Genomic DNA, 54728 nt, shown 5'->3' on the forward strand with positions numbered 1-54728 from the left:
GCGCACAGCGGCGAGCTTCGCGGTCACGACGATGTCGCCCGCGTGCGCAAGTGTCACGGTATGCGCCTGCCTGCCGCGCAGGGTGCTAAGACTGCCGATGCGCTCCGCGCGCCCCGTCGTCACATCGAGCACCGTCGTATCGCCGCGCAGCGTCCCCGTCTCGATGCGCAGATACGTCTGCCGCCCGCTCTGGGGATCGACGACCGTCTTGAACGCCTGGGCGGAGAATGCCTCAGAGATGCCGCGCTCCACGAGCTCCCCCGTCCCCGGCTCCGTGCCGAGCACCGTAGCCGCGGGCGCCGGCAGATAGGCCGCGATGCCGCCGAGAAGCTTTTTCACGCCGATATCCGCCTTCGCCGAACCGCAGAAAACCGGGAAGATCTTGCCGTCACAGACGCCCTGGACGAGCGCCTCCGCTACCTCCGCCTCCTCGATGGGCTCGCCCTCGAGGTATTTTTCCATGAGCGCGTTGTCATAGTCCGCGACCGCCTCGATGAGGGTCTGGCGCGCCGCCTCGACATCTGCGGCGAGGTACTCCGGAATCTCCGTCACGACGCAGTCGTCCTCGTCGTGCGGCACGACCTTGCCGTGCATCGCGAGGAGGTCGACGACACCCTGGAACGCGGCCTCCTGGCCGATGGGCAGCTGCACGGGCACGACGCCTGCGCCGAAACGCACGCGCAGCTCATCGACGACAGCCGCGAAGTCCGCGTGCTCGCGGTCCATCTTGTTGAGGAAAAACGCGCAGGGAAGATCCTCGCCGCGCGCGAGCTGCCAGAACTTCTCCGTCTCCACCTCGATGCCGGCGGGCGCGGAGAGCACGAGCAGCGCGGCGTCCGCCGCCGCGACGGCGGACACCGCCTCGCCGAAAAAGTCAGGATAGCCCGGCGTATCGAGCAGGTTCAGCTTCTCCTCGCCCCACTCGCAGGCCGCGAGCTTCATCTCAATCGTGAGATGGCGCGCCTTTTCCTCCGGCAGCACGTCGAGCAGACTCGTCCCCTCGTCAACGCTGCCGCAGCGCTTCGCCGTTCCCGTATGGTAGAGGCAGGCATCGAGCAGGCTCGTCTTGCCGCTGTTTCCGTGGCCGAGCACCGCCACATTGCGCAGATGCGCTGTCGTATATTCTTTCATAGATCTCCCTCCCAGTCACTTCGATGCACCTACCTGGGCACTTCGTGGATTCCAAAGCACCCTATGAAAAAACGCTGCCCTCCTGTGCGTTTCTCACACAAGATGCAGCGTCACTCCTCTCAGCCGCGCCTACTGATCCTCGAGGCGCATGAGCAGAAAACAGTAATCCGACAGGCGGTTCAGATACCGCCTGTCCGTATCATGTACTTCCTCTTCCTCCGACAGGCGGCAAAAGAGCCGTTCCGCGCGGCGCGTGACCGTACGCGCGTGATCGAGCGCCGCGCCGCCCTGTGTATCGCCCGGCACGAGGAACGAGGTGAGCGGCGGCAGCCGCCCCTCAAGCTCGTCCATCGCCTGCTCGAGTGCCGCGACATCCGTCTCGGCGATCATAGCATCCTGCGCGCGGCTCGCAAGATCTGCCATGAGCGCAGGCAGCTTTTTCTGCAGCGCCAGCACGCGCTCCCTTACCTCCGCCTTCGCGACGAACGCGCGCGCGAGCCCCAGGACGGAGTCGAGCTCGTCGACCGTGCCGTAAACCGCGACGCGCAGCGAGGATTTCCTCACGCGTTCCCCCGTATAGAGGCCCGTCTCACCGGCATCCCCCGTCTTCGTGTAAATGCTCATAAATCCTCCTGTCAGCCGTCGTAAATCTCCGTCTGATTGAAGAAGATCGAAATCTCACGCGCCGCACTCTCCGGACTGTCGGACGCGTGGACGGCATTGCGGCGCCCATCCAAAGCGTACGCCTTGCGGATCGTCCCCTCAGCCGCTTCCGCGGGATTCGTCTTGCCGTTGAGCGCGCGCACGCGGCGGATCGCATCCTCGCCCTCGAGTACCATCGCGACGAGCGGACCGGACGTCATGAACGTGCGCAGGCCCTCGTAATACGGGCGGCCGATGTGCTCCGCATAGTGGATGGAGGCCAGGCGGTCGTCCATACGCAGCATCTTGAGCGCGACGATGCGCAACCCTTCCTGCTCATAACGCTGGATGATATCTCCCGTGTGATGATTGGCAAAAGCATCCGGTTTGATGAGTACAAGCGTTTTTTCCATGAATGAATCTTCTCCTTTGATATGGCTTATCATTGCCTCAGAGCACTTCCGCCTTATAGGCCCGTGCCAGTTCGGCATGCGCAAGCGCGGACTCCCGCAGCGCCTCGATCTCGTCGTCGCGCAGCGCGCGGATGATCTTGGCCGGATTGCCGTAGACGATCGAGTTATCGGGGATCTTCTTGTGCTGCGTGATGAGCGATCCCGCGCCGATGATACAGTTGTCACCGATCTCCGTATAGCCGAGCAGGATGGCCCCCATGCCGATGAGCGTATTGGAGCCAATGGTGCGGCTGTGGATGATGGCATTGTGCCCGATGATGACGTGGCTGCCGATGGAAAGAGGACAATCCCCCATCACATGAATTGTAGCATTGTCCTGTACATTCGTGCAACGTCCGATCTGGATTGGTTGGAAATCACCGCGCACAACCGCGCCGAACCAAATGCTGGAATCCCTGCCAATCGTCACATTGCCGGCAACGCAGGCCGTCGGTGCGATGAAAACAGACGGGTCGACCTTCGGTCGCTTTCCTTTGTACGGTATCATGAGCCCCATAGTATCTGCCTCCGTGATGTGTTCGAATTTTTCAGAAATATCTCTACATTTCTCATTATAACCGCTGGGGAATAAAAAGTAAACACTTCAAATCAATTTATACCAATTTTGCAAATCAGACAACAAATGACAAGCACTGATATGATGATCATCGCGTTTTCTGCCGCAGCAAATCCCGCAGACGCCGCACGCGCTGCGCGAGCAGCCAGTCCGCAATCTCCTTCCCGGCAAGCCCTGGCGGCGCCGCATGACCGGAGATGCGCAGCAGCTCCGCCGCAATCTCCTCGCCACGCACGAGATACGCGGGCAGGTCGCCGTGATCCGCCCGCAGCACGGCGAGGAACGCGGAGAAAGGCAGCGGCACCTTGACCGCCGCCAGCAGGAGCCTGACAATCTTCCCAGCCTTTGCGAGGCGTGGCGCGCGCATGTGTTCGCGGATGACGAAAGCCGCCGCTGCGCGCCAGTCCCGCGGCAGCGTCATGCGACGGTTCCAGTCTGCGAGCACGTCGAGGCCGCACACCTCATGGCCGTAGTGGTGCGGCAGCATCGCCTGCGGCGTCCGCCCTTTGCCGATATCATGCGCGAGCGCCGTGAAACGTGCGCGAACATCACCTGTCTCCGCCGCCACGCGGTCGAGCACGAGCATGGTGTGTTCGAACGCATCCCCCTCAGGATGGAATGCCTGCGGCTGCGTCTTGCCGATGAGCGCTGCAAGCTCTGGGAACGTCACATCGAGCACGCCCGCGCGCGCGAGCCAGCGGAAAAAAGCGGACGGCTGCGCCGCGCTAAGCGCGCGGCGCAGCTCGGCGAAGATGCGCTCGCCCGGCTCGCGCGCGAGCTCCGCGCGGCAGGCGCGCATATACGCGAGCGTCTCCTCCGTGATCTCATAGCCGAAGAGCGCCGCCTGCCGCGCCGCGCGCAGCGCGCGCACGGGATCCTCGACGAAATGGGAGGAAACCGCCCGCACGCGACCGCGTGCGATGTCCTCCCGCCCGCCATAGAGGTCGATGAACCGCCCCTCGGGTAGCTCGAGCGCGATGCTGTTCATCGTCGTGTCCCTGCGATAGAGATCCTCCTCGATCGTGACCTCAGGCGAGAACGCGACGGCAAAACCGCGATAGCCCGGCCCTGTCTTGCGCTCCCGCCGCGCGAATGCCACCTCCGCTCGTTTCCCGTCCACCGTCACCAGGTAGACGGGAAACGAGCGGCCGACGCGCTGCGCGTCAGGAAAGAGCGCGCAGAACGACTGCTCGCCGATGCCACTCACGACGTAATCCTTGTCCGCGGCCGCTGCACCGCGCAGACGGTCGCGCACCCAGCCGCCCACAACGAAGACGCGCGCGCCGGCCCTGCGCAGCGCCGCGACGAATGCTGCTTCCTCCATCTCGATTCCCTCCCTGCGGCGCAAAGACCTGCGCCATGAAATTCTGCGGCGCGTGCTTCGCACGCATCCAGTTCCATAAAAAAGACTGCCCCGCCAGGGACAGTCTCTCCTCCAGAAAACACTCAGGCATGTTCCGCGTGGTTCACGATATGCGCGCCGCGCGTATCGAGTGCGAGATGCTTGATCTCCGCCTCGACGCCATGGCGATGGAAGGCCTCGCGCATCGCCGCGCCGATGGCCTCCTCCTTGCCAGCGCGCTCAAGCGTGAATGCGATGAGGCACGGCCCTGCACCGCTCAGCACCGTGCCGAGCGCCCCTGCCGCACGCGCCGCACGGAACACGTCGAACATGCCGGGAATCAGCGCCGCGCGATACGGCTGATGCAGCGCATCGTCAAAGGAGCGCTTGAGAAAATGCTCGCTGCCCTTCATGAGCGCGGCGACGAGCATCGAGGCGCGTCCGATGTTGAAAATCGCATCCGCCATCGGCACCGTCTCCGGCAGGACCTCACGCGCTTTCTTCGTCGGCAGATAGAAATCCGGCACCGCGACAACGAAGCGCAGGCGGAGCTTTGGCAGGAACGAGAAGCTCTCGACATGATGCCCTTTCGTCGTGCTCACCGTGAAGCCGCCGAAGATCGCCGGCGCCACATTGTCAGGATGTCCCTCGATCTCCGTCGCCATCTGCAGGAGCTCGCGGCGGTTGTACTTGTTGCCGATGATGACATTCGCTGCCTTGAGACCGGCCACGATGGCCGCGGCGCTCGAACCGAGGCCGCGGGAAAGCGGCACATGGTTCTTCATGTGGATCCGCGCGCCGCGGAACTCCTCGCCGCGCTTCGCGCGCTCGAGCAGTAGGCGGATGGAGCGCCAGACAATGTTGCGCGCATCCTCCGGGATGCGCCCCGCACCCTCGCCCTCGACGAGGAACTCGAGGCCCGGGTCCTCCCGGAGCGTGAGATCCAGCTCGTTATAAATATTGCAGGCCAGCCCGAGCGTATCGAAGCCAGCGCCGAGATTGGCGCTCGTCCCCGGCACACGGACCGTAATGCTGCGTTCTCCCATTTGATTACCCCCGGTCATTTTCCACGCGGATGAGATTGCGGACCTCGCTCACGACCGGCAGTGCGTTGAGCACGTCGAGCGCCGTAAGGATATTCGCATGCGGGACACAGTGCGTGATCGCGACGATCTCCGCATGCTCTTTCTTATCGCGCTGTGTCTGGATGACGGACTGCAGGCTCACACCTGCGTTGCCGAACGCCGTCGCGATCGCACCGAGCACACCCGGCTTGTCCTCAACGAGGAGGCGCACATAGTAGCTCGACCGCGTCTTCTCGATGGGGCAGAGCACCTTCTTGCGGTAGCAGGTGCAGTTCACGCGCCCGAACGAATGGTTCACGATATCGCGTGCAACATCGATGATATCGGCGACCACCGCCGAGGCCGTCGGCAGCGATCCCGCGCCCGGGCCGTAGAACATCGCTTCGCCCACGGCGTTGCCGCGCACGAAGATCGCGTTGAATACACCATTGACCGACGCGAGCGGATGCTCCTCCGGCAGGAACACCGGATGCACGCGCACGTTGATGCCCTCGTCCGTCTCCTTGCCGATGGCGAGCAGCTTCACGACGTAGCCTAGGTTCTTCGCGTAGGCAATGTCATCCGGCGTGATCTTCGTGATGCCCTCCACCGAGACATCGTCGAGGCTGATGCGCGTGTTGAACGCGATGGAGGAAAGGATGGCCGCCTTGCGTGCGGCGTCCAGGCCGTCGACATCCGCCGAAGGATTCGCCTCCGCATAGCCCTTTTCCTGCGCTTCCTTGAGCACGTCGTCATAGCTCGCGCCGCACTCGCTCATCTTCGTGAGCATATAGTTCGTCGTGCCGTTCACGATGCCCATGATCTCCGTGATGCGGTTCGCCGTCAGGCACTGCTTGAGCGGCATGATGATGGGAATGCCGCCGCCGACACTCGCCTCGAAGCGGAAATCGGCGTCGTGCGCCTCCGCCATATCGAAGAGCTCGCGGCCATACTGCGCCACGACATCCTTATTCGCCGTCACGACATTCTTGCCCGCGGCAAGCGCGCGCAGCATGTAGTCCTTCGCGGGCTTGATACCGCCCATGACCTCGACGACGATGGAGATCTCGTCATCCTCAAGGATGTCCTCGACGCGATCCGTGAGCTCGACCCCCTCAAGATAGGGACGCGGCTTCTTCACATCGCGCACGAGCACCTTGGCGAGCACGAGGCGTGTGCCGACGCGCGCGGTGATCTCTTCCATGTTTTCTCTCAGCACGCGAACGACACCAGATCCGACCGTGCCGGAGCCCAAAAGACCGATCTTGATTGCTTCCTTCATCATCGACACACCTCCCTTTCGTCCCTCATGCCTGGCCGAGTACTTCGAGACGTTTCACGCCGTCGACCATGCGGAGCTTATCGAGCAGCGCCTCGAGGTCGACGGAAAGCTGCGCCGTCTCGATTGAGACCGTCGCGTTCGCGACGCCCTGCAGGGGGATGCCCTGGTTGATGGTCAGCACGCTGCCGGAATCCGCGGAAATCGTGTTGAGCACGCTCGAGAGCACGCCCTTCTTGTGCTCGAGCAGGAACGTGAGCGTGACGATCTTATTCTTGCTCGCCTCATAGAACGGGAACACGTAGTCCTTGTATTTATAGTAGGCGCTGCGCGAGAGATCCATCTTCTCCACGGCCTCGTTGATGGTGCGCGCGTCGCCGCGCTTGAGCATCTCTTTGACGCGGATGGTCTTCTTGATTGCCTCCGGCAGGATCTCCTCTTTCACGAGAAAGAATCCATTCTGTTCGTTTTCCATACATTCTCCTCCCAAAAAGAAGGCATGCGACAACGCGCCGCATGCCCTGGGTCTGTACTCTTCTTAAGCATTTTTGTTCGTGTCTGTGAGATATTATACCATCATCTGTCCGCGAATGCTACCTTGTTTTCAAAAAACGTCCACAAAAGCTGAGAGACGCGTCAAAAATGTTACAAATGTCCCGCGGAGATCCGATTTTCTGTTCCATTGAGCAGGCGCGTGATGTTGCTGCGGTGACGCACGATGATGAGTGCGGCCGCGAGCACACCGAACGCGACGTAGAGCGCTGGGTAGCCGAATACGAGCGCGAGCACGGGCACGAGCGCCGCCGCGACGATCGAACCGAGGGATACGTAGCGCGTGGCGAGCACGAGGAGCAGCCAGACGAGGAAGACGATCACCGTCACCTTCGGCATGAGCATGAGGATCACGCCGAGCCCCGTCGCGACGCCCTTGCCGCCGTGAAAGCGCAGAAACAGCGAAAGCGAGTGTCCGACGATGGCGAGGACGCCGCAGAGGATCATGACGAGCGGCGTGCCGACGAGCATCTCGCCGAGCCAGACGGCGAGCAGCCCCTTGAGCATGTCGAGGCAGAAGACGAGGAAGCCGGGGCCCTTGCCAAGCGTGCGCCAGGCGTTCGTCGCGCCGATGTTGTGGCTGCCGTGCTGCCGCAGGTCTACATGCCAGAGCGCGCGGCAGAGCCAGAGGCCGTTCGGAATGGAGCCGAGGAGATAACTCAGCAGCAAGGCGAGGAGTGTCATGGTCTCACGCCTCCTCTTCTTCGCCGCGCTTGCGCACGATGAGCACGAGCGGCGTACCCTCGAAGCCGAACTGCTCACGCAGGCGGTTCTCGATGAAGCGCAGATAGGAAAAATGCATGAGCTCGGGATCGTTGACGAAGAGGATGAACCGCGGCGGCTTCACATCCGCCTGCGTCATGAAGAGGATCTTGAGCTGGCGGCCGCGGTGCATCGGCGGCGGATTCACGGAGACGGCATCGCGGATGAGCTCATTGAGGACGCTCGTCTTGATGCGCATGGACTGCTGCTCCGCGACGTACTTCACGAGCTCCGTCACGCGGTGCACGCGCTGGCCCGTGAGTGCCGAGGTGTAGAGCACGGGCGCGTACTGGAGGAAACCGAGCTTGTCGCGCAGCTCATCCGTGAAGCGCAGCGTCGACTTATCGTCCTTCTCCGGGAAGATATCCCACTTGTTCACGACAATGACGACGCCGCGCCCCGACTCGTGCGCATAGCCGGCGATCTTCTTGTCCTGCTCCGTGATACCCTCAGCGGCATTGATCATCATGAGCACGACATCCGCGCGGTCGATGGCGCGCAGAGAGCGCATGACGCTGTACCGCTCGACCGGCTCGTCGATCTTGCCGCGCCGGCGCATGCCCGCCGTATCGATGAGCATGAACTTCGTGCCGTCCTCGATGAAATGCGTGTCGATGGCGTCGCGCGTCGTGCCCGGCACATCGCTGACGATGACGCGCTGCTCGCCGAGGATGGCGTTGACGATGGAGGACTTGCCGACGTTCGGCCGACCGATGACGGCGATGCTGATCTCGTCCGGCTCCTTGTCGTCGCCCGTCTCCTCCGGGAACGCGGCGACGACGGCGTCGAGCAGATCGCCGAGATTGCGCGCGTTCGACGCGGAAATACCGATGGGATCGCCGAGTCCGAGGCTGTAGAACTCATACATGTCCATCTCGCGTTCGGGACTGTCGACCTTGTTCACGGCAAGGACGACAGGTTTCTTTGTCGAACGCAGGAGATGCCCGACCTCCTCATCCGCCGTCGTGAGCCCCGCGCGTCCATCGACGACGAAGAGGATGACATCCGCCTCCTCCATCGCAATCTGCGCCTGCTGGCGCATGGATTTCAGGATATGGTCGCTCTCGTCGAGCTCAATGCCGCCCGTGTCGATCATCGTGAACGCATGGCCGAGCCACTCCGCGTCGAGATAGATGCGGTCGCGCGTGACGCCCGGCATATCGTCGACGATGGAGACGCGCTGCTTGCCGATCTGGTTGAAAAGCGTCGATTTGCCGACGTTCGGACGACCGACGATGGCAACGATTGGTTTACTCATACTGACCCCTTCTTTCCGTTCGCTTCTTTATCTAGTTCCCTTATTCCGTTCCTGCCGCCGGCTTCGTATAAGCCGCATTGCTCTGCCACATGTAGGCGGTCTCCCCAGCCCGCGCCTTGTGGTAATGCGTCCAGTCCGCGAGCGCGCGGCGGTAGTCGCTGCCACCCTGCACGGGCTCGACGCGCGCCTCGGGGAACGCAGCGCGCAGTTCCGCAAGCGTCATGTCATCGAGGAAGATGTCCTCGCCAGCACGCAGCGCCGGCTCCGGAATCAGGATGCCCGTGCGCGGCCCCGGCAGCGCGCGCAGCGCGCGCACGATGTCCTGTCCCGTGAGCAGGCCCGAAACATTGACGGTCGTACCGAAATATTCATTGGGAACCGGCACGATGCGCACATGGAGGTTCGTCTGCCGTACGGACTGCGCGAGTCTCTCTAGCACCGGCGCGACCGACGTCCCCGTGACAACATCGAGGTAGACGGGCGCATCATACGACGACGACGCCTGCGTCTCCTCGAAATCCTTGAGGAAGCTGCGCGTAAGTCCGATGCCGTTATCGAGCTGTGGGAACCCGTCGTACATCTCCTCTGGCGGCACCTCGCGACCAGCGAGGAAATAGAACTCATCCCCGAGGTAGAGAAACGTCCGCCCCGTCTCCTCCCTGAGCCTCTTCTGCCACCGTTCCGCCATGTCGATGACCGCTGCCGCGCCCGCTGCATCGAACTGCTTGAGCGGATACGGATCCGTGCGGAACTTCGTCACGCCGACGGGAACGACAGCGAGCGAGAGTACATGCGGCCGCCGCGCGACGAGCTCGCGAATCGTGCGCTCGAGCTCCTCGCCGTCGTTGAGGCCCGCACAGAGCACGACCTGCGTATGGTAGTCTGCGCCCGCTGATTCGAGGCGGTCGAGCTGCTCGTTGATGAGCGCCGCTCGCTTGCAACGCAGCATCTGCGCGCGCAGCTCAGGGTTCATGCACTGTACGGACACATAGAGCGGCGAGAGATGCAGCTGCTCGATACGCCGGAAATCCGCTTCGCCCATATTCGTGAGCGTCACGAAATTGCCGTAGAGGAACGACAGACGATAGTCATCATCCTTGATGTGCAGCGATGAGCGCATGTGCGGCGCGACCATGTTCACAAAGCAGAAATAACAGTTGTTCGCACAGCGGCGGATGCCGTCGAAAACCGCGGCCGCGAACTCCGCGCCAAGCTCCTCATCGATATCCTTGTCGAAGGAAATCATCTCCTGCTCGCCGTCTGCATGCTCGACAAGCAAGTCAATCTCCTCCTCCGCGAACGCAAAGCTCAAATCGATGATGTCGCGCAGTTCCCTCCCATTGACCGAGAGAACCTTGTCCCCTGGCACGAGCCCCAGTTCCTCCGCCAGACTGCCCGCCGCAACGCGGATGATTTCCCCTTTGTTCATACCTACTCCTCATCTGCTCATATATTCCCCGCAGCTGTCAGTGCAGCCGCTCTTTCTGTCTACTATCATAGCACGGAAAGAGGAGTGATGAAATCATCACTCCTCGAAATTTCCTATAAGATTGCCGGATACAGACTCAGTCCTTGACCTCGTCGCCAATCGTCGTCGGCGCGTCATCCTGCTCTTCCATGTAACGCTTGTAGATGGCGTTATCGCCATCGCGCTTCGCCTTCGTGATGGAGAGCGAAATGCGCTTGCGCTTCATATCGATGCGCAGGACCTTGACCTTGACGATGTCGCCGACATGCACGGCCTCGTCTGCACGCTCGATGCGATGATCTGCGAGCTCGCCCATCGGGATGAGACCGTCGAATCCCGGCTCGATCTCCATGAAAGCACCGAAATCCGTCAGCTTGATGACCTTGCCCTCGATGTGGTCGCCCTCAGCGTACTTCTCCGCCTTGTCGAGCCACGGATCGCGCATCGTATCCTTGACGGAGAGCGAGATGCGCTTTGCTTCCTTATCGACGTTCTTCACATAGACATCGAGCTCCTGACCGACGTGGAGCACGTCGCTCGGCTTGCTCACGCGATGCCATGCGAGGTCAGAGATATGAGCGAGACCGTCCACACCGCCGATATCAATGAACGCGCCGTAGTCCACGAGGCGCTTGACCGTGCCGTGCACCGTCTGGCCAGCCTCGAGCGTCGCGAAGACCTCTTCCTGCTTCTTCTCGCGCTCAGCCTCGAGGAGCTGGCGACGGGAGAGCACGAGACGCTGCTTGCGCACATCGATCTCGATGGGCAGAGCCTCGACCGTCTGGCCGACGTAGATGGAGAGGTCCTTCACGAAGTGAAGCTCCATCTGGGATGCGGGGATGAAGCCGCGCAGGCCGTTGACGGAGGCAACGAGGCCGCCCTTGACGACCTGCTGAATCTTCGCCTCGACCGTCTCGCCGCGCTCTTTTACACCTTCCATGTCCTTCCATGCAGCCATGCGATCTGCCTTGACCTTGGAAAGGAGGCCGCCATTCTCGCCGCCGAGGGAAACGATGTAGACATCGATCTCGTCGCCGACCTTGACGACATCCTCTGCGGAATCAGGCTCCGGATAAGCCAGCTCTTTTTTCGGAACGGGAATCTCCTGCTTGTAGCCGATATCGATAAAAGCCTCGCTCTTGTTGACAAGAACGACCTTGCCTTTCACTACCTCGTGCTCCCGAATCTCCGGGCTGTTCTTCTCTTCTTCCTCTAAAAGGGTTTTCATATCCTCTGACACTTTTTATATACCTCCTTGATAATCCAGTCCGGTGTAGAAGCACCAGCTGTAATACCAATTTTTTCAATGTTGTCAAACCACGCGAGCTGAAGCTCTTCAGCCGTCTCGATATGGTAGGTACGACATGTTTTCGCGCAGAGCTGCGCGAGGCGCGTCGTATTCGCACTGTTCTTGCCGCCGATTACGATCATGACATCTACCTTCGATGCCAGTTCGCGCGCAGCGTGCTGCCTTTGGTCTGTCGCCGTGCAGATGGTCCGCATGACACGGATATCACGCGACTTGTCGAGGAGCGCGCTCACGATTTCTCGGAAACGCCCGCCCGAGAAGGTCGTCTGCGAGACGATGCCGAGCTTCGGCACGCTAAGAACAGCCGCAGCCTCCGCCACCGTCTCGACAACAGCCACGCTACCACCTGCCCACTGCACGATGCTCTGCACCTCAGGATGTTCCTTCTCGCCGACGATGACGACGAAACGCCCCTCTTCCGCAAGCTCCTTCGCTGAGAGCTGCGCCTTCTTGACATGCGGACATGTCGCGTCAACGCACTCGAGGCCCATCGCCTCAGCCCGTGCATACGTCTCCGGCCCAACGCCGTGAGAGCGGATGATGACCCTTCCCCGCTTCATATCATCAAGGCTGCTGATGGTACCGACACCCTCTTCTTTCAGGCGCTCTACCATCTGCGGGTTATGGATGATCGGGCCGAGCGTACAGGCGGAGCCATCGGGAGCAGCATTCTCCCGGGCAATCTTGATGGCGCGTTTGACGCCATAACAGAAGCCCAGATAGTCTGCCAGAATGACTTCCAATCTATCAACCACCCGTATGATTTGTTGCGAACCAGTATGATTCCTCACACCAATAACGCAATCTAAGTGTTAGTATATCATTTTCAGAGAAACTTGTATAGGGTGATTTCACTCCATCAGGAAATTTTTTTCACGCACGAGATGGTGTTCCTGACGTAACCGAGGCCTTCATACGGGCGATCTCATCGAGGATTCCCTGCGAAAAAGCGGCGAGCTCCTCTTTCTTGCGGCGATCGCCCGTAAACGTTCTGGGCCTGCCGACGATGACTGTAAGCCGCGGCAGCAAACCGCCGTTTGCGAAAATCCGATCCGTGCCGAGGATGGCCGCGGGCACGACGGGCGCACCGGTGAGCGCGGCGATGAGTCCGACGCCCGCCTCCGCCTTGCGCATCTTGCCCGTACGGCTGCGCGTACCCTCGGGGAAGAGGCCGAGGCAATGGCCGAGTTTCAGGACTTCGACCGCCGTCTTGATGGCCGCGCGGTCCGCTGCGCCGCGCTTCACAGGGAACGCGTGGCAGGCGCGGATGGCAGCGCCGAAAACGGGATGCTCGAAGAGTTCCTCCTTCGCCATGTAGGCGACATGGCGGCGCATGAAGCACGCGAGAAACGGCGGATCCCAATTGCTCATGTGATTGGCCGCGAGGATGACCGCTCCCTGCTGCGGCAGGTTCTCCGCGCCGATGACGCGCGCGCGGAAGACGATGCGGAACAGCAGCTGGAATATGATCTTGAGCATGGCATAGAGCATACGATCACCTGCACATTCCGAGAATCTTCTCAACGACCTGCTCGATGGAGAGTCCCGTCGTATCGAGCAGCACGGCATCCGCCGCCTGCACGAGCGGGGAGATGGCGCGCTCGCTGTCCGCCTTGTCGCGCGCGGCGATGTCCTCCTGGAGCTTCGCGAGCTCGACGTCGTAGCCCTTTTCGCGCATCTCGCGGTAGCGGCGCTGCGCGCGCTCCTCGATGGAGGCCGTGAGGAAGATCTTCACATCGGCCTGCGGCAACACATGCGTTCCGATGTCGCGCCCGTCCATGAGCACGCCGCCCTCCTCCGCCATCGCCCGCTGCAGCTCGACCATCTTCTCACGCACGGGGCCGAGGGCCGCGACCTGCGAGACGATGCGGCTGACCTCCGGCGTGCGGATGTAGTCCGTCGCCTCCTCGCCGTTGACAAAGACATGCGTGACACCGTCATGGTAGGAGAGCCGCACGTCGATGTCCTTCACGACGGAGAGGATCAATGCGTCCGTCACCGGCGCCTTCTGCTGCAGCGCCTTCCAGGCGACGGCGCGATACATCGCGCCCGTATCGATATAGGTATAGCCGAGCGCCTTTGCCGCGAGTTTCGCGACCGTGCTCTTGCCCGCGCCCGCGGGGCCGTCGATGGCAACAACTAGTTTCTTCAAGGAAATATCCTCCTTTTCTTTTTCGTCCATGAGCCGCCGCCCGGCAATCATTCTCCGCCAAAGCCCGCGAGCGTATCGTAGAACTCCGGGTACGAGATGCGCACGCAGTCCGGCCGCTCGATGATGACGCCCGCTCCGGCCGCGCCGAGGATCGCGAGCGACATCGCCATGCGATGGTCGTCGTAGCTGGGGACAGCGGCGCGCTGGAGCTGCGTGCCACCGTGGATCACGAGGCTGTCCGCGCCCGCCTCGACGCTTCCAGGCGCGAGCGCCGAGAACGTATCCGCGATGGCCTGCAGGCGATCGGTCTCCTTCACGCGCAGCTCGCCCGCGCCCGTGATGACCGTATCGCCCTCGGCGAAGAGCGCCGCGACGGCGATGACGGGGATCTCGTCGATGAGGCGCGGCATGATGTCCTTGCCGAACGTCGTGCCGTGCAGCTTCGCCGCCGTCACGACGAGATCCGCCGCCGCCTCGCCGCCGCTCACGCGCTCGTTCGTGCGCACGATGTCAGCCCCCATCGCCGCGAGCACATCGAGAATGCCCGTGCGCGTCTCGTTGACGCCGACGTTCTCGAGCACAATCTGACTCCCCGGCACAAGGGAGGCGAGCACGAGCCAGTAGGCCGCCGAGCTGATGTCGCCCGGCACCTCGATGGCGGCCGGCGCCTGCACCTCTGCCACGGGGCGGATCGTCACGGCCGTCCCATCCTTCTCCGTCACGACGCCGAACGCCTCGAGCATGCGCTCCGTATGGTCGCGCGAGGTCACGGGCTCGACGACCGTCGTCGCGCCGTCCGCGAACATGCCGGCGAGCAGGAGGGCAGATTTCACCTGCGCGCTCGCGACGGGGCTCTCATAGCGCATGCCGTGGAGCTTCCCGTCCGGGGCGAGCACCGTGAGCGGCAGCAGCGTGTTCTGCGCGCGGCCGACGATCTTCGCGCCCATCGCGCTGAGCGGCTTCACGACGCGGCCCATCGGGCGCCGCGAGAGCGACGCGTCGCCTGTAAACGTCGCGAGGAAAGGCTGCGGCGCGAGCAGGCCGAGGAGCAGGCGCAGCGTCGTGCCGGAATTGCCCGCGTCGAGCACGCACGCCGGTTCCCTGAGGCCGTGCAGGCCGTTGCCCGTCACGACGAGCTCCGTCGCGCCGAGTTCCTCGACGGTCGCGCCGAGCGCGCGCATGCAGGCGACGGTAGAGAGACAGTCCGCCGCGTGGAGGAAGTTCGTGATGTGCACTGGCGTGCTGCCGAGCGCTGAGAACATCACGCTGCGATGGGAGATGGATTTATCTCCCGGGATATGGAGCCGCCCTTTGACGCCGTGGCGAAGCGGCCGGATTTCCTTCGTTTCTACCTGTTCCATGAGATACCCCCTAATCGTCGTTCCATACGCTGTAGCTGCCCGCCGCTACGCCCATCGAGAACGCTGCCTGCAGGTTGTAGCCGCCCGTGAACGCGTCGACATCGACGAGCTCGCCCGCGAAATAGAGCCGCGGCACGAGGCGCGACTCCATCGTCCGCGGATCGATCTCCTTCACGCAGACGCCGCCCGCCGTCACGATGGCCTCCGTGAGCGGACGCGTGCGCGCGACCGTGAGCACGAGGTGCTTGAGCGCCTCGGCGAGGCGATGGCGTTCCTCCTGCGTCACCTGATGCACGAACTTCTCTCCGTCGAGATACGCGGCGTCGATGAGCACGGGAATCAGCCGGTGCGGCAGCAGGTCGACGAGCGCGTTCTTGACCTGCTTGCGCTGATATTTCTCGAAATCGCGCAGGATGCGCGCCGCGAGCTTTTCCGGCGTGAGTGCAGGCTTGAGGTCGATCTCGAGCTCGACGAAGGCGCCGTCCGCGAGCGCCTGCGCCGCCGTGCGGCTCAGGGAGAGGATGATGGGCCCCGTGACGCCGAAATGCGTGAACATCATCTCGCCGAACATCTCCTGCCGCTCCCTGCCATCCACGAGGAGCTTCACCCGCACATTGCGCAGAGAGAGACCCTGCACGTCCCGGGGCCAGTGCTCCTCCGTTTCGAGCGGCACGAGCGAGGGCAGGATGCGCGTGACCGTGTGGCCGAGCTGCCGCGCGATCTCATAGCCGTCGCCTGTCGAGCCCGTCCCCGGATACGACGCGCCGCCGACCGCGAGGATGACGGCATCCGCCGCGATCTCCTCGCCTGCCGCCGTGCGCACGCCCGCCGCGCGTCCCTCGCGCGTGAGCACCGCAGCGACCGCCTCGCCCGTGCGCACGGCGACGCCGAGCTCATGCAGGCGCGCGAGCATCGCCTCCACGCAGTCCGCCGCCTTGTCGCTCACGGGGAAGACGCGCCCGCCGCGCTCCACCTTGACCGGTACGCCCTGCTGCTCGAAGAAGCGCATGGCATCCTCGTTGTCAAAGGCGGCAAAGGCGCTGTTGAGGAACGCGCCGTTCCCCTTGAACTGCCGGATGAGCTCCGGCACAGGCGCGGCGTTCGTGAGGTTGCAGCGCCCCTTGCCCGTGATGAGCATCTTGCGGCCGACGCGCTGCATCTTCTCGAGCAGTGTGACCCGCGCGCCGTTCTCCGCCGCCGTGATCGCGGCCATCATGCCGGCGGGACCGGCGCCGACGACGAGGACGTCCTTCATCGCTCCACCCCCGCGAGTTCATAGAGCTGCGCGACCTCTGCGGCCGTGAGCGGCCGGTGCGCGCCGCGCCTGACGCCCGCGAGCGTGAGGCGCGCGAACGCGACGCGCTTCAGCGCGCGCACATCCGAGCCGACCGCCTCGAACATGCGGCGCACCTGGCGGTTGCGGCCCTCATGGATCGTGATCTCGACGCGCGCCTGCGCCGGATCGCGCTCGATGACGCGCACGAGCGCCGGCGCCGTCTTGCCGTCTGAGAGCTCGACGCCCTCCGTGAGTGTGATGAGCGCGGCTTCGGGCGGCGGCGGCGCGACGCGCGCGATGTAGGTCTTCTCCACCTGATAGCGCGGGTGCAGCAGGCCGTTCATCAGTGTCCCGTCATTCGTCAGGAGCAGCAAGCCCTCCGTGTTGTTGTCGAGGCGTCCCACGGGATAGATACGCTCCTTGACCTCCGGCAGCAGGTCGAGCACCGTGCGGCGGCCGCGCTCATCCTTCGCCGTCGAGAGATAGCCCTTGGGCTTGTTGAGCAGGAAATAGACATGCCGCTCGCGCGCCGCGAGCGGCTTGCCATCCACCGTGATCTTCACCTTCGCCGCGTCAAACTTCGCGCCGAGTTCGCGCACGCACGTCCCATTGACGTTCACGCGTCCCGCGAGGATCAGCTTCTCCGCGTTGCGGCGGGACGCGACGCCCGCCTGCGCCAAAATCTTCTGCAATCGTTCCTGCATCGTTCTTCCTCACATTCCCAGTAACTGGCGAAGCCCATGCCAGACCGTCAGGAAAAAGGAGCGGCGCTGCGCGGACGCAGCCGCGACGAGATCCGTCGCCGCCACCTCTTTTCCTTCATAATATACATGCAATGTTCCAACCGTGTCGCCCGCCTGGATGGGCGCCTTGACCGCCTTGGGCAGCGACACCTCCTGCGTATAGCCTGACTTGCCGTCAACGACGGGCAGCACGATGCTCTCCGCGGCCTGCGCCTCGATGCGCCGCGTGCCGCTGCCGGAGACGGCGCAGCTGCCGACCTTCGTCCCCGCCTTGACGACTGTCACCGTATCGATCTGACGAAACCCATAGTCGAGCAGCAGGATGGAGTCGTTCCACATCCAGTTGCTGTCGAGCACGACGGCGACGAGCTGGATGCCGTCCCGCTTCGCCGCAGACACGAGGCAGCGCCCCGCCGCCTCCGTGTAGCCGGTCTTGACGCCGTTGCCGCCCTCGTAGAGCCAGAGCATCTGGTTCTCGTTGCGCAAGCGGTGCGTCTCATCCTTCACCCAAGGGAACGTGATCTCCTTCGTGCTCACGATCTCCTCGAATCCCGGCAGCGAATAGCCGTACGAGGCGATGAGCGCCATGTCGTGCGCCGTCGTGTAGTGCGCGTCATCCGGCAGGCCGTTCGCGTTGACGAAATGCGTATCCGTCGCGCCGAGTTCCTTCGCCTTCGCCGTCATGAGCCGGGCGAAGGCGTCGACGGAGCCAGCGATGTGCTCGGCCACCGCGACCGTCGCGTCGTTGCCCGAGTGCAGCATCATGCCATAGAGCAGTTCCCGCAGCGTGATCTTGTCGCCGGGCGCGAGCCAGATGGTCGACCCCTCCGTGCCCGCCGCGTGTGCGCTCACCGTCACGACATCGTCGAGATTTCCTCGCTCGAGCGCGATGATGAGCGTCATGATCTTCGTCGTACTCGCGGGGAAGCGCCGCTCGTTCATATTCCGCTCGTAGAGCACCCGTCCCGTGCGCGCCTCCATGACGACAGCGCTGCGCGCCGTCACGCGCGGCAGCGCATCATCCGGTGAGAGCACGAGGCCCTCTACCTTCGGTGTATTCTGCGGCGCCTTGCGGATGATATCATCTGCGAGCGCCGCCGCAGCCTCTCCCGCCGTCAGCGAGAGCACGAGGAGACAGCTGACCGCCGGCAGCAGCCAGCGTCGCCAGCGAGCCTTGGACGTCCTATGGTTTCTATTCAAACAAATATCCCAGCTTTCCCGATGTGATTTCCAAGAAACCACTGATTCATTCGTAGCTTTTTTATTTTATCATCCCCCTCCCGCCTTGGCAAGAATGCCGCTCTCACTGGAATGTCTGCCAGGCATCCATGACATCGAGAAACGCGCCATCGAAGCCGGCATCGATGATCTCATCGAGATAGGCATCCGCACTGCCGTAGAGGATGCGCCGCCAGGGGCGCGACCAATATTTCACGCGATAGCTGCCCGGCCACGCGGGATTCGGCTGCGCGAGCCAATCGGGGCGTTTTGCCGCCCAGTGCTTCTGCCAGTAAGGACGATAGTCGGCGGCCTCGCCGACGCTTAAATAAGCGAGCACGAGCCTGCGGCCGCCTTGCGGTTTTTCCTGAAGGCGCGCGACCTCCTGCCGCGTGAGCGGCGCTGCACCGTAATAGAGATCGATGATGAGCAGATCGGCCGGTGAAGCGCGCAGAGCCGCAAGATAGGCCGCGCGGCTCCCAAAACGGCCGGGATTGAGCAGGATGAGGAAATTGCGCACAGCCGCGAGCCGCGCGACGGAACGGCTGTTTTCTCCCGTGAGCGGCCCCTGCGGCAGCACGTCAAGCTCCCTGCGCGGCACCGTCATGCTCACATAGCCTGCCGCGCGGCCTTGCGCGCGGTCGGCCGCCGCGCTCGCCGCATCGCTCACATAGTCGAGCGTGAAGACCGCCTTGCCGGCTGCCAATGGCTTTGCAAGCATCGCCGCCAGATAGGCCGCCATCTCCGCGGATCTCGGCACGGCGGCGTCCTCCACCGACTCGTAGAATACAGATTCCGTGAGAAAGCCGTCGAGCGCGCCGAGGAGCCTCGCTACGTTTTCCTCCGGATTCTCCCTCGTCACCTCGAGCAGCCCGGCCGCGCCGTTGCCGACGAGCAGGAATCCCGGCTGCCGCGCCTGCGCGTAGCTGTGTATGTCAGCAACGAGGCGAACCATCTCCGTCTGCGGTGAAGGCCGCGCCTCGCAGCCGGAAAACAGCAAGCCGAAGCCAAGGCAGGCACAGAGCATTTTTCTGAAACGCAAATCCATGCGCCTCCTTTCCTCTTTCACAGGGAGCGGCTGTACCAAAGCGCCATGCCCCAGCCATGGTACTCGACCGAAGCCTCATCACGGCGCACGTAACGCTCGAGGGAGAACGTGAGTTGCTCCTCCGGCCGCGGCTGCCAAGTGAGTCGCGCGAGCAGGCCGAAGCGGCTCCAGCCGCCGTTCATGAGGTCAGCGCCAGCCTCCTCGCCGCGCGCAAGGAGGCGCCGCTCGATATCGCTGCTGCCCGCGCTCACATGCTGGTAGGATGCCACAGCCTGCCAATGGAGCTGCGGCGTCACCGTATGGCGCACGCCGATGCTCGCGAACTGCTCATAGACCTTGCCCGCGTCGTAGCCGTGCACCGCATTCGTGAAATCAAACGCGAGATAGTGGAAATACTCGTCGCGCGGCGCGATCTTCCGGTTGGAGAGCCAGCGCAGCCCCCACGTCTCGCCCTCGCGGTAGCGCGTAACGCCTGCAACCGGCACCTCCCTGCGCATGGCATTTTTCAGCCAATCATCGTATTCAAAGGTGCCCTGCCGTGCCTGCGACGTGCTGCTGTGACGCAGGCCGATGCGTGTCTGCCGCCGCTCACCGATATGTTGATAATATACATCCTCTGCAAGCTGCGTGCCGGGATGCACGGCGGCGGACGGCGACTCCCGCGCGTAATCGTAGGAAGCGCGCCACGCGCAGGAGAGCGTCGCATCGAGACTGTCGCGCTCCGTGAAATGATGCAGCCACTCGACGGCCGGGATGTACTCCCAGCCGGCGCCGAACGATGTCATGGCTGCGACGCCCTCGGGCAGAATTGCCGACTGATACACGCGGCTCTCGCCCGTCGGCACGTTCAGCGTGAAATGGTAGCGCACGCTGTCGCGCGGGTGGTCGCCATGCAGTGTGATGCCAAGCACCGTATCGGTAAAGCCGCTCACATGGCCGCCTGCATAGCCGGAGTCCGACGCGACGCGTCCCGCGGTCAATGAGAAATCGACCATGTGCCCGTCCTGCCGGCGGCTGGAGAAATAGGAAAGCGGCAAATAAAGCTGATGGCCCGCGCGCCTGCCGCGCCAGCTGTAATACTCAAAGCCAGCCTGAACCCCTTCGCCCTCGCCGAAATGGGCCAACTGCTCCGTCGCCTCCCTCTCCCAGACTTGCGCGCTCACGAGATCCGCTGCGGCCTCGCGCGCCCAATCCTCTGCTTCACGGACATCGTCTTCTGCCGCCGCTTCCTCCTTTTCCTGCTGCGCTGCCTCCGCGGCCGCCTGCGCTGCCTCCGCCTCTGCCTGCGCTGCCTCCTGCTGCGCGTCCGCCGCCTCCATCGCCGCGTCCTCTGCCGCGCTCATGAGATCATCAAGCTGCGCCTCCGCATCGCTGAGCACCGCCTCCGACGCGTCGAGCGACGCGGCGAGCGCATCGAGCCAGCCACGGTAAGAGCTCTCGACCTCCTCCATGCGGTCCGGCATCGCTGCGAGCGCCTCCTCCGCGAGACGCTGCGCCTCCTCAAGGCGCCGCTGCTCATAGCCGACCGCCTCACAGGCTGCGGCGACAGCCGCCTCCCGATCCCGCTGCGTCGCCGCCTGCGCTGCGGCGGCTGCCTCCTCGTACGCGCCCTCTGCACGCGCGCTCTCCTCAGCGGCAGCCGCCGCGTCCGACCGCAGTGCCTCCACCTCGGGCGCGTAGTCAGCCACCGCCTGCTGCGCTGACTGCGCCGCCTGCGCTTTCTCCGCGGCCACGGCCCGCGCTGCCGTAAGTGCCTGCTGCGCTTCCCTGAGCGCCTCGCGGCTCGCAGCGAGGTTTTGCCGCGCGTCTGCAAGCGCCTGCGCCGCCTCTCTCTTTCCGGCCTGCGCCGCCGCGAGATTTTCCTGCGCCGCCTGCACGCCCTTTTTCGCCTCGCGCAGGTTGCGCTGCGCCGCGTGATAATCAGCGAGCTGCGTACCCGCGTCACGCAATGCCTGCACCTCCCCGGTCATCTCATGCATCACCTCATGCGCAGCAGCCGCCGCGAGCGCCGCGCGCATCAGGCAGACGCCGGAGACGGAAAGGAGCAGCGCGCCGCGCCGCACCAAAGCGGCGCGTGCCTGCCGGATGCGGCAGGCGCGGCGGCGCGCCCGCGTGAGACGGTAGACGCCGTGCCCTTCCTCTGCGCGCACTTGCTGCGTACATACTTCCTGCGCGCGGCGCTGCCGCGCCCTCCGCCGCGTCATCCTCATGGCTCCCGCCCCCTCTCAAGATCGACATAGCGCGCGCCGTAGAGCCAACGCGTCAGCACGCCCTGCGGCGGCCGGTAAAAAACCGGCTGCGCACAATAAACATAATAATCGATGCGCCGTGCAAACTGCGACAGATACCGCCACCCCACCGCCAGTCCCAGCCCCGCGGCCAAGAAAAACGTAAATCCATAGCCAGCCGCCCCCAAGAACAGGAATCCCAGCACGCCGAAAACCGCATTGGCCGCGAGAAAGACCGCCGCTGTACGCAGGACGAACTTCTGGATATCGAAATACGTGAGCAGCACGATGAGCAGCTGCAAAATGCCCGTGAAAAACGCCGCGAAGAGCAGCACATCATAGAGGCTCACGAGATGGTAGTCTACCCCCGCCAGGGAGAGAATGTAACCGCCGAGCGCGAGAAAAACCAGTGTGAAGACGAACTGGAACTCGACGACCTGCCGCAGCTCGAACCAGAGCGTATAGACGAGCTCCCGCCGCGCGTCCTCGATCTCGCGCAGGTTTCCCCGCCGCGTGATCGCGTCGAAATACGCCGCGTATTTCTCATAGAACTGCGTCTCCGCTGCCACGACGAAGAGCACCATGAGCGGCAGGATCGAGAGGAACGCGAAAAACGTCACCGCGTCATATCCCGGCGCGCAGCGGTATGTCTCCGCCACCGTCACGCCCCACGGCCCCAGCCAGACGAGGAAATTCGGCAGAAAGATTCCCATCGTGTAGAAAACCGCTGAGAAGAAAAGCCGCCAATGGCGCTCGAAATACGGTAAGAACGCGAAATGCTGCCCGTCCCGAGGCAGGCCGAAGTACTGCGCGATATGCACGAAAAAGAGGCAGACGAGCAGGCCCATGCCGACATCCATCGAAATCAGCGCGGCGCGTACCGGCGCGGTCCATCCCGCCGCGAGCAGCCCCGCGCAGAGCGCGACGCTCAGTGAGACGCTCGCGGCAAAGCCCGTGAGCAGCCGCTGGAATTTCTTGATGGCCGTGAGATAGACGCTCTGCGTCCAGATGAGCAGGAGCTCGAGGAAAAAGACATACGTGAGCCCGGCCTCCACAAAGCCGAGCGGCGACGCGGCGAAAAACACCGCAGCCACCGCACTCCCGAGCAGCGTGAGCAGCGCGCCCATGCCGAAGAGCGACGCCGTCACATCCCGGTAATGCCCGACGGAGAGGCAGTCCGCGAGATAGCGCGTGAGCACCATCGTGAAGCCGCTCGAAAGGATCTGCGAGAATACGAACACATAGGCGACCGATGCCACAAAGAGTATGGCATCCTCCGCCGCCACGCCGTGCAGGAAAAAGAGCAACTGCACGGCGAGCACCATGCCTGTCATGAGCAGGAACGGCCCCGTCGTGACCACGGACGCGTATGCGTACGCCTTGACATGCCCCACCGCCGTGCGTGCGCGGAAAAGCTTCTTGAGCTCGAAGCCAACGCCTGCCATCAGCGCCTCACCTGCCCTTCCTCCTCATAGATGCGCCGATACGACGCGATGAAATGCTCATACGTATAACCGCGGCGGCAACGCTCATAGCCGACAGCCGCCATCTCTTTCCTCAGCTTGTAGTCGCGCGCGAGCCGCAGGATCTCCCGCGCCATCGCCTCGTAGTCCATCGGCGCGACGACCGCGCCCGCCGTGCCGAGCGTATCCATGCTGTCGCCGTAGATGAGCTCGCGGCAGCAGCCGACATCCGTCGTCACATACGGACGGTGCGCGGCGAAGCCCTCGAGCACCGAGAGCGGCTGCCCCTCGCTGATGCTCGAGAGCACGAGCACATCCATGCGCGGCAGATAGGCCGCGACATCGATCGAGCCTGTGAACGTGACGCCCTCGATGCCGAGCGTCTCTACCGTGCGGCGGCAGAGCGCGACATACTCCGGATCCTCCTCCATATTGCCCATCACATAGAGCTCCGTCTCCGGCAGCGCGCGGTGCACGAGGAAGAACGCGCGCAGGAGCGTCACGATGTCCTTGATGGGCACGACGCGCACGACCGCGCCGATGACGATCGGCCCCGCGTGCTCCGTGAGCTCCGGGACGGCTGCGAAGCGCTCCATGTGGATGCCGTTCGGCACGATGCCGATCTTTCGGGGATCGCAGCCGAGCTCCGCCTCGATCCTCGCGTTGTGCTCGAAGAGCGTATAGACATGGTCGGCCGACGCGTAGGCGAGCTGCGCGAGATGGTAGAAATAGCGGATCCAGATGGACTTGAAATCCCCCTTCGCCCAGTCGCTTTTGATGATTTCCGCCTCGCGCTCGCGCGAGTAAATGCCATGCTCCGTGATCATGAACGGTTTCCTGTAGAGCAGCGCCGCCATGCCGCCGAGCACGCCACAGTAGCCCGTCGCGACGCTGTGATAGACATCCGCCTCCGGCAACGGCTGGCTCAGCAGGAAAAAGAGGGGCAGCAGCATCGAGCGCAGCGTCCAGAAATAATCCGTAAAGGGCAGATAGCTGTACCGCTCGCGGTAGGCGCGCGCGATCACATCGAAAAAATCGCTCGTCATGAAAAGGTCGAGCGGGCTTTTCCAGTCCCTGCGCCGCAGGACGCGCGCGAGTCCCGGAAGCTCGAGCGGCGCCTCTCCCTGCACGAGCGCGCGCAGCGTCTCCCGCTCCTCCGCCGTCAGCGCGTGCGTGCGCATGCCGCTTGACGGCAGGTGCAGGATCTCATCGAGAAAGACCTCCTGGATGCCCTTGCAATTCTCCGGGAACCGATATTTATAGTTCCCGCGATCCTTCGCCTCCGCGCCGATGGAATAGATGAAGAACTCGTACTCCGGCAGCCCCTCCATGAGCATCTGCACCCACGAGGAAACGCCGCCGACCACATAGGGATAGGAACCCTCCGTCAAAAGACAGATCCTCATCACGCATCCTCCTCCGTCCGCCAGTAGAGCCGCGCCGCCTCGCCCGTCATGCGCACGAGATAGACGCTCTCCGCCACGGGTTCCGCCGTGCAGCCCTCCGCGTGGTCGAGCACGCGGGAGGAGCGCACGAGGAACCGCACCTCGCCCGCGTGGTTCCAGGCGTGGAGCTCCAGATACGCGGGCGTCCGCTTCACGCGGTAATCAAGCGCGAAATAATCATCGAAGTACGGCAGGCTCTCCGAGGCCGTCACCGGCGTGAGCCACGGACAGGCAGCGTCCACATCGCCGAGGAACGCCTCCATGCCCTGCTGCAGCTGCGCCCAGGTCTTGTCGCGGCTCTCCTCGTAGAACATCTCGTCCGGATGAACGAAGTGCGAGAACACGCCGAGCTCGTTGACGAGGCTGTACACCGCCCACTGCGTGGGGCCGTCGGGCGCATAGCCCGCCGATACACGCGGGATGGCGTAGGTGCCGTCCGGCTTGCGCGCATACTCCTGATAGTAGCTTTCCGGCGACAGCCCGTCGTAAAGCGACGCGAAGATCCGCACATCCGGGAATGCCTCGCGCACGGCCGCATACCCCTCAGGGCTCAAGATGTTCGAGGGCGGCACATACGTGCGGAACGCATAGCCCGGGTAGAGCTCGCTGACATAGCGGGCGAGCTCCTGCATCGCCGCCGTCATATCCGCCTGACTCTTCCAGGGCACATACTCGAGATCGCCCTGCCCGTAGCCCGCGGGCGCGAGTGACTGGTGATTGTAGCCGTGCAGGCCGAGCTCGCCGCCCATCTTGAGCAGCTCGCGCCCATAGACGATGACGTTGTCGCGTGCGGCGCGACCGCCGAGCGGTCGGAACGGCCCCTTGACCTGATCGTTGTACGTCTCGATGATGAGCCCCGTGTACTTGAGATCGAAGCGCCTGGCGTTCTCCTGCATCCACGGCCACCAGTTCTCACGGTAGAAGTCCGCCGTCGAGAGCCCCGTCTCCTCGTAGATCTTCGAGAAATCCCCCTCTGGCGTCGGTGCGGGGAAATCGTCGATGAAAAAGAGCTTCACGCCAACCACCGGGTAGACGGCATCCTCGCCGCAGTGCGCGAGCATCGCGGCGAGCACGCCGCGGTTCGTCTTGTCATCGCGCTCCGCGCCGTTGTAGGCGATGACCTCGCCCGCGCCGTACGTATGGTGCCAGAGCAGCGGCACGCCCGCCGCGCTCTCCATATCGACCACGGCGTCCGGCGCGAGCGTGACAGCGTTGGCCTGCGTCTCGTAGATGCCGTTGTCGAACGTCTTGCCCTGGACGCCGACGAGGAAGTTCGTAGGGAACCGCACGCCCAGCGTATCAGCTGCGCCGCTGATGGCGGTAAGCCCGAGCGCGCCGCGCGCCTCATCCGTGAGCGGCGCCGTATCGTCCGCCGCCTCCAGCCGCTGCGTGAAGAGCACCGTGCCGCCCGCCGACGCGTAGGAAAGCGCCGCCGAGAGAGAGGCCGCGACGCCGACGCGCCCCGTAGCGAAGATGACGCCGCGCGTCTCCTGCGGGATCTCGACCGCCTCGCGCAGCGGATGGCTCTCATAGTCCTTCTTCTGCTGCGCGAGCAGCCGTTCGACATTGTGGCGCGCGAACATGCTCGCGACATCCTCTGGATCGTAGAAGATGAGATAGCGGTCCCGCGCGATTGCGTCCGCCTCCGCCCAGGGCTGCTGCTTCGCCCGTTCGACGGCTGCGAAATTGCGCAGCGCCCCGAGATGCAGGAAGCCGTCCATGCGCAGATATTGGAAGAAACAGCCGAGCAGCAGCACCGCGAGGAAAATCAAATACACGCCTCGTTTATTCATCCTCCGGCCTCCTATCCCAGTAACGAATCGCTGCGAGCGCGTCGGCGGAGAGACGGCAGGGCAGCGTCTTGAGCGCCTGCACGACCGCCGCCATGCGCTCCGGCTGCCGCCGTGCGAGCGCGAGCCGCAGTTCGCATAGGTACGGCCCCTCCTCCCCCGGATGCTGCCGTGCATAGTCTCGGAGCACCGCCTCCGCCTGCCCGTACGCCCCGGACGCGAGCAACTGGCGCAGCGCCTGCTCGAAATAAAGCGTGCTCTCAGGATGCGCCTTAGCGAGCGCCGCGAGCGCCGAAAGCAGCGCCCCGCGCTTCTCGCGCCGCGACACCTCATCGCCGCTGCCGCTCGCGAGGAATGCCTCGAGCGTCGCCGCATAGCGGCGGAGCAGCGGCTCGTCATCCGCCCCCGCCGCCCGCAGCTGCTGCTCGAGCGCGTAGAGCTCCGCTGCGAGTTTCTCCGCGCGCGCCGTCATCAGCGACACGGCGTAGTAGGCAATCTCGCGGTCCTCATCGTGCACGGCCTGACGGAGCACGGCCTCGTTGTTCACGACCTCCTGCTTGATAGCGTCGGTAAAGAGCCTGCGCCGCAGGCGCGCATCCCCGAGCAGATACGTATCCTGGAGCGGCACGACATCCGCCTGATACGCGAGCGGCTCGAGGGAAATCATCGCCCGCTGCCGTCCCTCCTCATAGAGTGGCAGCGCTCCCGTATGGAGCAGGTGGCAGGTGATGTGCCAGACTACAAGGATCGCAAAGCCAAAAAACGGCAGCAGGAGCACCAGGAGCGTCTCCGCCGCTGCCTGCAGCCGCGGCAGGCGCTGGACTGCTGCGAGCGCATAGGCGGCCGTGAGCAGGAGATGAAAAGCCAGTCCTACCATCATAACGACTGCACCGCCTCTCCCTCGCCCGTCTCGATGCCCGCGCGCGCGAGCCGCTGCCGCACGAGCGCGAGCGTCTCCCCCGTGACATCCGGCAGCAGCAGATAGAGACCGCCCGCATGCTCACCGACAAAATCCTCTGCGCGAATCACGCGCGAGAGCACAGCATCGAGCGACGCCGCGTCCCGCGGCCCGCTCAGGATCGGCACGAGAGACGCCGGGTAGTCAGACGCGAGCTTCTCCCTGTGTCCGATCGCCGCGAGCACCTTGTCGAACTCCGCCGCGCGCAGGATGCGCGTCCCCGGCAGATATTTCCGCTCGGCGGCCTCCCGCTCCCAGGCGTAAGCGCGACCGAGCGAGGCGGCGATGAGGCGCGCCGTGACCGCGAGCAGATTCTGCTGCGCGAAGCTCCACTGGTCGAAATCCATACCGAAGAGCTCGATGACAGCGATTGTCCTGCCCTCATAGACCACAGGCGCCGCGAGATCCGGCACATCATCCGCAAGCGTGCGGTTGACATAGATCTTCTGTTCGCGCAGCAGCGTCGCGAGGAACGGCAGACTGTCGACGCGCAGCGAGCGCGGCTTGTCGGCCGTATGCGCGCCGAGACGGACCTTCTGCCGCAGATAGCGGCCATCCACCCCCACGATATAGACGATGACATCCTCCACCGCGAGAATCTCCGAGGTCACGAGCGCCGCCTGCGTGAATACATTCTCCTCATCCACGCTGTCGAGGCGGCGCACGATGCTGTAGAGACGGCCGATGCTGTCATCTGCGTTCACGATCTGCCGATAGAGCTTATCCTTGACGGCAACGCTCTCGTCAAAGAGGCGCTTCAGGAACCCATAACGTTCCGCCGCCCGCTGCTTCTGCCACCATGCCGCCTCACGCGCATGCGCCGCGCGGTCGGCGAAATAGCCCGTGAGCACACCGATGAAGAAATAGGAAATCATCAGGAGCAGCAGAGATGGCTCATAGAGCATCGCGACGAGATCCGCGCCGCGACGCAGTTCACCTGTAATCAGCACGAGCAGTGAAAGCACAACTGCCGACAGCGATTGACGCTTGCCGTAGAGCAGGCCCATCGCACTGATGTAGAGATAACTGAGCACGAAGGAAGGCCAGCGCTCCCCCGCGAAGACCGTGCCGGAGAGCGCGCCGACGAGCAGCGCCCCCGCCATATTTTCCAGCCAGGGAACGAGCGAGCGCAGACGCTCCTTGCGCCGCACACGGCGCGCCGCTGCCTGCTGACGCAGCCTCGCCTCCCGCCATGCCGCGAGCGCTTGCGCGCAGATCTCTCCGAGCTGCGCCGGAAACTGTGCGTGCGCCCGCCAGCCGAGCTCCCGCTCCGCCGCAGCGGCGGAAAGCTCCGGCAGCGCATAAGGCAGAACTTGCTCCTCTCCCGCCTGCAGACGTGTGAGGACCTCCGCCAGCGTCCGCTGCTCCGACTGCGGCAGAACCGCTCGCAGCGACGCGGCAAACATGGGGAACGTCACGCCCTGCGGCTCGGCAAATTCCATCACGTCACCCGCGAAATCTCGCTCCACGAGGCGCAGTAAACCGAACGCGGCATCCCGCGCGGAGAGAAAATACCGCGTGCCGCGCGTCTCGAGGCGCGGCAGCCGCTTCCTCTCACCGGAGAGCGCGGTGAGGCAGATCCCCAGCACGCCCTCCCCTAACGCGAGATGGTGTCCGTAGAGCTCCGGCAGGCGCACCACCGTCAGCTGTGCGCCCGCTGTCTGCTTCCAGCGCAGCGCATAGGCCTCGAGGCACGCGAGCAGACAGCCCTTCTCCGTCCGCGCCCCATCAGCAGATGACGCTTCTGCCTGCGGCTGCACTGCCTCCGCGCCGCTCAGCAAGAGCACCCGTCCCACCCGGGCCACTCTCGCGAGCGAAAGCAGCCGCGCGAGCGCCGCCACCGGCTCCTCCTGACCGAGCAAGCCGTAGACAAGCACATCGATATGATGGACAGCCAATACATCCCGCGCCGCCGCATCCATGACGCCGCAATCATACGAGACGACGCCTGCTGCGCCGCACGGCCCCAGGGAAGCGACCGTCCAGCGCTCCCTCTGGAACACCTGCGCCAGCGGCTGTGCCAAGATTCCCGGCACACCTGCGAGCAGCAGCCTCTTTCCTATTTTATTTCCCATAGTTCCTTCCCACAGTTTCTTTCCGCAAAGCGCCCCCCACGCCTCCGCAGTCACATCCGTCAGAAAACCGCAGATTTTGCCAGAAGAACCCTCGATCACTTACAAATAAAAAATTTCCATTGATAATAGATGATTATATCATATCTGCCTGTGGGGAACAATCCACCTCTCACGCCCCCGCCACGTGCTGCAGCCATACTCACCCCTCGCGCCAGAGGCGCACCATCTCGGCTGCCGCTGCCGCGGGATCTGCTGCGCCCGCGACGGCGCTCACGACGAAGAAGCCGTCGACCCCCGTCCGCCGCAGCGCCGCGAGGTCGCGCGCCTTGACGCCGCCGCCGACGACGACGGGCAGCGGGCTCCTCTCATGGAGCAGCCGCAGCTCCTCGCAGCCGTGCGTATAGACGCGCCCGTCGGCAGCGTGGCCCGCATCCGGCTTCGTCGCCGTGAGATGGAACGGCCCCGCACCGAAATAATCAATGTCCGCAGTATCGGCGCGCGCGACGTAGTCGACGAGCGTCGCCGTCGGCGCCGAGAGCCCGACGATCGCCTCCTCGCCGAGATATCTCCGACAGATGTCCGGCGGGATGTCCGTCTGTCCGACGTGGATGCCGTCGACCTTGATACCGCGCGCGCGCGCCGCGAGCACGACATCGAGACGGTCGTCGACGAGCAGCGGCACAGCATCCGCCCGGCCGAGCCGCGCGAGCACCGCCGCCGTCTCGCGGCAGAGCGCGATCATCTCCCGCGCCGTGGCCGTCTTCGAGCGCAGCTGCACGCAGGTGAAGCCCGCCGCCACAGCCTGTCCGACGATCTCCGGCACGGGCCGCCCGAATGTATTCTCCGGACCGACGACGAGATACGCCGATACATCCAGATGTTTCCTCATATCTTTTCTTTCCTTTCCTTTGCTTTCTCTTTGTCTACTTCTTCGCAAAAAGAAAAAATCCTGCCGGCCGCCGCCCTGGAAATGTCCGACCGGCCAGGCCCCGGATGATTTTTACCGGCAAACATGATATACTACGTTTGATATAGACCTTGCGGAAGCACGATGCCGCAAGCGTTTCCTGTCGTTTTCCGTTTTTTTGCAAAGGATGTGTCATATTTTGGGTAGTACCGAGGCCGGCTTGCTGCTGGTGTTGATTGTCGTCTTGCTCTTGCTCAACAGCTTCTTCTCGCTCATCGAGACCGCGCTCATGGAGAGCCACCGGAGCCGCCTCGAGCGGCTCGCCGACGAGGGCAGCGAGGACGCCGCCGCGGCGCTCGCGATCCTCGAGGAGCCGGAGGACGCGCTCTCCGTCGCGCAGATCGGCATCACGCTCATGGGCGTGCTGCTCGGCGCGGCGAGCGGGGCCTTGCTCGCGCCGCTCATGGGTGCGCTGCTCGCGCCTTTTCTGCCGCACGCGACGGTGCTCTCGCTCGCGCTCTCCATCGTGCTCATGACGTACATCATGCTGCTCTTCGGCGAGTTCCTGCCGAAGAAGACCGCCATGCAAAAGCCGGAGGAGGTCCTGCTGAACCACCACCGCGCGCTCCATCGCCTCACGCGCCTCTCGCGCCCGCTCATCACGCTCCTCTCGCGCTCGGCCAATCTCATCCTGCTCGTGCTCGGACTCAATCCGAAATTCGAGGACACGGTGACGGAGGACGAGGTCAAGGACCTCATCGAGCAGGGAACGGAGGACGGCACCTTCGAGAAATCGGAACAGGCCATGGTCGACCGCGTGTTCCACCTCAGCGACCAGACGGCCTACGCGCTCATGACGCCGCGCACGCAGATGCTCTGGCTCGACCTCGAGGACAGCCTGCGCCACAACCTGCGCGTGATCCGCACGCACGCACAGTCCATCTTCCCCGTCGGACGCGAGAACCTCGACGATTTCTGCGGCATCCTCTACGCCAAGGATCTCTTGAACGCCGCGCTCACGCACAAGTCGCTCGAGCTCTCTCAGTATCTGCGCAAGCCGATGTTCGTGCCGCGCTCGATGGAGCTCTTCCGCCTGCTCGAGAAATTCCACGAGACGGGCATCCACGAGGCGATGGTACTCGACGAGTACGGCGGCGTCATCGGCATGATCACGCTCGACGACATCATGAGTGAGGTGCTCGGCGACTCCGCGCACAGCGCGCCGAGCGAGCCGCTCGCCATCACGCCGCGCGACGACCACTCGTGGTACGTCGACGGCCTCTACTCCATCGACGATTTCAAGGAGCGCTTCGACATCGACAAGCTGCCCGATGAGGATCACGACCACTATCAGACGATGGGAGGCTTCCTCACCTCGTATTTCGGCTACATCCCGAAGGTCGCGGAAAAGGCGGAGTGGAACGGCTTCACGTTCGAGGTCGTCGACATGGACCGCGCGCGCATCGACAAGATCCTTGTCACGAAAAACGAAAAGGACGAAGATCCCGCTGCAGACGATAAACCGCAGGATTGATCCCGCGCCGCGCTGGCGGCGCATCTACACGGAAAGGATTTGCCCATGACAGAAGAAACCATGCTCGCCGCGCGGGAAAACGAGGAGGAAGCCGCCGCGCCGGACTGCCGCGAGATGCACGGCGTCGCCCGCATCGACAAGGGCGCCGACTCGCGGCGCACGCTCTTCCTCGAAGGATTCCACGACGGCATCCCCATCGCACTCGGCTATTTCGTCGTCTCGTTCACGCTCGGCATCGCGGCGAAGGCAGCGGGACTCTCCCCCTTTCAGGGATTCCTCGCGAGCTTCTTCAACAACGCCTCGGCCGGCGAGTACGCCGCGTTTACCCTCATCGCCGCTAAGGCTTCCTATCTCGAGCTCGCCGTCATGACACTCGTCGCCAACGCGCGCTACATGCTCATGAGCTGCGTCGTAAGTCAGAAATTTGCGCCCGGCACGCCGCTCTATCACCGGCTGCTCGTCGGCTTCGACATCACCGATGAGATTTTCGGCATCACGATCGCGCGCCCCGGCCGCCTCGCGCCCTTCTACAACTACGGCGCGATGTCCGTCGCGCTGCCCGGCTGGGCCGTCGGTACAGCGCTCGGCGTCATCGCGGGGAACCTCCTCTCGCTGCGCCTCGTGAGCGCGCTCTCCGTCGCGCTCTTCGGCATGTTCCTCTGGGTCATCATCCCCGCGGCGCGCGCGAGCCGCGTCGTCTGCGGCCTCGTCGCCGCGAGCTTCCTGCTGAGCTTCGCCGCGGGCTCCCTGCCGCTGCTCTCCGAGCTCTCCTCCGGCACGCGCACGATCCTCCTGACCGTCGCCATCGCCGCCTGCGGCGCCTATTTCTTCCCCGTCCGCGAGGCGGCGGAGACAGCCGCCAGCGAACCGTCCGCTCCGGTCAGCCAGCCGCCAGAAGCAGAGTACACAGACACCACAGACACCGCAGACAGCTTGCCAACAGACGCATCGTCGATAGCAGCGCAGGCACCGACAAAGCACGAGGAGGCGAACGACTGATGGACTCCATGTATCTCTATCTGCTCGTCATGAGCGCCGTGACCATTGCCATCCGCCTCGTGCCGCTCACCCTCATCCGCGGGGAGATCAAAAACACCTTCCTGCGCTCCTTCCTCTACTACGTCCCCTACGTGACGCTCGCCGTCATGACCTTCCCCGCCATCCTCTCCGCCACGCAGACGCCGACAGCAGGCGCGCTCGCCTTCCTCGCAGGCATCGCACTCGCCTGGTACGGCGCGAGCCTCTTCAAAGTCTCCGCCGCCTGCTGCCTCATCGTCTTCGGCGTCGAGCTGCTGCTCTGCTGAAGCACGCATCGGCTGCTTAAGGAAGCACTGATTAAATGAAGTGCTCCGGATTTACGTGGATGCGCTGTATCTCTCTAGGAGACAAAACGCAGGCGTAGCCGAAGCTACGCTGAGGTTTGTCGACGACGAGAGGACAGCACAGACGCGTGACGACGGAGTGCTGAATGAATCAATGCTTCTTTAATACGACACGCCACCTAGCGAAAACGCACCGGGAAACATTCCTGAGATGTTTCCCGGTGCGTTTTATTCCCTGTCTTGCGCCTTGCCCTTCGGCAGCAGCATCACAAGATCGCCGACCTTATTTTTCTCAGCCCTTTACGACGATGTTCACGAGCTTCTTCGGCACGCAGATGACCTTGACGATGGTCTTGCCCGCCGTGAGCTCCTGCACGCGCGCGTTCTCCTTCGCCGCCTGCTCCATCGCCGCGCGGTCCGCGCCGGCGGGGAGCATAATGCGGCCGCGCACCTTGCCGTTGATCTGCAGGACGATCTCGACCTCGTCGACCTTGAGCGCTTCCTCGTCATAGGATGGCCATTTCTGCTGATGGACGCTGCCCGCGGCGAAGAGGCGGCTCCAGAGTTCCTCCGCGATGTGCGGCGCGAACGGCGCGAGCATGAGCAGGAGGTCGCGCGCCGTCTCGCGCGCGAGCCCCGCGTTCAGCTCCTTGTCCTGGAACGTGTAGATGGCGTTGACGAGCTCCATGATGGAGGAGACAGCCGTATTGAACATGAACCGGTCGCGGATGTCCTCCGTGACCTTCTTGATGGTCGTATGGAGCACGCGGCGCAGGTCTTTCTCCTCCTTCGTGAGCGCGCTCACGTCATAGGCATCCTCGCCCGCCTTGACCGCCTGCTCGAAGTGCAGCAGGATGCGCCAGACGCGGCCGAGGAAGCGATACGCGCCCTCGACGCCCTGGTCGCTCCATTCAAGATCGCGGTCGACGGGCGCCGCGAAGAGGATGAAGAGGCGCGCGGTATCGGCGCCGTATTTCGCGATGATCTCCTCCGGCGAGACGACATTGCCCTTCGACTTCGACATCTTCGAGCCGTCCTTGAGGACCATGCCCTGCGTGAGCAGATTCGTGAACGGCTCATCGAAATCGACGAGCCCCGCGTCGTGCAGCACCTTCGTGAAGAAGCGCGAGTACAGCAGATGCAGGATGGCGTGCTCGATACCGCCGATGTACTGGTCGACCGGCGCCCAGTAATTCACCTTGTCCTTCGCGAACGGCGCCTTGTCGTTCTTCGGATCTGTGTAGCGCAGATAGTACCACGACGAGCAGATGAACGTGTCCATCGTGTCCGTCTCGCGCGTCGCGTCCGCGCCGCATTTCGGACACTTGCAATGCACGAAGCGCTCGCTCGAGGCGAGCGGCGAAAGGCTGCCCTGCTCGAACGACACATCCTCCGGCAGCAGCACCGGCAGATCCTCCTCCGGCACGAGCACCTCGCCGCAGTGCGGGCAGTTGATGACAGGAATCGGCGCGCCCCAGTAGCGCTGGCGCGAGATGAGCCAGTCGCGCAGGCGGAAGTTCACGCGGCGCTTGCCGAAGCCCTCCTTCTCCGCCTTGTCCATGATGCCCTGCATCGCCGCCTTGATGTCGAGGCCGCTGAACTCCGCAGAGTTGACGAGGACGCCGTTCTTGTCCGTGTACGCCTCCGTCATCTCCTCGAGCTTCAGCTCATGGTCGCGCGGCTGCAGCGTGATGATCTTCGGGATCTCATACTTCGTCGCGAACATCCAGTCGCGCGAATCCTCCGACGGCACGCCGATGACCGCGCCCGTGCCGTAGTCGGCGAGCACGTAGTTCGTGATCCAGATCTGCACTTCCTTGCCGTTGAAGGGGTTCACGCAGGTGATCCCCGTGTTGATGCCCTCTTTCTCCGACTCGCTCGACGTGCGCTCCATCTCGCTCGTGTTGCGCACGCGCTTCACGAAGGCGCGGATCTCCTCCGCCTTGCCGCTCTTCTCGCAGATGGCGTCGACGAGCTGATGCTCCGCCGCGAGCGCGAGGAACGTGATGCCGTAGACCGTATCCGGGCGCGTCGTATAGGCGGCGATCTTCGTCCCGAGCGCCGGGCAGTCGAGCGAGAATTCGAGTCCCTCGCTGCGGCCGATCCAGTTCTCCTGCATCGTCTTGACGCGCTCCGGCCAGCCCTTGAGCTTATCGAGATCCTTCAGCAGCACGTCGGCGTAGTCCGTGATTTTCAGGAACCACTGCGAGAGATCCTTTTTCTCCACGGGCGAGTCGCAGCGCCAGCACTTGCCGTCGATGACCTGCTCGTTCGCGAGCACCGTGCCGCAGGTATCACACCAGTTGACCGACGCCTTTTTCTTGTACGCGAGGCCGCGTTTGTAGAAAAGCTCGAAGAGCCACTGCGTCCACTTGTAGTACGAAGGATCGCAGGTCTTGACCTCGCGCTCCCAATCGTAGGAAAGCCCCATCTCCTTCTGCTGGCGCTCCATGTTCTCGATGTTGCTGTACGTCCAGTCCGCGGGCTTCACGCCGTGCTTGATGGCCGCGTTCTCCGCCGGCATGCCGAACGAGTCGAAGCCCATCGGATGCAGCACGTTGTAGCCCTCCATCGTCTTGTAGCGCGCCATGACATCGCCGATGGAGTAGTTGCGCACATGGCCCATGTGGAGATTGCCCGAGGGATACGGGAACATCTCGAGCGCGTAATACTTCGGACGCGCGGGATCAGCCTCCGTCTTGTAGACCTGCTGCTCCTCCCATTTCTTCTGCCATTTCTTTTCGATTTCCTGCGGATTGTAGCGTTCCATTGATGTTCCTCCCAAAGGGGCCACACACATCGCGGCCCCGAAATAAAAACGCCCCCGGACGCCATACGGCATCCAGGGACGAAAACTCGCGGTACCACCCTGCTTGACAGACAGCCAGACGCCATCTGTCCTCTCATGCGCTAACGCTGCACGCGTCGGCGAGTTTCCCCGCCGCTCCTCCCCAGTGAGTTCAGCACTACGGGCATCGGCTCGCACCAGCCGCCGACTCTCTTGCCGCCTTTCGTTGCCTACTGCTCTGGTTCTTAGGATTTACGGATTTACATACCTGCTATTATATCGTCACAGCGCTTTGTCGTCAACCTCTAAGTAAGAAACATCCATCCCTGAGAGCTCTCCTTTCGACGCGTTATCTCGATATCGCCGAAAGGCACGCACAGAGACTTGCACTGCTCAATCACTCCCTTCTAGCTTCATGATACGTTGACGGGAATCCTGCCGGCAAGGAAATTCACCTCTGCCGCGCCTTCTGCTCCTCCCATTTCCGCTTCGCGTCGGCGTAGCTCTCGCATTCGAGCGTGAAGCCCTTGCCCGTGACCTCGGAGGTATCGGAGACGATCATGAAGGCCTGTGGGTCATGGTGGTGGACGATGGTCTTGACGCGGCCGACCTGGGTGAGGCTGACGACGGCGAAGAGGATGCCGCGCGGTTCCTTGGTGAGGCCACCGCGGCCATCGAGGTAGGTGACGCCGCGGTGGACGTTCTCCATGATGTCCGTGCAGATTTTCTCCGCCTCACCGGAGATGATGACGATGGATTTCTCTCGGTTGAGACCGGCGGCGACGCGGTTCGTGAGCTCGGCGATGACGTAGATGGAGATGAACGTAAAGAGCATCTCCTCGAGCGTGCAGACGAATGCCGAGCCGGCGACGATGAGGAAGTTCAGCACGAAGACGACGGTGCCCATGTCGATGGCGTAGTATTTCTTCACGACGGCGCCGACGACATCGAGGCCGCCCGTGTTGGCGTTGACGCGGAACACCATGCCGAAGCCGATGCCCGTGAGCACGCCGCCGAAGACGGAGTTGAGGACGATATTCGCGCAGACGTTCCAGTCCACGACGAAATGCGTGAGGTCGAGGAGGATGGAGAGCACGACGGTACCGAAGATGGTATCGAACGCATAGTGGCGGCCAAACATACGGTAAGCGAGGTAGAGGATTGGCAGGTTGTAGACGAAGTTCTGCGCGCCGACGGGCAGGCCCGTGAGATAGTAGATGACGATGGCAATGCCGCTGATGCCACCCGTGAGGAGATGCGCGGGAATCAGGAACAGATTATAGCCGAGGCTCGTCAGGAGCGCGCCGAGGACGATCTGCGCGTAGCGCACGATATGGCGCGCGACAGGGCTCGTATGAACAAGGGAAAACAAAGGAACCACCACTTTCTCACGAAACAGGGGACGCCGCCCTCGAGGACCGCTGAATGAATCAGTGAATCAGTGATTCATTGATTCAAAGCACCTGGAAGAAATCGCGCGCGGCTGTATCTTCTACGACCTCCACGCGCCAGGAGCGCTCGGCGAAGAGCGTGCGCAGGCGTGCGGCGAGCGCGGCGACGACGGGGAACTCCGTGCCGAAATGGCCGGCATCGATGAGGTGAATGCCGAGCTCCGCCGCATGCTGCGCGTCGTGGTAGCGCACGTCGCCCGTGAGGTAGGCGTCCGCCCCGAGCACAGCCGCACGGCCGATGAACTCCGCGCCACTGCCGGAGACGAGCGCGACCTTGCGCACGGGGCGCGGCCCCGCGTCAACGAAGCGCACATGTGCCACTGGCAGCGCTGCGCGCACGCGCGCGGCAAAGTCCTCGATACGCATGGGAGCTTCGAGCGTGCCCACGCGGCCGAGGCTCTGCGTGTGACCGTCTGCCGCCTGCGCCGTAATGACGAAGGCGGAAAGGTGCGAGAGGCCAACCGCGCGCGCGAGTACATCGTTCACACCGCCCTCCGCGATGTCGAGGTTCGTATGCGCGGCAAAGGCTGCGATGCCGTGCGCGAGAAGACTGGCGATGCGCCTGCCGAGCGGCTCTGCCGTATTGAGCGCCTTGAGCGGGCGGAAAATCAGCGGATGATGGGAGATGATGAGCTGCGCGCCGCAGGCGGCGGCCTGCGCGACGGCCGCGTCGCTCACATCCAGGCAGACGAAGACGCGCTCGACGCGCGCCGCCGGGCTGCCGACGAGCAGTCCCGGGTTGTCCCAGTCCTCCGCGAGATGACGCGGGGCGATCTCCTCCATGACGTCCATGATATCCTGACATGTCACCATACGAGCTTTTCCTCCAATTCCTTAATTCTCTGACTGACCGCTTGGTATTTCACGCTCTTTTTCGCGCGCTCGCTCTTCTCCATACCCGCAGCCGCGCGCCGCGCGAGGAAGAGCTGGCTCTCGATGTGCTGGCGCAGATACTCGTCCCTGCGCGTGAGCAGCACCGGGCCGATGGCGAGCGTCACATCGTCCGGCATCTTGCGGTGGCCTCGCGCCGCGCGGATGACGGTATAGAGACGGTCATCCGCGACGACGAGCGTCTCATCCGCGACATGCCATGCATGTGCGTAGAGATAACGCCGCAGTTCTTCCTCACCCGTCATCGGCTGCAGTACGAGTGCAGTGAGCGACTTCCATACCTCAGGCGCGGCCGCGAGAATCTCCGTCATGAGCACGCCGCCCATGCCTGCAATGCAGACGGTGTCCACCTCACCGGGCTGCAGCACGGTGAGCCCGTCCCCCTGCCGCACCTCGATGCGGTCCTCAAGTCCCTCTGCGCGTACGGTTCGCCGCGCCGCCTCGCACGGTCCGACGGGAAGATCGCTCGCGATCACGAAGGGCGCTCGTCCCTCCTCGACAAGCGCAACCGCAAGATAGCCGTGATCCGTACCGATATCCGCCACGCGGCTGCCCTGCGGCACGAATGCCGCCACCGCTGCGAGCCTCGCATCCAGCTTCATCAAGATTCCCCCTCTGCTTTATTTTCTCTGAAACACTAACACGGAATGAATCAATGTTTCCTTTATTCTATCACAAACGATATAGCGCAAGCTACCTGCACAAACACCGATGGCGCAGCCAGCAGAATCCCACCATCCGAGCAAAAGAAAACAGCCGCTAAGCCTGCGGCTGTCTGCTCTGTCACATATTCCTGCGTCTCGCTGCCCCCCGGCTTCACCAGCGTGCGGACCAGCGGCGTACCTCATTTCCTGCGGCCGCCCATCTTGGAGCGATGCGCGACGTTCGTCTTCTGCCGCCCCTGCCGCGCGCTCTCTCGGCGACTGCGCAGGTTGTGCCCCTTGTGCTTCGCGCCCTTGCGGTTCGCGTATTTGCTCAGAGGCTTGCGCTTCGGCTGCTTCTCACAGCGTTCTTCTGCGAGCTGCGCCTTGATCTTTTCCTGCTTTGCTACATGGCGGCGGTGCCGCTCGGCATGGGCTTTGGCAATGCGCGCCTTGATGCCCGCCTCGATGCGGCGGAGCTGGTCGTACTGCCGCGCGTTCACGAACGTGATGGCCATCCCCTTTTCCCCCGCGCGCCCCGTACGGCCAATGCGGTGGATATAGGCCTCCGTGTCCCGCGGGAGATCGTAGTTGATGACGTGCGTGACGCCCTCGATGTCGAGACCGCGCGCCGCGATATCCGTCGCGACGAGGATCTGCAGCTTCGCCGTGCGGAATCTCTTGAGCACGAGCGCGCGCTGCACCTGTGTGAGGTCGCCGTGCAGCTCGTCGACGAGGTAGCCGCGCGCCGCAAGCGCCATCGTGACCTGATGGACACGCGCCCGCGTATGGCAGAAGACCATCGCGAGGTACGGCTGCGTGCGGTTGATGACGTCGCAGAGAGTATCGAGCTTCGTCTCCTCATGCGTGTCGATGATCTCCTGCTCGATGTTCTCGAGCGTCACATGCTCGCCCTTGATGATGATCTCCTCGGGCGCTTTCATATAGGCGCGCGCGAGTCCCCGGACACGCTCCGGCATCGTCGCGGAAAAGAGCAGGAACTGCCGGTCGGCTGCCACAGCCTGGAGCAGGCGCTCGACATCCTCGATGAAGCCGAGCTTCATCATCTCATCCGCCTCATCGAGCACGACCTTGTTGACATGCGAGATTGCGAGCGTCCCGCGCCGCAGGTGGTCGAGCAAGCGTCCCGGCGTTCCGATGATGAGCTGCGGATGGCGCCGCAGGCGCAGCTTCTGGCGCTCGATGTCCTGTCCGCCGTAGAGGACGAGGCTCGTCACGCCCGCTGCGCCGCAGACGACGGACGCCACCTTGTCGATCTGCTGCGCGAGCTCCCGCGTCGGCGCGAGGACGAGTGCCTGCGCCGTCTCCGCCTGCGGCTTGATGCGCTCTACGAGCGGCAGCAGGTACGCGAGCGTCTTGCCCGTGCCCGTCTGCGCCTGCACGATGGCGTCGCGCCCCGCGCGCAAGACAGGGATGGCGCGCTCCTGCACCGGCGTCGCCTCGCGGATGCCACGCTGGCGCAGCACCTCGACCACGGAGGGAGAAAGTCCGAATTCTGCAAAAGATGTCACGATGAAAGTACCTCCGCGCCCGTCTCCGTGATGAGGATCGTATTCTCCCACTGTGCGGAGAGCTTGCCGTCGCGCGTGCGCACGGTCCAGCCGTCGCTCGTATCCGTCCGCACTTTCGAGCTTCCCTCATTGATCATCGGCTCGATCGTGAGCGTCATGCCGGGCACGAGCAACATGCCCGTCCCCGGCTCGCCCACATGCGGCACGAACGGCTCGGAGTGGAACTCCTTGCCGACGCCGTGCCCGCCGAGATCCGTCACGACCGAATAGCCGTTCGCATGGGCGTGATCGCCGCAGGCCGCGCTCACGTCGCCGAGGAAATGCCACGGCTTCGCCGCGGCGATGCCGCGCTCCATGCACTCGCGCGTCACGCGCACGAGGCGCTCGGCCGCGGGGCTCACCTCGCCGATCATATACATGCGCGAAGCATCGGCGTAATAACCGTTGTAGAGCGTCGTCATGTCGATATTGACGATGTCCCCCTCCTTGAGGATGGTCTTCTTCGACGGGATGCCGTGGCAGACCACATCATTGATGGAGATGCAGACGCTCTTGGGATAGCCCTCGAAATTGAGATCTGCAGGGCGCGCGCCGCGCTCCGTGAGAAAATCATACACCGCGGCGTCGAGCGACGCCGTATCGATGCCCGGGCGCACCATTTCCGCCATGAGGTCGAGCGCCGCGTCGTTGATGACGCCGGCCGCGCGGATGCCCGCGATATCTGCCTCATTGTTGATGATCTTATGGGGCGGACGGCACTGCCCCTTGAAGAAATCAAACTTAATCTCGTTGATGCGTTCGTCATATTCCATGTGGCATTTCTTATACTTCTTGCCGCTGCCACACCAGCATAAATCGTTGCGGTTCATTCTCGAAAAAAACTCCTTTAGCAAACCCATAAAAAAACAGCTCCGGCTTCATTTTCTGGCACAGACCTACCTCCTTATTATATGCCGGATTTCTTGACAGGTAAAGGACAATGTAATATATTAGGTCGTATGACAAGACAAGCCAGCGGCGGCATCCCGGTGTATTTTCCCGCCGCCTTGAAAAGGATGTGTTCCTGTTGCAGAAAAAATGGAAGGCGCTCCTCGCGTTGGGCGCGCTCCTCGTCGTCCTGCTGCTGCTCGGCATCGCCGCCTTGTTCCAGCAGGCAAAGGGCGGTGTCCCCGTCCTCAACTATCACCAGATCAACGACACCGAGCATAACTCCCTGACGGTCAATACCAAGCAGTTCGAGGCGCAGATGAAGTATCTCGCTGAGGAAGGCTATACGACCATCACGCCCGCGGAGATGGTAGATGCCTGGGAGGGCAAGGGCACGCTTCCAGAGAAGCCCGTCATCATCACCTTCGACGACGGCTATCTCGATAACTACAACCACGCGTACCCCATCCTCGAGAAATACCATCTCAAGGCGACGATCTTCCTCATCTCCGATTACGTCAGCACATATCCGAACTACCTGACCTGGGCCAATGTCGCAGAAATGCGGGAAAGCGGCCTCATCGATTTCGAGAGCCACACGCTCTCACACGAGGAGCTGACCAAGGCTCCCTCGCTCGAGGAGGCGCAGCACCAGCTCGCAGGCTCGAAAAAAGCGCTCGAGTGGAACCTCGGCAAAGAGGTGCGCTTCATCGCCTACCCCTGTGGGGAATACGACGAGGACATCGAGGAACTCACGAAGGCGGCCGGCTATCGCGCGGCGTTCACCGTCCACTACGGCCTCGCCGCACCGGGGGAGGATCCCTTCATCCTCGACCGCGTGCCGATCTTCGGCAGCAACAGCCACACGCTCGCGCGATTCAAGCTCCGCCTGCGGCTCGCGCCGCTGCTGGCACCGCTCAACGACTGCAAGACCAGCCTCGGCAAACAGCATCCCTGGCTCGCTCATTTCATCATGGTGCCCTGACCGGTGCTCGCCAGACACACTAGCTTGGTCATATCATCTGACGTCTGTCCGCAAAAGGCGGCGCCTGAGGTTTCCTGTGAAACCTCAGGCGCCGCCTTTTTCACGCATCGCTTCGCTTGACCAAAATGTCTCGCCGCTCGTCATGCAACAACGCGAATCCCTATCTCAAGCGTCCTCACGGCGCTCGCGGATGACGACCTTCTCCAGGCCATCCGTCGCGTTGAGCTGCACGCTCACGAGCTCGTGCGAGGAGGTCGGCACATTCTTGCCCACATAGTCCGCACGGATGGGCAATTCCCTGTGGCCGCGGTCGATGAGCACTGCGAGCTGTATGCTCTTCGGCCGTCCCATGTCGATGAGCGCATCGAGCGCGGCGCGGATCGTGCGCCCCGTATAGAGCACATCGTCGACGAGCACGACATGCTTGCCCGTGATATCGACGGGCAGCTCTGTGGGATGGACGATAGGCTGATAGGAAAGCGTAGAGAGATCGTCGCGGTAAAGCGTGATATCGAGGATGCCGACCGGCGGACGCTTGCCCTCGATGCTCTCGATGCTCTTCGCGATGCGCTCGGCAATCGGCACACCGCGCGTGCGAATACCGACGAGCACGATGTCCTCCATGCCCTTGTTCTTCTCGAGAATCTCATGAGAAATGCGCGTGAGCGCGCGCCGGATGCCGCTGGCATCCATGAGAACGGTTTTGTCAATAAGCACTGGCATACGATTCACTCCCTCTGTAACGACTGTTCTGCGAAAACGCTGATAGAACTGCCCTCCTATCGCTCCTATCCTCTGCTGCGGCGCGCGCGCAAGGCCGCGAGGATGCGCGCCATATCCTCAGGCAGCGGTGCCATAAAATGCATCGGCTGACGCGTCACCGGATGCGTGAGGTCGAGCGTCAGCGAATGGAGCGCCTGCCCCGCGATGGCGAAAGGCGAGGATCTGCGGCCGTACTTCGGATCGCCGACGAGCGGATGGCCGATGCTCGTGAGGTGCACGCGGATCTGATGCGTGCGGCCCGTCTCGAGGCGGCACTCGACGAGCGTGTAGTCACCGAAGCGCTCCAGCACGCGAAAATGCGTGACGGCAGGCTTGCCGCCCGGGACGATGGCCATGCACTTGCGGTCCTTCGCGCTCCTGCCGATGGCACCCTTGATCGTGCCGGACTCCTCCCGGATGTTGCCGTGCACGATGGCCCAATAGACGCGGCGCGCCGCCTTCGTGCGGATCTGCTCGGCGAGGTCTATGTGCGCGCGGTCATTCTTGGCCGCCACCATGACGCCCGACGTGTCCTTGTCGAGGCGATGCACGATGCCCGGGCGGATGGCGCCGTTGATGCCGGAGAGATCCTTGCAATGCGCGAGCAGCGCGTTGACGAGCGTCCCATGCGTGACGCCCGCCGCCGGATGCACGACCATGCCGCGCGCCTTATTGATGACGATGATGTCCACGTCCTCATAGAGGATTGCGAGCGGCAGCGGCTCTGCAGCGATCTCCGTCGCCTCGGGTGCCGGCAGCGTGAGCGTGACTTCCTCGCCACCGCGGCTCTTGTAATTCGCCTTGCGCGGCTTGCCGTCCACAAGGACAGCGCCCGCCTCGATGAGCTTCTGCAGATGCGAGCGCGACAGCTCCGTCAGACGCGCCGCGAGGAACTTGTCGAGGCGTTCACCTGCCGTCTCCATCTGATATACTTCCTGTTCAGCCATGCTGCCGCCTCCTCTCCGCGTCCGCGTCAAAACGAGCGGGGAACAGGATGACCAGCATCATGCCGATGACACCGCCGACGATGGCGATATCCGCGAGGTTGAACACCGGCCAGATGCGGAAATCGAGGAAATCGACGACGAGCCCGCTCGCGATGCGGTCAATCAGGTTACCCGCCGCCCCTGCGAGCAGCGACGCGACGCTGAAGCGGAGCCAGCGGCCCTCGCGCCGCAGGCGGGGATAGAAATAAACCGCGAGGCAGAAGAGCAGCACGCCCGCCGCAATGAAGAAGGCCCGCTGGTTGGCGAAAATCCCGAAGGCCGCCCCGGGGTTGAGCACATACGTGATATGGAAGACATGAGGTATCACCGACAGCGACTCCCCCGGCAGGAAAGACGAACGGATATACACCTTTACCGCCTGATCGCAGAAGAGGATGACAATGAAAAAAACAACAGCCATCAATCATCAATCCTCAGCAGACGCCTGCTCCAATTGTGCGTCCTCTGCCTTTGACATCTCCTGCGCTGGCGTCTCCGCAGCATCCTTTGCCCGCTCCGCCGCTTCCTGCGCACTCTTGTCGGCAGCAACAGGATCCGGCACCTCCTGCATCGTCTGATCGATGATGGCGAGCTCCTGCGCCAGCGACGTCCGTACTTTCGTCAGATAGGCATTCTTCTCACGCACAAGGCGGTCGTACTCCGCTACGATGAGCCGCACCCGCTCCCTTGCCTCGCTGACGAGGCGGCGTGCCTCATCCTCCGCGCGGTGACGCGTCTCACGGCAGTCGATATCCGTCTGGCGGCGCAGGTTCTGGCACTCACGCGCTGTCGTCTCCTTGAGCGACTGCGCACTTTCCTTCGCGCTCTTCGTTACCTCCTCTGCCGTCCTCTGCGCCATGACAAGCGTATCCTTGATGGTCTGTTCGCGATCTACATAGTCAGCATTCGCCTGATGACTTCGCTCGAGATCCTTCTTGAGCTGATCATTCTCCCTGTAGAGGCGTTCATAGTCATTGACGACCTGATCGAGGAACTCGTCGATCTCATCCTCATTATACCCGCGGAAGCTCCGCTTGAATTCCTTGTTGTGAATGTCCATTGGTGTAAGCAAAATGAAAATCCCCTTTACCTTGTGGCGCTTGCGAGACGACAAAAACCGAAAAAGAACGACGCATGCCCTCTTTATGGAACCACTGATTAATTCAGCACTCCGCCTTCACGCGTCTGCACTGTCCTCTCGCCCTCTACCATCCTCAGCGTAGCTTCGGCTACGCCTGCGGTTTGTCTCCGAAGAGTACAGCGCATCCACGAAAATCCGGAGCACTTCATTTAATCAGCGGTTCCTTATAGATACCGCTTGAGGACGACGCTCGTCCGCCCCTTCTTCGTCTGGCCGCGCACCTCTTCGACCTCGAGGCGCCCTCTGCCGCGCATCGAGAGAACATCCCCCTCCTTGACGAGCTGCGAGGCGCTCCGGACGCTCTGCCAGTTGAGCTTGAGCTTCTCCGCCTTGATATCGGCGGCTGCACGGCTCCGCGAGAAGCCGAACCCCGCCGCCGCGATGGAATCCACGCGCAGCGAAGCCACAGTCGCGCGAATCTCCTTCGCGCGCTCCTCCTTCGGCGTGATGGCGGAAAGGTCGTCCTCGCTGCACTGCACACCTGCCGCGCCAATCTGCGTGAGATGCTCGATGAGGAACGGCGCGATCTTCGCGTCGCAGAGCAGGCGCGCGCTTTCCTGCGTCGCGAGGATATCGCCCAGCTTGCCGCGCTCGATGCCCAGCCCCATGAGCGCCCCGAGTACATCGCGGTGGCCGAGCCGCACGAACTGGCCGTTCCACTGCGCGCGCACGACAGCAATCTCGAAGCCAGGTGTCCCGCCGAACGTCTTGTCCTTGAATACGGCGCGGCAGCGCTCCGCGCCCGGGTAACCCCCGTCAAAATCGACGGCCAATCCAGGATAATTCGCCGCGATGGTCTCCGCAATCTCCTGCCCGAACGGGTCGAGGAAATCCGTCAGACGGAACTTCTGGCTCCTCAGCGCCTGCTCCGCGAGATCGACGAGGCGTTCTGCTGTCTCGGCACCCTCCGTGCCGCGGTAATAACGAATGATTTTATCTCTTTGTCCTGATGCCATGGTATCCCTTATTTCTTGAGCCAAGGCATCTCCGTCGATACCTTGCGCTCCTCCTCCGTATACGTTACATTGACGTTGCTCGGCGCACAGAAAAAGACATTGTGCCCCACCTTCTTGATCTCACCGTTCAGCGCATACGTCGTACCGCTGATGAAATCAATGATGCGGCGCGCATCATCGCCGTCCGTATTCTCGAAATTGATCACCACAGGCCGCTTTTCCCGCAGGCAATTCGCCACCTGTTGTGCGTCGTCGAACGTCTTCGGCTCGATGACGATGACCTTCATCCTGAGATTACCGCCATTCTCCCGCGCGGAAGCAGCACTCGTGAAATCGACGACATTGCGCGCCGATACCTCCGGCTGCCCTTCAGAGCGCTCAAACTTTGACACTTCTTCTTCGTCCTCCTCTTCTACTTCCTGCTCTTCCTGTTCGATTTCTTCCTCGAGCTTCTTCTCCTCATCGCTGTCTATGAGCCCGATCTTGCCGCAGACCTTATCGATGATTTTCATTTATGTTCACTCCCCGCGGTTCTTAGGAATCACTGATGAATTCAGCACTTCCTTACGGTCAATATTGGCGCGGCCCGAAAATCGCCGTGCCGACACGTACGATGTTCGCCCCCTCCTCGATGGCAATCTCGTAGTCATGCGACATTCCCATTGATAAATATTTAATATTCGCTGTCTGAAACGGAATATCCTTTATTCCGTCAAAAATTTCGCGCATGCGGCGGAAGAGCGGCCGACATTTCTCGGTATCGTCATAATTCGGCGCGATGCACATGAGACCGCAAAGACGCAAATGCGGCAGCTCGTCGACGAGTTGGAGCAGCGGCTGCAGATCCTCCTCGTAGACGCCCGACTTGCTCTCCTCCTTTGCGAGGTTCACCTGTACGAGCACATCCTGCACCTTGCCGATCTTCCCCGCTTCCTTGTCGAGAGCGCGGGCGAGATGCGGCGTGTCAACCGAATGGATGAGATCGAAATATTTCACGGCCTGCTTTGCCTTATTCGTCTGCAGATGACCGATGAGATGCCATGTGACCTGGCGCCCCAGCGTCTCATACTTCCCCATCGCCTCCTGGATGCGGTTTTCGCCGATATCCGTGACGCCTGCGTCGATAGCCTCGCGCATGGCGGCCACATCGTGATTCTTCGTGACGGCGACAAGCTGGACATCCTCCGTGATCTGCGGTGTCCGGCGCGCCTTCGCCGCCTCGATTTTCTCCTCTACTTCCTGAAGCTTTTCTGCAATCATGAATGATTCCTCCCGAAAACCGCGCCCCTGCGAAACCATACCATCATACGGCGATTCCTCATGAACGCAATGAGATGAGGGCGGCGATCCGCCCCGTTTTTCCCTGATCCGCTCGATAGGAATAATACCAGGCATGGCGGCAGCAGGTGCACTCGCCCGCAACCTCGATGTTTTCCTCCGGCACGCCGCTGCGCAGCAGCTGCTGCCGATTCGCCTCCCAGAGATCGAGGTGCACATGGCCGTCTGTCTCGTGCAGCAGCAGTTCCTCCGCGTAGGGGAACGCCGCGCAAAACCTTGCCGCGACCTCCGCACCGACCTCGTAACAGCACGGACCGATGGAGGGGCCGATGCCGACGAGTACGTCGCGCGGCTGCGTGCCGAACGCCTCCGTCATGCGCGCGAGCGTCTTCGCCGCAATAGACTGAACCGTTCCCTTCCAGCCGCCGTGCGCTATGCCGACGGCACGCTTCTCCGGGTCGAGAAAGACGATGGGCGTACAGTCAGCAAAGCAGAGCATGAGCGGCAATCCCGGCGTATCCGTGATGAGCGCATCCGTCTCTTTGATACAGTCATCATATGATTGGCTGCCGCGCCCTGCATCCTGTTCGTCAACGCAGGCGACCACGTCGCCATGCACCTGCTCCGGCGTCACGATGCGCCGTGCATCGAGTCCGAGGCTCCGCGCGAAGAGGCCGCGGTTCTCCCGCACCGCTGCCGCCTCATCTCCGACATGGAGTGCGAGGTCGAGCGTGTCATACGGCGGCCGGCTCACGCCGCCCAGACGCGTAGAAATCGCATGAACTGCCAAATCCTCTGGAAAGATGGAAAATTTCCCATGCCAGAGATTCTTCCCTGCCTGCTTGAGATAATACGCCATGTCTGCGCCTCCCGTCAACAAACACCGCAGCGATGGCACCCTGCGAAACAGGGCACCGTCGGCAGAAGCTTCTGCGCACGCTGCAGCTCCGCATAAAGATAGTCCTTCCGAAAGCCCATGTCGAGGCGTTCCCACGGGAACAGCTCCTCCGGTGAACGCTCCCGATACAGATAGAACGCCGGATCGAGCTGCGCCTCCCGCATCGCGCGCCGAAACGCCTTGCTGCCGCCCATCTCATGAGCACGCAGGAGCGCCGCCGCGACACGCCTGTCGCCGCGCGCGAGCACGCCCTGCACATACGCCTCCCGCGGGCTCTCCGCGATGATGTGGATATGCTTGCGGCGGCGCAGCGCCTGCTCGATACGCTTCAAGGAACGTTCGACCGTCTTCTTCTCGCACATCGGCGACCACTGGAACGGCGTGAACGGCTTTGGGATGAACGGATTGATGGAGAGCGTCAGCGTCCCCTTCGCGCCGCGCTCCTCCATATAATCCTTGAGCCTCCCCGCGAGGTCGATGATCGCCTCGATGTCCTCAGCCGTCTCGAACGGCAGGCCGATCATCAGATAGAGGCGATAGTTCGGGATGCCCGCCGCGAGTCCGAGATCCATCGCGTGGAAGAGATGCTCCTCCTCGATGCCCTTATTGATGACGGCGCGCATGCGCTTGCTCCCCGCCTCCGGCGCCATCGTGAGCGTCTTGAGACCACTCTCGGCAAGTGAGGCGACGAGCTCTTCCGTCACGGAATCGGCGCGGAACGACGCGACGGACATCGAGAGGCCCTCGCCGAGGATGTTCCGGCAGAGCGCATCGATCTCCGGATAGTCAGAAATCGCCGCGCCCATGAGTCCGATGCGCTTGCCGAAGGGCAGTGCCTCCCGCACCTCCCGCTCGATGAGTGCCAAACTGCGGTTGCGCGGCACGCGGAAGCAATAGCCCGCCATGCAGAACCTGCAATGACGGCCGCAGCCACGCGCCGTCTCGACGAGGTAGAGGTTGAACTCCGTATCGTCCGTCACGACCACCGTATGCGCGGGCCACGCGTCTAGATCCTTCACCCACTGGCGGCAGACACGCTCCGGCGCACCAGGCAGCGGCTCGACGGCAGCAAGACGCCCCGCCGCATCATAGCGGTGCTCGTAGAGCGACGGCACATAGACGCCCGGCACTGCCGCAAGTGCCAGCAGGAGCTCTGCGCGCGACACTCCCGCTGCGCGCGCCCTCGCGTACGCGTCCATGAACGCAGGCATGATGACCTCGCCCTCGCCGATAATGAAGGCATCGATGACGAGCGACAGCGGCTCGGGATTGAACGTCGCGCAGGGACCGCCCGCGATGACAATGGGGTCCTGCTCCGTGCGCTCCGCCGCGCGCAGGCGGATCTTCCCCAGTTCGAGCACCTTGAGCACATTGAAATAATCCATCTCGAAGGAGACAGCAAAGCCGATGAGCGGGAACTCATAGAGTGGCAACTGGTTCTCGATGCTCATGAGCGGCGTGCGCGTCTTCTCATAGCGCGCGATGCGCTGCCGCTCCGGCAGGAAAAACCGCTCGCATGCCGTATCCCGCCGCTTGTTGAGCAAATCGTAAATGATGTGCAGCCCGAGGTTCGACATGCCGACGAAATAGGAATTCGGATAGACCAGCGCGAACCGCTGCCGCGTTCCCGCTGCATAACGGTAGTATCCCTGTTCGCCTGCGAGTTTTTCCTGAAGCTCCCTCTTGAGTTCCCAGTCCACTGTCCGACCCCCTGCCGTCCTGCGCGGCCCACTGCCGCTAAAATGAAAGCCCACCGGGTGCGGCAGGCTCAGTCTTTCTTCTTCTTCGACTCGCGGAGCTCATCGAGCTCTGTGATGAAATTGCCGATATCCGCAAACTTGCGATAGACAGAGGCAAAGCGGATATACGCTACCTCATCGAAATCCCGCAGGTGATCCATGACCAGCTGTCCAAGCTTTTTCGACGGAATCTCACGCTCCATCGTATTGCGCACCTCGCGCTCGATCTCATTGGCCAGGCGGACGATCCGCTCCATGGGGATATCGCGCTTTTCGCAGGATCGAATCAGCCCGTTCAGCAGCTTCTCCTGCTTGAACGGCTCCCGCCTGCCGTCATTCTTGATGACCATGAGCGGTACTTTCTCGACCACCTCGTACGTCGTAAAACGACGCCCGCAACCTGTGCACTCGCGGCGCCGCCGGATGGTCGCGCCCTCATCTGCCGCGCGGGAATCGACCACGCGGCTGTCCGCCTTGCCGCAGTAAGGACAACGCATGACATCACCTTCTTTTCCTTTTTTTCTCGCCGTGCCCGCTGCGCGGGCACTCGCGGCGTTTCCCTGCCGCCACAGTTCTCACACGGGGATGATGCGCCGTCTCGCACTCTGCCGGCGGCACGAGCGCATGCGCGCCATAGCCGATGAGATCCTCCCGATGGGCGAGCCGCAGCGCCCTGCGCACGATGTCATGGTTGCGCGGCAGCCAATACTGCATGAGCGCGCGCTGCATCCTCTTTTCCTCCGGGCGCTTCGCCGAATAGACCGGCTCGCCTGTGAGCGGATGCTGTCCCGTATACCACATGCAAGTCGAGAGCGTCCCCGGTGTCGGGATGAAATCCTGTACCTGCTGCGGATGATAGCCCATATCACGCAGGAATTCCGCAAGCTCGATGGCATCCGAAAGTTCCGCCCCCGGATGGCTCGACATGAAATACGGCACGAGATACTGCTTCTTGCCCAGTTTCTCGTTCACCCGTCGGAAACGCCTGACAAACTCCAGATAGACAGCACGGTTCGATTTGCCCATGAGCCGCGTCACGCGATCGGAGATATGTTCCGGCGCGATCTTGAGCTGCCCGCTCACATGATGCGCGCAAAGCTCCTCGAGGAAATCATCCTTCGCAAGCAGCAGATAGTCGAACCGGATACCCGAGCGTACGAAGACCTTCTTAACGCCCGGCAGCGCGCGCAGCTCCCGCAGGAGCTGGAGATAATCACTATGATCGGCCACGAGATGCGCGCAGGGCTCCGGTGACAGGCACGGCTTGCCGCGGCAAGTACCGCGCACGAGCTGCGCGTCACAGGATGTCCGCCGAAAATTCGCCGTCGGTCCGCCGACATCGTGGATGTAGCCCTTGAAGCCAGGCAGCTGCGTCAGCAGCCGTGCCTCGCGCAGGATGGACGCATGACTCCGGCGCTGGATGATGCGGCCCTCATGGGAAATAATGGCACAGAAGTTGCAACCGCCGAAGCAGCCACGCTGCGAGACCAGGCTGAACTGCACTTCCTTGATGGCAGGTACGCCGCCCGCCTTCTCATAGATGGGATGATACGTCCGCTGGTACGGCAGATCATATACCCCATCCATCTCCGTCTCCGTGAGCGGCTTCGCAGGCGGATTCTGCACGACGCACCACTCGTCATTCTGCTGCGCGAGCCTGCGCCCGCGAATGGGATCCTGCTCGAGATACGCCGTCCGGAACGCCTCGGCAAACACCCGTTTCTCCGCGCGCACAGCGGCGAACGAGGGCAGCTTCAGGTAGTCATATACATAGTCGAATCCCGGCACGCGGAAGCACGTCCCCGCGACATCCTGGATATTTTCCACTGCCACCCCCTGATGCAAGTCAGCCGCGATTTCCAGCAGCGCACGCTCTCCCATGCCGTAGACGAGCAGATCCGCCATGCTGTCAACGAGAATCGAACGGCGCACCTCATCAGACCAATAATCATAATGGGCGAAGCGTCGCAAACTCGCCTCGATGCCTCCGATGATGATTGGCACCTCCGGATAGAGCTCCCGCAGGCGGTTCGCGTAGACAATCGTCGCTCGCGCTGGCCGATGACCGCCCTCGCCGCCTGGCGAATACGCGTCCTCGTGGCGCCGCTTCTTTGCGGCCGTAAACTGGTTGAGCAGAGAATCCATATTCCCCGCCGAGACGAGAAACGCGAGCCGCGGCCGTCCCAGTCGCGCAAAATCCCGCGTCGAATGCCAATCCGGCTGCGGGATGATGCCAACCTTATAGCCGTGCTTCTCCAGCAAGCGGCAGAGAATCGCCGGCCCAAAGCTCGGATGATCCACATAGGCATCTCCCGAGACAAAGACGAAATCCAACGTCTCCCAGCCGCGTTCTTCCATATCAGCACGCGAAATCGGTAAAAATCTATTCATTCAGCCTTACTTCTTCTTTTTTGCAGCCGACTTCTCAGCCGTAGCATCCACGGCATCCGCTGCTCCATCGAGACGATACGTCTTCTCAACGACTTCGCCCTCCTTGCCGAGTACTCCCTGATCCTCGCCATTATACGAGAGTGTCACCGCGCCGGCATTACCCGCCGTGAGGTCGAGGCGCTGGTCTGCCGTCCATTCCTTCGTCTCGCCTTTCTCGACCGTACCCTCGAACAATGTCTTGCCGTCTGCCTTCACAGATACCCAGCAGCGCCCAGTGAACTTCACCGCCACCTTGACCTCTGTCGCTTTCTCTTCCTCACTCGGCTGCTGTGCCTGCTGCTTGGCTGACGTTTTCGACGCCTGCTGCGTAACGGATGGCTGCGTCTTAGCTGGCTGCGGCTCATCATCCCCGCCCAGGAGGAAATAGGCACCAGCGAGCACGACAATCACAGCCACCACTCCCATGATCAGCGTCTGCCTATGGTGAGAACTTTCCACGCGCTGGACGAAATCGTTCTCATGATGAAGCTCCGGTACCGGAGACGTAGTAGTCTTTCCGGCCGCAGGTTCAGCCTGTAACGGCTGCTGTGCTCCAGATTCAGCGACCGGATGATCCGGATGGCGTTCCTCATTGAACTGCTTGACAGCAGCATCGGCATCCAGCTTCAGGAAATTCGCGTAATTGCGGATGAATCCCTTCGTGTAAACCTCTCCCGGCAGCGTCTTGTACTCACCTTTTTCGATGGCTTCTATATAAAGCGAGCGAATGCTCGTTCCCCTCTCGACATCCTTAATCGATAAGTTCTGTCGTTCTCTCTCCGCACGGAGCAAATCACCGATCATCATCTATCGTCTCCTAATCCCGACTCCCCTATGGGAATCATCTATATTCAAAAATGCACACACAAATATCTGCTTCACAGGCAATCTAGGGAACCTGCCTAGAAAACTGCCGCCTCCTATTATACCTTGTGTCACTGCGAAGCACAAGAAAATACAGCGACATCTGCAAGACAGTCCCTGTACCTTCTCCTATTGACGATTGCGACGCGCGAGAATGCGGATCACCTTCGCACCCGTATTATGAATCTTCCTGAGGGGCGCGACCCTTGTCTTCGTCTTCGGCTTGATTTCCGTATTGGCCTGGAAATTACCGCGCTTGAAAAACGTCGTCTTCGTCTTATCCGGCTGGAAAAAACGACGCAGTCCTTTGAAAAACTCCTCCGGCGCAGCATTTTCCGTGCAAAGGAAAATATCGCCAGCAACATAACGCATGGCTGGATACACATGAAGCAGGATATGCCCCTCCTCGAAAAGCGCCACGAGGACAAAATGTTCCTGACTGAGCGAACGTGCCTCCGTATTGATCAAGGCGCATCCAGTCTCGAGGAGCACGCCTTGCAGCATGGCTTTGACTTCATCCATCTCTCGCAGTTTGCTGTTCTTACAATTATACAAATCAAATGTGAGCTGTCTGGCTAAAATCTTCACAAAATCTCTCTCCTTCAAGGAATCTGCAGCCAAATGTACCCAACTGCTAAATCCCAGGGATTGGATGCAACCTGCTACACCCGTGTATATCACTCATTATAAGGCAGAAGAAAGAAAAACGTCAACCGAAAGGCACTGTAATATTATAATAAACTCAACGCACAAACGTCCACTTTGTGGACATTGTGCGCCCGTCCTTGCAATAAATCCAGCCAATCGCGCTACGCCTGCGGCTTGCGCTCTTGGGGATTTACGTAGTAAACTCAACGCACAAACGTCCACTTTGTGGATATTGTGCGCCCGTCCTTGCAGTAAATTACTAACCAATGAAAATGTTGACACACACGACTGAATAACTCAAAAAGAGTTGCTGCAAAGTAAATAACTTGCAACAACTCTTCTCCGTCATGTTCTCTCAAAACTATACAGAAGAAACTCCCTGACATCTTAGTCGTGGCTCTCTGCTTGAAAGATAAGCCCTCGACCTATTAGTAGCAGTCCGCTTCATGCCTCGC

50 protein-coding genes and 1 other annotated feature (1 of these 51 cut by a window edge) are annotated in these 54728 nt (G+C 62.4%); of the genes, 4 read left to right on the top strand and 46 right to left on the bottom strand.

The genetic code is table 11. The features are described 5' to 3' along the window. The 27 genes from F599_RS0101405 to F599_RS0101535 all read right to left on the bottom strand — a co-directional run. A protein-coding gene (locus tag F599_RS0101405; RefSeq protein ID WP_019541747.1) for an elongation factor G crosses the window boundary here: on the bottom strand, positions 1–1131 show its 5' portion. 924 nt of this gene lie to the left of the window's left edge; 1131 of the gene's 2055 nt are visible here — the first part of the coding sequence; the start codon lies at positions 1129–1131; its stop codon lies beyond the left edge, outside the window. 129 nt (positions 1132–1260) lie between these two features. Further along, entirely contained in the window at positions 1261–1755 is a 495-nt protein-coding gene (locus F599_RS0101410; RefSeq protein WP_019541748.1) for a cob(I)yrinic acid a,c-diamide adenosyltransferase, read from the bottom strand. A gap of 11 nt (positions 1756–1766) precedes the next feature. Then, positions 1767–2186: a nucleoside-diphosphate kinase gene (gene ndk / locus F599_RS0101415; protein ID WP_019541749.1), complete on the bottom strand. Its 420-nt coding sequence runs from the start codon at positions 2184–2186 to the stop codon at positions 1767–1769. Between the two features lie 37 nt (positions 2187–2223). Then, on the bottom strand, positions 2224–2742 hold the full coding sequence (locus F599_RS0101420; protein WP_019541750.1) for a gamma carbonic anhydrase family protein: 519 nt from the start codon (positions 2740–2742) through the stop codon (positions 2224–2226). A gap of 148 nt (positions 2743–2890) precedes the next feature. Beyond that, entirely contained in the window at positions 2891–4126 is a 1236-nt protein-coding gene (locus F599_RS0101425) for a tRNA nucleotidyltransferase/poly(A) polymerase-related protein (protein ID WP_019541751.1), read from the bottom strand. A gap of 122 nt (positions 4127–4248) precedes the next feature. Then, entirely contained in the window at positions 4249–5190 is a 942-nt protein-coding gene (thrB, locus tag F599_RS0101430) for a homoserine kinase (protein ID WP_019541752.1), read from the bottom strand. A 4-nt stretch (positions 5191–5194) separates the two neighbouring features. After that, the gene (locus tag F599_RS0101435) at positions 5195–6490 is read right to left on the bottom strand and encodes a homoserine dehydrogenase (RefSeq protein ID WP_026327730.1); all 1296 of its coding nucleotides are present in this window, start codon (positions 6488–6490) and stop codon (positions 5195–5197) included. Between the two features lie 25 nt (positions 6491–6515). After that, entirely contained in the window at positions 6516–6962 is a 447-nt protein-coding gene (locus F599_RS0101440) for an ACT domain-containing protein (protein ID WP_019541754.1), read from the bottom strand. A gap of 170 nt (positions 6963–7132) precedes the next feature. Further along, positions 7133–7723, bottom strand: a complete 591-nt coding sequence (plsY, locus tag F599_RS0101445) for a glycerol-3-phosphate 1-O-acyltransferase PlsY (RefSeq protein ID WP_019541755.1) — start codon at positions 7721–7723, stop codon at positions 7133–7135. 4 nt (positions 7724–7727) lie between these two features. Then, positions 7728–9059: a ribosome biogenesis GTPase Der gene (der, locus tag F599_RS0101450; protein WP_019541756.1), complete on the bottom strand. Its 1332-nt coding sequence runs from the start codon at positions 9057–9059 to the stop codon at positions 7728–7730. Positions 9060–9099: 40 nt separating this feature from the next. Then, positions 9100–10488, bottom strand: coding sequence for a DUF512 domain-containing protein (locus F599_RS0101455; protein WP_019541757.1), 1389 nt, complete (start codon positions 10486–10488; stop codon positions 9100–9102). Between the two features lie 136 nt (positions 10489–10624). Continuing rightward, positions 10625–11755, bottom strand: coding sequence for a 30S ribosomal protein S1 (rpsA, locus tag F599_RS0101460; RefSeq protein ID WP_019541758.1), 1131 nt, complete (start codon positions 11753–11755; stop codon positions 10625–10627). Continuing rightward, a complete protein-coding gene (gene ispH / locus F599_RS0101465; protein ID WP_019541759.1) occupies positions 11752–12579 on the bottom strand; it encodes a 4-hydroxy-3-methylbut-2-enyl diphosphate reductase in 828 nt (275 codons plus the stop codon). The genes rpsA and ispH overlap by 4 nt, the downstream gene beginning before the upstream one ends. Positions 12580–12709: 130 nt before the next feature. Next, positions 12710–13327 (bottom strand): lysophospholipid acyltransferase family protein, encoded by a 618-nt coding sequence (locus tag F599_RS0101470; protein WP_019541760.1) that lies wholly within the window; start codon positions 13325–13327, stop codon positions 12710–12712. A 4-nt stretch (positions 13328–13331) separates the two neighbouring features. Beyond that, positions 13332–14039: a (d)CMP kinase gene (gene cmk, locus F599_RS0101475; protein ID WP_019541761.1), complete on the bottom strand. Its 708-nt coding sequence runs from the start codon at positions 14037–14039 to the stop codon at positions 13332–13334. Further along, the gene (gene aroA, locus F599_RS0101480) at positions 14036–15349 is read right to left on the bottom strand and encodes a 3-phosphoshikimate 1-carboxyvinyltransferase (protein WP_019541762.1); all 1314 of its coding nucleotides are present in this window, start codon (positions 15347–15349) and stop codon (positions 14036–14038) included. The genes cmk and aroA overlap by 4 nt, the downstream gene beginning before the upstream one ends. 10 nt (positions 15350–15359) lie before the next feature. Beyond that, positions 15360–16604: a BaiN/RdsA family NAD(P)/FAD-dependent oxidoreductase gene (locus F599_RS0101485; protein WP_019541763.1), complete on the bottom strand. Its 1245-nt coding sequence runs from the start codon at positions 16602–16604 to the stop codon at positions 15360–15362. Continuing rightward, entirely contained in the window at positions 16601–17329 is a 729-nt protein-coding gene (locus tag F599_RS0101490) for a pseudouridine synthase (RefSeq protein ID WP_020700439.1), read from the bottom strand. The genes F599_RS0101485 and F599_RS0101490 overlap by 4 nt, the downstream gene beginning before the upstream one ends. A gap of 9 nt (positions 17330–17338) precedes the next feature. Then, positions 17339–18568 carry a D-alanyl-D-alanine carboxypeptidase family protein gene (locus tag F599_RS0101495; RefSeq protein WP_019541765.1) on the bottom strand — a complete coding sequence of 410 codons (1230 nt, stop codon included), beginning with the start codon at positions 18566–18568 and terminating at the stop codon, positions 17339–17341. Between the two features lie 103 nt (positions 18569–18671). Then, positions 18672–19634 (bottom strand): endo alpha-1,4 polygalactosaminidase, encoded by a 963-nt coding sequence (locus tag F599_RS13350; RefSeq protein ID WP_019541766.1) that lies wholly within the window; start codon positions 19632–19634, stop codon positions 18672–18674. A 17-nt stretch (positions 19635–19651) separates the two neighbouring features. After that, the gene (locus tag F599_RS16145) at positions 19652–21844 is read right to left on the bottom strand and encodes a hypothetical protein (protein ID WP_019541767.1); all 2193 of its coding nucleotides are present in this window, start codon (positions 21842–21844) and stop codon (positions 19652–19654) included. Next, positions 21841–23307 carry an exopolysaccharide Pel transporter PelG gene (gene pelG, locus F599_RS0101510; RefSeq protein ID WP_019541768.1) on the bottom strand — a complete coding sequence of 489 codons (1467 nt, stop codon included), beginning with the start codon at positions 23305–23307 and terminating at the stop codon, positions 21841–21843. The genes F599_RS16145 and pelG overlap by 4 nt, the downstream gene beginning before the upstream one ends. Then, positions 23307–24731, bottom strand: a complete 1425-nt coding sequence (gene pelF, locus F599_RS0101515; protein ID WP_019541769.1) for a GT4 family glycosyltransferase PelF — start codon at positions 24729–24731, stop codon at positions 23307–23309. The genes pelG and pelF overlap by 1 nt, the downstream gene beginning before the upstream one ends. Continuing rightward, entirely contained in the window at positions 24731–26563 is a 1833-nt protein-coding gene (locus F599_RS0101520) for a DUF2194 domain-containing protein (protein ID WP_026327733.1), read from the bottom strand. Before F599_RS0101520 ends, pelF begins: the two co-directional genes overlap by 1 nt. Further along, on the bottom strand, positions 26556–27440 hold the full coding sequence (locus F599_RS0101525) for a hypothetical protein (protein WP_019541771.1): 885 nt from the start codon (positions 27438–27440) through the stop codon (positions 26556–26558). The genes F599_RS0101520 and F599_RS0101525 overlap by 8 nt, the downstream gene beginning before the upstream one ends. Continuing rightward, positions 27437–29593 (bottom strand): hypothetical protein, encoded by a 2157-nt coding sequence (locus F599_RS0101530; RefSeq protein ID WP_020700441.1) that lies wholly within the window; start codon positions 29591–29593, stop codon positions 27437–27439. The genes F599_RS0101525 and F599_RS0101530 overlap by 4 nt, the downstream gene beginning before the upstream one ends. A gap of 199 nt (positions 29594–29792) precedes the next feature. After that, entirely contained in the window at positions 29793–30482 is a 690-nt protein-coding gene (locus F599_RS0101535; protein WP_019541773.1) for a thiamine phosphate synthase, read from the bottom strand. 217 nt (positions 30483–30699) lie between these two features. Between F599_RS0101535 and F599_RS0101540 the strand changes: the two genes are divergently transcribed. From F599_RS0101540 to F599_RS0101550, 3 genes are read left to right on the top strand one after another with little or no spacing between them, the layout of a single operon-like run. Continuing rightward, a complete protein-coding gene (locus tag F599_RS0101540) occupies positions 30700–32034 on the top strand; it encodes a hemolysin family protein (protein ID WP_026327735.1) in 1335 nt (444 codons plus the stop codon). A gap of 45 nt (positions 32035–32079) precedes the next feature. Beyond that, positions 32080–33033, top strand: a complete 954-nt coding sequence (locus F599_RS13360; RefSeq protein ID WP_019541775.1) for an AzlC family ABC transporter permease — start codon at positions 32080–32082, stop codon at positions 33031–33033. Further along, a complete protein-coding gene (locus F599_RS0101550; protein ID WP_019541776.1) occupies positions 33033–33338 on the top strand; it encodes an AzlD domain-containing protein in 306 nt (101 codons plus the stop codon). Before F599_RS13360 ends, F599_RS0101550 begins: the two co-directional genes overlap by 1 nt. A gap of 310 nt (positions 33339–33648) precedes the next feature. On the opposite strand, the gene leuS is transcribed toward F599_RS0101550, so the two are convergent. The 6 genes from leuS to map form a co-directional block, all read right to left on the bottom strand. Further along, complete coding sequence (leuS, locus tag F599_RS0101560; RefSeq protein WP_019541778.1) at positions 33649–36126, bottom strand: leucine--tRNA ligase; 2478 nt, start codon at positions 36124–36126, stop codon at positions 33649–33651. Between the two features lie 71 nt (positions 36127–36197). After that, positions 36198–36400, bottom strand: a binding site (T-box leader). 195 nt (positions 36401–36595) lie between these two features. After that, positions 36596–37516 (bottom strand): YitT family protein, encoded by a 921-nt coding sequence (locus F599_RS0101565; RefSeq protein ID WP_019541779.1) that lies wholly within the window; start codon positions 37514–37516, stop codon positions 36596–36598. An 82-nt stretch (positions 37517–37598) separates the two neighbouring features. Next, complete coding sequence (locus F599_RS0101570) at positions 37599–38408, bottom strand: Nif3-like dinuclear metal center hexameric protein (RefSeq protein ID WP_019541780.1); 810 nt, start codon at positions 38406–38408, stop codon at positions 37599–37601. After that, positions 38402–39088, bottom strand: coding sequence for a tRNA (adenine(22)-N(1))-methyltransferase (locus F599_RS0101575; RefSeq protein WP_019541781.1), 687 nt, complete (start codon positions 39086–39088; stop codon positions 38402–38404). The genes F599_RS0101570 and F599_RS0101575 overlap by 7 nt, the downstream gene beginning before the upstream one ends. A gap of 242 nt (positions 39089–39330) precedes the next feature. Further along, complete coding sequence (locus F599_RS0101580; protein ID WP_019541782.1) at positions 39331–40659, bottom strand: DEAD/DEAH box helicase; 1329 nt, start codon at positions 40657–40659, stop codon at positions 39331–39333. Next, positions 40656–41528: a type I methionyl aminopeptidase gene (gene map, locus F599_RS0101585; RefSeq protein ID WP_019541783.1), complete on the bottom strand. Its 873-nt coding sequence runs from the start codon at positions 41526–41528 to the stop codon at positions 40656–40658. Before map ends, F599_RS0101580 begins: the two co-directional genes overlap by 4 nt. Before the next feature lie 197 nt (positions 41529–41725). On the opposite strand from map, the gene F599_RS0101590 reads away from it, so the two are divergent. After that, a complete protein-coding gene (locus F599_RS0101590) occupies positions 41726–42571 on the top strand; it encodes a polysaccharide deacetylase family protein (protein WP_019541784.1) in 846 nt (281 codons plus the stop codon). A gap of 165 nt (positions 42572–42736) precedes the next feature. On the opposite strand, the gene pyrR is transcribed toward F599_RS0101590, so the two are convergent. The 13 genes from pyrR to F599_RS0101655 all read right to left on the bottom strand — a co-directional run bounded on the left by pyrR (position 42737) and on the right by F599_RS0101655 (position 54213). Then, the gene (gene pyrR / locus F599_RS0101595; RefSeq protein WP_019541785.1) at positions 42737–43294 is read right to left on the bottom strand and encodes a bifunctional pyr operon transcriptional regulator/uracil phosphoribosyltransferase PyrR; all 558 of its coding nucleotides are present in this window, start codon (positions 43292–43294) and stop codon (positions 42737–42739) included. A gap of 65 nt (positions 43295–43359) precedes the next feature. Continuing rightward, the gene (locus F599_RS0101600) at positions 43360–44280 is read right to left on the bottom strand and encodes an RluA family pseudouridine synthase (RefSeq protein WP_019541786.1); all 921 of its coding nucleotides are present in this window, start codon (positions 44278–44280) and stop codon (positions 43360–43362) included. Then, positions 44273–44740 carry a signal peptidase II gene (gene lspA / locus F599_RS0101605; RefSeq protein WP_019541787.1) on the bottom strand — a complete coding sequence of 156 codons (468 nt, stop codon included), beginning with the start codon at positions 44738–44740 and terminating at the stop codon, positions 44273–44275. Before lspA ends, F599_RS0101600 begins: the two co-directional genes overlap by 8 nt. A gap of 6 nt (positions 44741–44746) precedes the next feature. Beyond that, the gene (locus F599_RS0101610; protein WP_033368885.1) at positions 44747–45391 is read right to left on the bottom strand and encodes a DivIVA domain-containing protein; all 645 of its coding nucleotides are present in this window, start codon (positions 45389–45391) and stop codon (positions 44747–44749) included. A 233-nt stretch (positions 45392–45624) separates the two neighbouring features. Beyond that, positions 45625–46416 (bottom strand): YlmH family RNA-binding protein, encoded by a 792-nt coding sequence (locus tag F599_RS0101615; RefSeq protein WP_019541789.1) that lies wholly within the window; start codon positions 46414–46416, stop codon positions 45625–45627. An 8-nt stretch (positions 46417–46424) separates the two neighbouring features. Beyond that, positions 46425–46928: a cell division protein SepF gene (locus F599_RS0101620; protein ID WP_019541790.1), complete on the bottom strand. Its 504-nt coding sequence runs from the start codon at positions 46926–46928 to the stop codon at positions 46425–46427. A gap of 58 nt (positions 46929–46986) precedes the next feature. Then, positions 46987–47676, bottom strand: a complete 690-nt coding sequence (locus F599_RS0101625) for a YggS family pyridoxal phosphate-dependent enzyme (RefSeq protein WP_019541791.1) — start codon at positions 47674–47676, stop codon at positions 46987–46989. Between the two features lie 58 nt (positions 47677–47734). Continuing rightward, a complete protein-coding gene (gene pgeF, locus F599_RS0101630) occupies positions 47735–48553 on the bottom strand; it encodes a peptidoglycan editing factor PgeF (protein ID WP_019541792.1) in 819 nt (272 codons plus the stop codon). 14 nt (positions 48554–48567) lie between these two features. Beyond that, positions 48568–50292 (bottom strand): TIGR03960 family B12-binding radical SAM protein, encoded by a 1725-nt coding sequence (locus tag F599_RS0101635; RefSeq protein ID WP_019541793.1) that lies wholly within the window; start codon positions 50290–50292, stop codon positions 48568–48570. A 68-nt stretch (positions 50293–50360) separates the two neighbouring features. Beyond that, positions 50361–50828: a transcriptional regulator NrdR gene (gene nrdR, locus F599_RS0101640; protein WP_019541794.1), complete on the bottom strand. Its 468-nt coding sequence runs from the start codon at positions 50826–50828 to the stop codon at positions 50361–50363. A 4-nt stretch (positions 50829–50832) separates the two neighbouring features. Further along, positions 50833–52722 carry a YgiQ family radical SAM protein gene (locus F599_RS13365; protein WP_051081644.1) on the bottom strand — a complete coding sequence of 630 codons (1890 nt, stop codon included), beginning with the start codon at positions 52720–52722 and terminating at the stop codon, positions 50833–50835. 6 nt (positions 52723–52728) lie between these two features. Further along, positions 52729–53568, bottom strand: a complete 840-nt coding sequence (locus F599_RS13370; protein ID WP_019541796.1) for a RodZ domain-containing protein — start codon at positions 53566–53568, stop codon at positions 52729–52731. A 186-nt stretch (positions 53569–53754) separates the two neighbouring features. Next, complete coding sequence (locus tag F599_RS0101655; protein WP_026327737.1) at positions 53755–54213, bottom strand: S-adenosylmethionine decarboxylase family protein; 459 nt, start codon at positions 54211–54213, stop codon at positions 53755–53757. Positions 54214–54728 lie beyond the last annotated feature (515 nt).

Origin of the sequence: Selenomonas bovis DSM 23594 (genome assembly GCF_000381005.1) — a bacterium.
GTDB classification, from domain to species: domain Bacteria; phylum Bacillota; class Negativicutes; order Selenomonadales; family Selenomonadaceae; genus Selenomonas_C; species Selenomonas_C bovis.

Excerpts from the sequence above, each read along its gene's own strand:
- F599_RS0101410 (WP_019541748.1), bottom strand. The coding sequence starts at position 1,755 with ATGAGCATTTACACGAAGACGGGGGATGCCGGTGAGACGGGCCTCTAT.
- ndk (WP_019541749.1), bottom strand. The coding sequence starts at position 2,186 with ATGGAAAAAACGCTTGTACTCATCAAACCGGATGCTTTTGCCAATCAT.
- F599_RS0101420 (WP_019541750.1), bottom strand. The coding sequence starts at position 2,742 with ATGGGGCTCATGATACCGTACAAAGGAAAGCGACCGAAGGTCGACCCG.
- F599_RS0101425 (WP_019541751.1), bottom strand. The coding sequence starts at position 4,126 with ATGGAGGAAGCAGCATTCGTCGCGGCGCTGCGCAGGGCCGGCGCGCGC.
- thrB (WP_019541752.1), bottom strand. The coding sequence starts at position 5,190 with ATGGGAGAACGCAGCATTACGGTCCGTGTGCCGGGGACGAGCGCCAAT.
- F599_RS0101435 (WP_026327730.1), bottom strand. The coding sequence starts at position 6,490 with ATGAAGGAAGCAATCAAGATCGGTCTTTTGGGCTCCGGCACGGTCGGA.
- F599_RS0101440 (WP_019541754.1), bottom strand. The coding sequence starts at position 6,962 with ATGGAAAACGAACAGAATGGATTCTTTCTCGTGAAAGAGGAGATCCTG.
- plsY (WP_019541755.1), bottom strand. The coding sequence starts at position 7,723 with ATGACACTCCTCGCCTTGCTGCTGAGTTATCTCCTCGGCTCCATTCCG.
- der (WP_019541756.1), bottom strand. The coding sequence starts at position 9,059 with ATGAGTAAACCAATCGTTGCCATCGTCGGTCGTCCGAACGTCGGCAAA.
- F599_RS0101455 (WP_019541757.1), bottom strand. The coding sequence starts at position 10,488 with ATGAACAAAGGGGAAATCATCCGCGTTGCGGCGGGCAGTCTGGCGGAG.
- rpsA (WP_019541758.1), bottom strand. The coding sequence starts at position 11,755 with ATGAAAACCCTTTTAGAGGAAGAAGAGAAGAACAGCCCGGAGATTCGG.
- F599_RS0101470 (WP_019541760.1), bottom strand. The coding sequence starts at position 13,327 with ATGCTCTATGCCATGCTCAAGATCATATTCCAGCTGCTGTTCCGCATC.
- cmk (WP_019541761.1), bottom strand. The coding sequence starts at position 14,039 with ATGATTGCCGGGCGGCGGCTCATGGACGAAAAAGAAAAGGAGGATATT.
- aroA (WP_019541762.1), bottom strand. The coding sequence starts at position 15,349 with ATGGAACAGGTAGAAACGAAGGAAATCCGGCCGCTTCGCCACGGCGTC.
- F599_RS0101485 (WP_019541763.1), bottom strand. The coding sequence starts at position 16,604 with ATGAAGGACGTCCTCGTCGTCGGCGCCGGTCCCGCCGGCATGATGGCC.
- F599_RS0101490 (WP_020700439.1), bottom strand. The coding sequence starts at position 17,329 with ATGCAGGAACGATTGCAGAAGATTTTGGCGCAGGCGGGCGTCGCGTCC.
- F599_RS13350 (WP_019541766.1), bottom strand. The coding sequence starts at position 19,634 with ATGGATTTGCGTTTCAGAAAAATGCTCTGTGCCTGCCTTGGCTTCGGC.
- F599_RS16145 (WP_019541767.1), bottom strand. The coding sequence starts at position 21,844 with ATGAGGATGACGCGGCGGAGGGCGCGGCAGCGCCGCGCGCAGGAAGTA.
- pelG (WP_019541768.1), bottom strand. The coding sequence starts at position 23,307 with ATGGCAGGCGTTGGCTTCGAGCTCAAGAAGCTTTTCCGCGCACGCACG.
- pelF (WP_019541769.1), bottom strand. The coding sequence starts at position 24,731 with ATGAGGATCTGTCTTTTGACGGAGGGTTCCTATCCCTATGTGGTCGGC.
- F599_RS0101520 (WP_026327733.1), bottom strand. The coding sequence starts at position 26,563 with ATGAATAAACGAGGCGTGTATTTGATTTTCCTCGCGGTGCTGCTGCTC.
- F599_RS0101525 (WP_019541771.1), bottom strand. The coding sequence starts at position 27,440 with ATGATGGTAGGACTGGCTTTTCATCTCCTGCTCACGGCCGCCTATGCG.
- F599_RS0101530 (WP_020700441.1), bottom strand. The coding sequence starts at position 29,593 with ATGGGAAATAAAATAGGAAAGAGGCTGCTGCTCGCAGGTGTGCCGGGA.
- F599_RS0101535 (WP_019541773.1), bottom strand. The coding sequence starts at position 30,482 with ATGAGGAAACATCTGGATGTATCGGCGTATCTCGTCGTCGGTCCGGAG.
- F599_RS13360 (WP_019541775.1), top strand. The coding sequence starts at position 32,080 with ATGACAGAAGAAACCATGCTCGCCGCGCGGGAAAACGAGGAGGAAGCC.
- F599_RS0101550 (WP_019541776.1), top strand. The coding sequence starts at position 33,033 with ATGGACTCCATGTATCTCTATCTGCTCGTCATGAGCGCCGTGACCATT.
- leuS (WP_019541778.1), bottom strand. The coding sequence starts at position 36,126 with ATGGAACGCTACAATCCGCAGGAAATCGAAAAGAAATGGCAGAAGAAA.
- F599_RS0101570 (WP_019541780.1), bottom strand. The coding sequence starts at position 38,408 with ATGGTGACATGTCAGGATATCATGGACGTCATGGAGGAGATCGCCCCG.
- F599_RS0101575 (WP_019541781.1), bottom strand. The coding sequence starts at position 39,088 with ATGAAGCTGGATGCGAGGCTCGCAGCGGTGGCGGCATTCGTGCCGCAG.
- map (WP_019541783.1), bottom strand. The coding sequence starts at position 41,528 with ATGAACCGCAACGATTTATGCTGGTGTGGCAGCGGCAAGAAGTATAAG.
- pyrR (WP_019541785.1), bottom strand. The coding sequence starts at position 43,294 with ATGCCAGTGCTTATTGACAAAACCGTTCTCATGGATGCCAGCGGCATC.
- F599_RS0101600 (WP_019541786.1), bottom strand. The coding sequence starts at position 44,280 with ATGGCTGAACAGGAAGTATATCAGATGGAGACGGCAGGTGAACGCCTC.
- lspA (WP_019541787.1), bottom strand. The coding sequence starts at position 44,740 with ATGGCTGTTGTTTTTTTCATTGTCATCCTCTTCTGCGATCAGGCGGTA.
- F599_RS0101615 (WP_019541789.1), bottom strand. The coding sequence starts at position 46,416 with ATGGCATCAGGACAAAGAGATAAAATCATTCGTTATTACCGCGGCACG.
- F599_RS0101620 (WP_019541790.1), bottom strand. The coding sequence starts at position 46,928 with ATGAAAATCATCGATAAGGTCTGCGGCAAGATCGGGCTCATAGACAGC.
- F599_RS0101625 (WP_019541791.1), bottom strand. The coding sequence starts at position 47,676 with ATGATTGCAGAAAAGCTTCAGGAAGTAGAGGAGAAAATCGAGGCGGCG.
- pgeF (WP_019541792.1), bottom strand. The coding sequence starts at position 48,553 with ATGGCGTATTATCTCAAGCAGGCAGGGAAGAATCTCTGGCATGGGAAA.
- nrdR (WP_019541794.1), bottom strand. The coding sequence starts at position 50,828 with ATGCGTTGTCCTTACTGCGGCAAGGCGGACAGCCGCGTGGTCGATTCC.
- F599_RS13365 (WP_051081644.1), bottom strand. The coding sequence starts at position 52,722 with ATGAATAGATTTTTACCGATTTCGCGTGCTGATATGGAAGAACGCGGC.
- F599_RS13370 (WP_019541796.1), bottom strand. The coding sequence starts at position 53,568 with ATGATGATCGGTGATTTGCTCCGTGCGGAGAGAGAACGACAGAACTTA.